This is a genomic window from Streptococcus mitis (genome assembly GCF_946188695.1).
Lineage (GTDB): Bacteria > Bacillota > Bacilli > Lactobacillales > Streptococcaceae > Streptococcus > Streptococcus mitis_DF.
Window position 1 is genome coordinate 1 of sequence record NZ_CAMHWI010000016.1, and the last position, 57,309, is coordinate 57,309.

Annotated in this window: 61 protein-coding genes, 1 pseudogene and 2 other annotated features (1 of these 64 only partly in view); of the genes and pseudogenes, 60 read left to right on the forward strand and 2 right to left on the reverse strand. The window is 41.0% G+C overall.

Translation table 11 applies throughout. The features are described 5' to 3' along the window. Positions 1-113: 113 nt before the first annotated feature. Positions 114-190: pseudogene (locus N8L33_RS10210) on the reverse strand (AraC family transcriptional regulator); the annotation flags it as partial. Here N8L33_RS10210 and N8L33_RS07290 point away from each other — a divergent pair. From N8L33_RS07290 to N8L33_RS07435, 30 genes are all read left to right on the forward strand, one after another. Further along, on the forward strand, positions 183-1,091 hold the full coding sequence (locus tag N8L33_RS07290; protein ID WP_001025694.1) for a LysR family transcriptional regulator: 909 nt from the start codon (positions 183-185) through the stop codon (positions 1,089-1,091). The pseudogene N8L33_RS10210 and the gene N8L33_RS07290 overlap by 8 nt on opposite strands. Then, complete coding sequence (lspA, locus tag N8L33_RS07295) at positions 1,088-1,549, forward strand: signal peptidase II (protein ID WP_033688702.1); 462 nt, start codon at positions 1,088-1,090, stop codon at positions 1,547-1,549. The genes N8L33_RS07290 and lspA overlap by 4 nt, the downstream gene beginning before the upstream one ends. Continuing rightward, a complete protein-coding gene (locus N8L33_RS07300; RefSeq protein WP_224218179.1) occupies positions 1,539-2,426 on the forward strand; it encodes an RluA family pseudouridine synthase in 888 nt (295 codons plus the stop codon). The genes lspA and N8L33_RS07300 overlap by 11 nt, the downstream gene beginning before the upstream one ends. 2 nt (positions 2,427-2,428) lie before the next feature. After that, complete coding sequence (gene cbpE, locus N8L33_RS07305) at positions 2,429-4,312, forward strand: phosphorylcholine esterase CbpE (RefSeq protein ID WP_261059449.1); 1,884 nt, start codon at positions 2,429-2,431, stop codon at positions 4,310-4,312. Positions 4,313-4,412: 100 nt separating this feature from the next. Further along, the gene (proB, locus tag N8L33_RS07310; RefSeq protein WP_221761766.1) at positions 4,413-5,522 is read left to right on the forward strand and encodes a glutamate 5-kinase; all 1,110 of its coding nucleotides are present in this window, start codon (positions 4,413-4,415) and stop codon (positions 5,520-5,522) included. A 9-nt stretch (positions 5,523-5,531) separates the two neighbouring features. Next, a complete protein-coding gene (locus N8L33_RS07315; protein WP_261059450.1) occupies positions 5,532-6,794 on the forward strand; it encodes a glutamate-5-semialdehyde dehydrogenase in 1,263 nt (420 codons plus the stop codon). A gap of 3 nt (positions 6,795-6,797) precedes the next feature. Beyond that, the gene (proC, locus tag N8L33_RS07320; RefSeq protein ID WP_261059451.1) at positions 6,798-7,595 is read left to right on the forward strand and encodes a pyrroline-5-carboxylate reductase; all 798 of its coding nucleotides are present in this window, start codon (positions 6,798-6,800) and stop codon (positions 7,593-7,595) included. 228 nt (positions 7,596-7,823) lie between these two features. Further along, positions 7,824-8,462: a dTMP kinase gene (gene tmk / locus N8L33_RS07325; protein ID WP_261059452.1), complete on the forward strand. Its 639-nt coding sequence runs from the start codon at positions 7,824-7,826 to the stop codon at positions 8,460-8,462. Further along, complete coding sequence (locus tag N8L33_RS07330; protein ID WP_261059453.1) at positions 8,459-9,349, forward strand: DNA polymerase III subunit delta'; 891 nt, start codon at positions 8,459-8,461, stop codon at positions 9,347-9,349. The genes tmk and N8L33_RS07330 overlap by 4 nt, the downstream gene beginning before the upstream one ends. Positions 9,350-9,388: 39 nt before the next feature. Continuing rightward, positions 9,389-9,706 (forward strand): DNA replication initiation control protein YabA, encoded by a 318-nt coding sequence (gene yabA, locus N8L33_RS07335; RefSeq protein WP_000358227.1) that lies wholly within the window; start codon positions 9,389-9,391, stop codon positions 9,704-9,706. Between the two features lie 2 nt (positions 9,707-9,708). Beyond that, the gene (rsmI, locus tag N8L33_RS07340; RefSeq protein WP_261059454.1) at positions 9,709-10,578 is read left to right on the forward strand and encodes a 16S rRNA (cytidine(1402)-2'-O)-methyltransferase; all 870 of its coding nucleotides are present in this window, start codon (positions 9,709-9,711) and stop codon (positions 10,576-10,578) included. A 134-nt stretch (positions 10,579-10,712) separates the two neighbouring features. Further along, positions 10,713-12,047, forward strand: coding sequence for a methylenetetrahydrofolate--tRNA-(uracil(54)-C(5))-methyltransferase (FADH(2)-oxidizing) TrmFO (gene trmFO / locus N8L33_RS07345; RefSeq protein ID WP_261059455.1), 1,335 nt, complete (start codon positions 10,713-10,715; stop codon positions 12,045-12,047). An 83-nt stretch (positions 12,048-12,130) separates the two neighbouring features. Beyond that, the gene (gene pyrH / locus N8L33_RS07350) at positions 12,131-12,868 is read left to right on the forward strand and encodes a UMP kinase (protein WP_000002996.1); all 738 of its coding nucleotides are present in this window, start codon (positions 12,131-12,133) and stop codon (positions 12,866-12,868) included. Between the two features lie 8 nt (positions 12,869-12,876). Further along, positions 12,877-13,434 (forward strand): ribosome recycling factor, encoded by a 558-nt coding sequence (gene frr, locus N8L33_RS07355; protein ID WP_001262225.1) that lies wholly within the window; start codon positions 12,877-12,879, stop codon positions 13,432-13,434. 59 nt (positions 13,435-13,493) lie between these two features. Continuing rightward, on the forward strand, positions 13,494-14,348 hold the full coding sequence (cvfB, locus tag N8L33_RS07360; RefSeq protein WP_261059456.1) for an RNA-binding virulence regulatory protein CvfB: 855 nt from the start codon (positions 13,494-13,496) through the stop codon (positions 14,346-14,348). A gap of 11 nt (positions 14,349-14,359) precedes the next feature. Continuing rightward, entirely contained in the window at positions 14,360-14,917 is a 558-nt protein-coding gene (locus N8L33_RS07365) for a GrpB family protein (RefSeq protein ID WP_060805337.1), read from the forward strand. Between the two features lie 45 nt (positions 14,918-14,962). Beyond that, positions 14,963-15,178, forward strand: coding sequence for a YozE family protein (locus N8L33_RS07370; RefSeq protein WP_001232084.1), 216 nt, complete (start codon positions 14,963-14,965; stop codon positions 15,176-15,178). An 84-nt stretch (positions 15,179-15,262) separates the two neighbouring features. Further along, complete coding sequence (locus tag N8L33_RS07375) at positions 15,263-16,267, forward strand: PhoH family protein (protein ID WP_261059457.1); 1,005 nt, start codon at positions 15,263-15,265, stop codon at positions 16,265-16,267. 106 nt (positions 16,268-16,373) lie between these two features. Further along, positions 16,374-16,943 carry a GNAT family N-acetyltransferase gene (locus N8L33_RS07380; RefSeq protein ID WP_261059458.1) on the forward strand — a complete coding sequence of 190 codons (570 nt, stop codon included), beginning with the start codon at positions 16,374-16,376 and terminating at the stop codon, positions 16,941-16,943. A 65-nt stretch (positions 16,944-17,008) separates the two neighbouring features. Continuing rightward, positions 17,009-17,647 carry a helix-hairpin-helix domain-containing protein gene (locus tag N8L33_RS07385; RefSeq protein WP_261059459.1) on the forward strand — a complete coding sequence of 213 codons (639 nt, stop codon included), beginning with the start codon at positions 17,009-17,011 and terminating at the stop codon, positions 17,645-17,647. Continuing rightward, positions 17,631-19,871 (forward strand): DNA internalization-related competence protein ComEC/Rec2, encoded by a 2,241-nt coding sequence (locus tag N8L33_RS07390; RefSeq protein ID WP_261059460.1) that lies wholly within the window; start codon positions 17,631-17,633, stop codon positions 19,869-19,871. Before N8L33_RS07385 ends, N8L33_RS07390 begins: the two co-directional genes overlap by 17 nt. Before the next feature lie 348 nt (positions 19,872-20,219). After that, positions 20,220-20,807, forward strand: a complete 588-nt coding sequence (locus N8L33_RS07395) for an ABC transporter ATP-binding protein (protein WP_261059461.1) — start codon at positions 20,220-20,222, stop codon at positions 20,805-20,807. Positions 20,808-20,810: 3 nt separating this feature from the next. Further along, complete coding sequence (locus N8L33_RS07400) at positions 20,811-21,995, forward strand: hypothetical protein (protein WP_261059462.1); 1,185 nt, start codon at positions 20,811-20,813, stop codon at positions 21,993-21,995. Between the two features lie 160 nt (positions 21,996-22,155). Continuing rightward, positions 22,156-22,287 (forward strand) — a sequence feature (ribosomal protein L20 leader region). Positions 22,288-22,302: 15 nt separating this feature from the next. Beyond that, positions 22,303-22,833, forward strand: a complete 531-nt coding sequence (gene infC / locus N8L33_RS07405; protein ID WP_000848180.1) for a translation initiation factor IF-3 — start codon at positions 22,303-22,305, stop codon at positions 22,831-22,833. Between the two features lie 32 nt (positions 22,834-22,865). Beyond that, a complete protein-coding gene (gene rpmI / locus N8L33_RS07410; RefSeq protein WP_001125943.1) occupies positions 22,866-23,066 on the forward strand; it encodes a 50S ribosomal protein L35 in 201 nt (66 codons plus the stop codon). A gap of 51 nt (positions 23,067-23,117) precedes the next feature. Then, complete coding sequence (gene rplT, locus N8L33_RS07415; RefSeq protein WP_000124834.1) at positions 23,118-23,477, forward strand: 50S ribosomal protein L20; 360 nt, start codon at positions 23,118-23,120, stop codon at positions 23,475-23,477. A 56-nt stretch (positions 23,478-23,533) separates the two neighbouring features. Next, entirely contained in the window at positions 23,534-23,914 is a 381-nt protein-coding gene (gloA, locus tag N8L33_RS07420) for a lactoylglutathione lyase (protein ID WP_000157153.1), read from the forward strand. 248 nt (positions 23,915-24,162) lie between these two features. Next, positions 24,163-24,963, forward strand: a complete 801-nt coding sequence (locus N8L33_RS07425; protein ID WP_001070084.1) for a dihydroorotate dehydrogenase electron transfer subunit — start codon at positions 24,163-24,165, stop codon at positions 24,961-24,963. Beyond that, positions 24,926-25,912: a dihydroorotate dehydrogenase gene (locus N8L33_RS07430; protein WP_261059463.1), complete on the forward strand. Its 987-nt coding sequence runs from the start codon at positions 24,926-24,928 to the stop codon at positions 25,910-25,912. The genes N8L33_RS07425 and N8L33_RS07430 overlap by 38 nt, the downstream gene beginning before the upstream one ends. Positions 25,913-26,010: 98 nt before the next feature. Next, positions 26,011-27,723 (forward strand): glucosaminidase domain-containing protein, encoded by a 1,713-nt coding sequence (locus tag N8L33_RS07435; protein ID WP_314725987.1) that lies wholly within the window; start codon positions 26,011-26,013, stop codon positions 27,721-27,723. Positions 27,724-27,934: 211 nt separating this feature from the next. On the opposite strand, the gene pavA is transcribed toward N8L33_RS07435, so the two are convergent. Further along, positions 27,935-29,590, reverse strand: coding sequence for an Rqc2 family fibronectin-binding protein PavA (pavA, locus tag N8L33_RS07440; RefSeq protein ID WP_261059465.1), 1,656 nt, complete (start codon positions 29,588-29,590; stop codon positions 27,935-27,937). A gap of 104 nt (positions 29,591-29,694) precedes the next feature. Between pavA and ybeY the strand changes: the two genes are divergently transcribed. The 30 genes from ybeY to obgE all read left to right on the forward strand — a co-directional run. After that, positions 29,695-30,192, forward strand: a complete 498-nt coding sequence (gene ybeY / locus N8L33_RS07445) for an rRNA maturation RNase YbeY (protein ID WP_101785183.1) — start codon at positions 29,695-29,697, stop codon at positions 30,190-30,192. Continuing rightward, positions 30,173-30,568: a diacylglycerol kinase family protein gene (locus N8L33_RS07450; protein ID WP_000378165.1), complete on the forward strand. Its 396-nt coding sequence runs from the start codon at positions 30,173-30,175 to the stop codon at positions 30,566-30,568. Before ybeY ends, N8L33_RS07450 begins: the two co-directional genes overlap by 20 nt. Before the next feature lie 16 nt (positions 30,569-30,584). Beyond that, positions 30,585-31,484, forward strand: a complete 900-nt coding sequence (gene era / locus N8L33_RS07455; RefSeq protein ID WP_000143264.1) for a GTPase Era — start codon at positions 30,585-30,587, stop codon at positions 31,482-31,484. A gap of 48 nt (positions 31,485-31,532) precedes the next feature. Then, a complete protein-coding gene (mutM, locus tag N8L33_RS07460) occupies positions 31,533-32,357 on the forward strand; it encodes a DNA-formamidopyrimidine glycosylase (protein WP_261059466.1) in 825 nt (274 codons plus the stop codon). Beyond that, positions 32,357-32,962, forward strand: a complete 606-nt coding sequence (gene coaE / locus N8L33_RS07465) for a dephospho-CoA kinase (protein ID WP_261041359.1) — start codon at positions 32,357-32,359, stop codon at positions 32,960-32,962. Before mutM ends, coaE begins: the two co-directional genes overlap by 1 nt. Beyond that, on the forward strand, positions 32,949-34,148 hold the full coding sequence (locus tag N8L33_RS07470) for a multidrug efflux MFS transporter PmrA (protein ID WP_261059467.1): 1,200 nt from the start codon (positions 32,949-32,951) through the stop codon (positions 34,146-34,148). The genes coaE and N8L33_RS07470 overlap by 14 nt, the downstream gene beginning before the upstream one ends. Next, the gene (gene rpmG / locus N8L33_RS07475) at positions 34,148-34,297 is read left to right on the forward strand and encodes a 50S ribosomal protein L33 (RefSeq protein WP_001809104.1); all 150 of its coding nucleotides are present in this window, start codon (positions 34,148-34,150) and stop codon (positions 34,295-34,297) included. The genes N8L33_RS07470 and rpmG overlap by 1 nt, the downstream gene beginning before the upstream one ends. A 39-nt stretch (positions 34,298-34,336) precedes the next feature. Then, complete coding sequence (gene secG / locus N8L33_RS07480; RefSeq protein ID WP_000282517.1) at positions 34,337-34,570, forward strand: preprotein translocase subunit SecG; 234 nt, start codon at positions 34,337-34,339, stop codon at positions 34,568-34,570. 101 nt (positions 34,571-34,671) lie between these two features. Beyond that, positions 34,672-37,026, forward strand: a complete 2,355-nt coding sequence (rnr, locus tag N8L33_RS07485) for a ribonuclease R (RefSeq protein ID WP_261059468.1) — start codon at positions 34,672-34,674, stop codon at positions 37,024-37,026. After that, complete coding sequence (gene smpB, locus N8L33_RS07490; protein WP_261059469.1) at positions 36,989-37,456, forward strand: SsrA-binding protein SmpB; 468 nt, start codon at positions 36,989-36,991, stop codon at positions 37,454-37,456. Before rnr ends, smpB begins: the two co-directional genes overlap by 38 nt. A gap of 14 nt (positions 37,457-37,470) precedes the next feature. Continuing rightward, entirely contained in the window at positions 37,471-38,331 is an 861-nt protein-coding gene (gene tehB, locus N8L33_RS07495; RefSeq protein WP_261059470.1) for an SAM-dependent methyltransferase TehB, read from the forward strand. A 117-nt stretch (positions 38,332-38,448) separates the two neighbouring features. Next, positions 38,449-38,637 carry a type II toxin-antitoxin system HicA family toxin gene (locus tag N8L33_RS07500; RefSeq protein ID WP_101782206.1) on the forward strand — a complete coding sequence of 63 codons (189 nt, stop codon included), beginning with the start codon at positions 38,449-38,451 and terminating at the stop codon, positions 38,635-38,637. Positions 38,638-38,664: 27 nt separating this feature from the next. Then, positions 38,665-39,042 (forward strand): type II toxin-antitoxin system HicB family antitoxin, encoded by a 378-nt coding sequence (locus tag N8L33_RS07505; protein ID WP_033688727.1) that lies wholly within the window; start codon positions 38,665-38,667, stop codon positions 39,040-39,042. Between the two features lie 78 nt (positions 39,043-39,120). Further along, positions 39,121-40,074, forward strand: coding sequence for a competence protein CoiA (locus N8L33_RS07510; RefSeq protein ID WP_261059471.1), 954 nt, complete (start codon positions 39,121-39,123; stop codon positions 40,072-40,074). An 18-nt stretch (positions 40,075-40,092) separates the two neighbouring features. Next, positions 40,093-41,895, forward strand: a complete 1,803-nt coding sequence (gene pepF / locus N8L33_RS07515) for an oligoendopeptidase F (RefSeq protein WP_261059472.1) — start codon at positions 40,093-40,095, stop codon at positions 41,893-41,895. Position 41,896: 1 nt separating this feature from the next. Then, positions 41,897-42,610: an O-methyltransferase gene (locus N8L33_RS07520; protein WP_261059473.1), complete on the forward strand. Its 714-nt coding sequence runs from the start codon at positions 41,897-41,899 to the stop codon at positions 42,608-42,610. Positions 42,611-42,676: 66 nt separating this feature from the next. Then, the gene (gene prsA / locus N8L33_RS07525) at positions 42,677-43,615 is read left to right on the forward strand and encodes a peptidylprolyl isomerase PrsA (protein ID WP_101782210.1); all 939 of its coding nucleotides are present in this window, start codon (positions 42,677-42,679) and stop codon (positions 43,613-43,615) included. Positions 43,616-43,776: 161 nt separating this feature from the next. Further along, a complete protein-coding gene (gene ftsW, locus N8L33_RS07530) occupies positions 43,777-45,000 on the forward strand; it encodes a cell division peptidoglycan polymerase FtsW (protein ID WP_261059474.1) in 1,224 nt (407 codons plus the stop codon). A 24-nt stretch (positions 45,001-45,024) separates the two neighbouring features. Then, the gene (gene ppc / locus N8L33_RS07535) at positions 45,025-47,721 is read left to right on the forward strand and encodes a phosphoenolpyruvate carboxylase (protein ID WP_261059475.1); all 2,697 of its coding nucleotides are present in this window, start codon (positions 45,025-45,027) and stop codon (positions 47,719-47,721) included. A gap of 96 nt (positions 47,722-47,817) precedes the next feature. Further along, positions 47,818-48,035 (forward strand) — a binding site (T-box leader). Positions 48,036-48,147: 112 nt separating this feature from the next. Beyond that, the gene (trpX, locus tag N8L33_RS07540; RefSeq protein WP_004259575.1) at positions 48,148-49,143 is read left to right on the forward strand and encodes a tryptophan ABC transporter substrate-binding protein; all 996 of its coding nucleotides are present in this window, start codon (positions 48,148-48,150) and stop codon (positions 49,141-49,143) included. Between the two features lie 75 nt (positions 49,144-49,218). After that, entirely contained in the window at positions 49,219-50,085 is an 867-nt protein-coding gene (locus tag N8L33_RS07545) for an ABC transporter permease (RefSeq protein ID WP_004234420.1), read from the forward strand. Next, positions 50,082-50,840 carry an ABC transporter ATP-binding protein gene (locus N8L33_RS07550; protein WP_153193302.1) on the forward strand — a complete coding sequence of 253 codons (759 nt, stop codon included), beginning with the start codon at positions 50,082-50,084 and terminating at the stop codon, positions 50,838-50,840. Before N8L33_RS07545 ends, N8L33_RS07550 begins: the two co-directional genes overlap by 4 nt. An 89-nt stretch (positions 50,841-50,929) precedes the next feature. Then, entirely contained in the window at positions 50,930-52,690 is a 1,761-nt protein-coding gene (gene dnaG, locus N8L33_RS07555; protein ID WP_261059476.1) for a DNA primase, read from the forward strand. 2 nt (positions 52,691-52,692) lie between these two features. Then, positions 52,693-53,802 (forward strand): RNA polymerase sigma factor RpoD, encoded by a 1,110-nt coding sequence (gene rpoD, locus N8L33_RS07560; RefSeq protein WP_000201905.1) that lies wholly within the window; start codon positions 52,693-52,695, stop codon positions 53,800-53,802. 14 nt (positions 53,803-53,816) lie between these two features. Beyond that, complete coding sequence (locus N8L33_RS07565) at positions 53,817-54,146, forward strand: metal-sulfur cluster assembly factor (protein WP_000331925.1); 330 nt, start codon at positions 53,817-53,819, stop codon at positions 54,144-54,146. A gap of 33 nt (positions 54,147-54,179) precedes the next feature. After that, on the forward strand, positions 54,180-55,304 hold the full coding sequence (cpoA, locus tag N8L33_RS07570) for an alpha-galactosylglucosyldiacylglycerol synthase (RefSeq protein WP_261059477.1): 1,125 nt from the start codon (positions 54,180-54,182) through the stop codon (positions 55,302-55,304). Positions 55,305-55,319: 15 nt separating this feature from the next. Then, positions 55,320-56,645 (forward strand): glycosyltransferase family 4 protein, encoded by a 1,326-nt coding sequence (locus N8L33_RS07575; protein WP_261037637.1) that lies wholly within the window; start codon positions 55,320-55,322, stop codon positions 56,643-56,645. 28 nt (positions 56,646-56,673) lie between these two features. Then, the gene (locus tag N8L33_RS07580) at positions 56,674-56,850 is read left to right on the forward strand and encodes a PspC domain-containing protein (protein ID WP_261059478.1); all 177 of its coding nucleotides are present in this window, start codon (positions 56,674-56,676) and stop codon (positions 56,848-56,850) included. A gap of 58 nt (positions 56,851-56,908) precedes the next feature. Beyond that, positions 56,909-57,043 carry a DUF4044 domain-containing protein gene (locus N8L33_RS07585; protein WP_000863859.1) on the forward strand — a complete coding sequence of 45 codons (135 nt, stop codon included), beginning with the start codon at positions 56,909-56,911 and terminating at the stop codon, positions 57,041-57,043. Positions 57,044-57,106: 63 nt separating this feature from the next. Further along, a protein-coding gene (gene obgE, locus N8L33_RS07590; protein WP_138701453.1) for a GTPase ObgE crosses the window boundary here: on the forward strand, positions 57,107-57,309 show its 5' end (the start). It continues 1,108 nt past the right edge of the window; the window shows 203 of its 1,311 coding nt (coding positions 1-203); its start codon is at positions 57,107-57,109; the stop codon falls past the right edge of the window.

Below are 57,309 nucleotides of genomic sequence, written 5' to 3' on the forward strand. Positions count from 1 at the left end.
TAATTCTAGCATAATTCGTCGTCTGAGACTAACTTCCAGTTTTGGGAGAGAGATGGAAGTTACTTTGAGAAGTTACGGTTAGCATATTCGTTTAGGTTTGAAAGTTTACTGACTTTTTTCCTTTTTGGAAAACTTCTAAAATATGGTATAATGAAAAGATAAAGAAGTTGGGGGGGTAGAAGATGAACATTCAACAATTACGCTATGTTGTTGCCATTGCCAATAGTGGTACTTTCCGTGAAGCTGCTGAAAAGATGTATGTTAGTCAGCCGAGTCTGTCTATTTCTGTTCGTGATTTGGAAAAAGAGTTGGGCTTTAAGATTTTCCGTCGGACCAGCTCAGGGACTTTCTTGACTCGTCGTGGTATGGAATTCTATGAAAAAGCGCAAGAATTGGTCAAGGGATTTGATATTTTTCAAAATCAGTATGCCAATCCTGAGGAAGAAAAAGATGAATTTTCCATTGCTAGCCAGCACTATGACTTCTTGCCACCAACCATTACGGCTTTCTCAGAGCGCTATCCTGATTATAAGAACTTTCGTATTTTTGAATCAACTACTGTTCAAATCTTAGACGAAGTGGCTCAAGGGCATAGTGAGATTGGGATTATCTACCTTAACAATCAAAATAAAAAGGGGATTATGCAACGGGTTGAAAAGCTAGGCCTGGAGGTCATTGAATTGATTCCCTTCCATACCCACATTTATCTCCGCGAGGGGCATCCTTTAGCTCAGAAAGAGGAATTGGTCATGGAGGATTTAGCAGATCTACCAACGGTTCGTTTCACTCAAGAGAAAGACGAGTACCTTTATTATTCAGAGAATTTTGTCGATACCAGCGCTAGCTCACAGATGTTTAATGTGACAGACCGTGCTACCTTGAATGGTATTTTGGAGCGGACAGATGCTTATGCAACAGGTTCTGGATTTTTAGATAGTGATAGTGTCAATGGCATTACAGTTATTCGCCTCAAGGATAACCTAGATAATCGCATGGTCTATGTTAAACGTGAAGAAGTGGAGCTCAGTCAAGCTGGGACTCTCTTTGTAGAAGTCATGCAAGAATATTTTAATCAGAAGAGGAAATCATGAAAAAAAGAGGAATAGTGGCAGTTATTGTATTGCTTTTGATTGCGCTGGATCAGTTAGTTAAATCCTATATCGTCCAGCAGATTCCACTGGGTGAAGTACGCTCTTGGATTCCTAATTTCGTTAGCTTGACCTATCTGCAAAATAGAGGGGCAGCCTTTTCTATCTTACAAGATCAGCAGTTGTTATTCGCTGTCATTACTCTGGTTGTCGTGGTAGGTGCCATTTGGTATTTACATAAACACATGGAGGACTCACTCTGGATGGTTTTGGGTTTGACCTTGATTATCGCAGGTGGACTTGGAAACTTTATTGACAGGATCAGTCAGGGCTTTGTTGTGGATATGTTTCACCTTGACTTTATCAATTTTGCAATTTTCAATGTGGCAGATAGCTATCTGACGGTTGGAGTGATTATTTTATTGATTGCAATGTTAAAAGAGGAAATAAATGGAAATTAAAATTGAAACTGGTGGTCTGCGTTTGGATAAGGCTTTGTCGGATTTGACAGAATTATCACGCAGTCTCGCGAATGAACAAATCAAATCAGGCCAGGTCTTGGTCAATGGTCAAATCAAGAAAGCTAAATACACTGTCCAAGAGGGCGATGTTGTCACTTACCATGTACCAGAGCCAGAGGTCTTAGAGTATGTAGCTGAGAATCTTCCGTTAGAAATCATCTACCAAGATGAGGATGTGGCTGTCATCAACAAGCCTCAGGGGATGGTGGTGCATCCGAGTGCTGGTCATACTAGTGGGACCCTAGTAAATGCCCTTATGTACCATATTAAGGACTTGTCTGGTATCAATGGGGTTCTACGCCCAGGAATTGTTCATCGTATTGATAAGGATACGTCAGGTCTTCTTATGATTGCTAAAAACGATGAGGCGCATCTAGCGCTTGCTCAAGAACTCAAGGATAAAAAGTCTCTCCGCAAATATTGGGCGATTGTTCATGGAAATCTGCCTAATGATCGTGGTGTGATTGAAGCTCCGATTGGTCGTAGTGAAAAAGACCGTAAGAAACAGGCTGTGACTGCTAAAGGGAAGACTGCAGTGACTCGTTTCCACGTCTTGGAACGCTTTGGCGATTATAGCTTAGTGGAGTTGCAGCTAGAGACAGGTCGCACTCATCAAATCCGTGTTCACATGGCTTATATTGGCCATCCAGTCGCTGGTGATGAAGTCTATGGTCCTCGTAAGACACTTAAGGGGCATGGACAATTTCTTCATGCCAAGACTTTAGGTTTTACTCATCCGAGAACAGGTGAGACCTTAGAATTTACAGCAGATATCCCAGAGATTTTTAAGGAAACTTTGGAGAAATTAAGGAAGTAAGAATGAAAAAGAAATTGATTAGTTTAGCACTTGCAGGCGCTTTTTTAGGTTTGTCATTGCATGGGAATGTTCAAGCTCAAGAAAGTTCAGGAAATAAAATCCACTTTATAAATGTTCAAGAAGGTGGCAGTGATGCGATTATTCTTGAAAGCAATGGACATTTTGCCATGATTGATACAGGAGAAGATTATGATTTCCCAGATGGAAGTGATTCACGTTATCCATGGAGAGAAGGAATTGAAACGTCTTATAAGCATGTTCTAACAGACCGTGTCTTTCGTCGTTTGAAGGAATTGGGTGTTCAAAAACTTGATTTTATTTTGGTAACCCATACTCACAGTGATCATATTGGAAATGTTGATGAATTACTGTCTACCTATCCAGTTGACCGAGTCTATCTTAAAAAATATAGTGATAATCGTATTACTAATTCTGAACGTTTATGGGATAATCTGTACGGTTATGATAAGGTTTTACAGACTGCTGCAGAAAAAGGTGTTTCAGTTATTCAAACTATCACACAAGGGGATGCTCATTTTCAGTTTGGGGACATGGATATTCAACTCTATAACTATGAAAATGAAACTGATTCCTCAGGTGAATTAAAGAAAATTTGGGATGATAATTCTAATTCCTTGATTAGCGTGGTAAAAGTCAATGGTAAGAAAATTTACCTTGGGGGCGACTTAGATAATGTTCATGGAGCAGAAGACAAGTATGGTCCTCTCATTGGAAAAGTTGATTTGATGAAGTTTAATCATCACTATGATACTAATAAATCAAACACCAAGGATTTCATTAAAAATTTGAGTCCGAGTTTGATTGTTCAAACTTCAGATAGTCTACCTTGGAAAAATGGTGTCGATAGTGAGTATGTCAATTGGCTTAAAGAACGAGGAATTGAGAGAATTAACGCAGCCAGCAAAGACTATGATGCGACAGTTTTTGATATTCGACAAGACGGTTTAGTAAACATTTCAACTTCCTACAAGCCGATTCCAAGTTTTCAAGCTGGTTGGCATAAGAGTGCATATGGGAATTGGTGGTATCAAGCACCTGATTCTACAGGAGAGTATGCTGTCGGTTGGAATGAAATCGAAGGTGAATGGTACTATTTTAATCAAAGGGGAATCCTGTTATATAATCAATGGAAAAAATGGAACAATCGTTGGTTCTATTTGACAGACTCTGGTGTTGCTGCTAAAAATTGGAAGAAAATCGCTGGAATCTGGTATTATTTTAACAAAGAAAACCAGATGGAAATTGGTTGGATTCAAGATAAAGAACAGTGGTATTATTTGGATTATGATGGCTCTATGAAGACAGGTTGGCTTCAATATAAGGGTCAATGGTATTACTTTGCTCAATCAGGGGAAATGAAAACGGGCTGGGTAAAAGATAAAGAAACCTGGTATTATATGGATTCTACTGGTATCATGAAGACAGGTGAGATAGAAGTTGCTGGTCATCATTACTATCTAGAAGGTTCAGGAGCTATGAAGCAAGGTTGGCTTAAAAAGGCAAATGATTGGTATTTCTACAAGACAGACGGTTCACGAGCTGTGGGTTGGATTAAAGACAAGGATAAATGGTACTTCTTGAAAGAAAATGGTCAATTACTTGTGAATGGTAAGACACCAGAAGGCTATACTGTTGATTCAAGTGGAGCCTGGTTAGTGGATATTCCGGTCGAGAAATCTTCTACAACTAGAACTACAAGTCATTCAGAAATAAAAGAATCCAAAGAAGTAGTTAAAAAAGAACTAGAAAATAAAGAAACGAGTCAACACGAAAGTATTACAAGTTCTTCAACTAGTCAAGATTTGACTTCTTCAACTTCACAAATCTCTGAAACGAGTGCAAACAAATCGGAATCAGGACAATAGTAAAAAAGAAGGTTTTAGGGCCTTCTTTTTCCTATCAACTCTTTTCTATTTTCTGTCATTCATGTTATAATGGATAAATATGAAGAATCGGAGTGAGACTATGAAATACAAACGTATTGTCTTTAAGGTGGGGACTTCTTCTCTGACGAATGAGGATGGAAGTTTATCACGTAGTAAGGTAAAAGCTATTACCCAGCAGTTGGCTATGTTGCACGAGGCTGGTCATGAATTGATTTTGGTGTCGTCAGGTGCCATTGCTGCAGGTTTTGGGGCCTTAGGATTTAAAAAGCGTCCTACTAAGATTGCTGATAAACAGGCTTCAGCAGCAGTAGGGCAAGGGCTTTTGTTGGAAGAATACACGACCAATCTTCTCTTGCGCCAAATCGTTTCTGCACAAATTTTGCTGACCCAGGATGACTTTGTGGATAAGCGCCGTTATAAAAATGCCCATCAGGCTTTGTCAGTCCTACTTAGCCGTGGGGCGATTCCTATCATCAACGAGAATGATAGTGTCGTCATTGATGAGCTCAAGGTGGGTGACAATGACACTTTAAGTGCCCAGGTAGCGGCCATGGTCCAAGCAGATCTTTTGGTTCTCTTGACAGATGTGGACGGTCTCTATACTGGAAATCCTAATTCAGATCCAAAAGCCAAACGATTGGAGAAAATTGAGACCATCAATCGTGAGATCATCGACATGGCTGGTGGAGCTGGCTCGTCAAATGGAACTGGAGGCATGCTAACAAAAATTAAGGCTGCAACTATTGCGACGGAATCAGGAGTTCCTGTTTATATCTGTTCATCATTGAAGGCAGATGCCATGATTGAGGCGGCTGAAGAGACCAAGGATGGTTCTTACTTTGTTGCGCAAGAGAAGGGACTTCGTACCCAGAAACAATGGCTGGCTTTCTATGCTCAGAGTCAGGGTTCTATTTGGGTTGATAAAGGGGCTGCAGAAGCTCTCTCTCAACATGGAAAGAGTCTTCTCTTATCTGGTATTGTTGAAGCAGAAGGTGCCTTTTCTTACGGTGATATCGTGACAGTATTTGACAAGGAAAGTGGAAAATCACTTGGAAAAGGACGTGTGCAATTTGGTGCATCTGCTTTGGAGGATATGTTGCGTTCTCAAAAAGCCAAGGGTGTCTTGATTCACCGTGACGATTGGATTTCCATTACTCCTGAAATCCAACTACTCTTTACAGAATTTTAGAGGTAAACTATGGTAAGTACACAAGAACAATTTGAACAGGTACAGGCTGTTAAAAAATCAATCAATACAGCTAGTGAAGATGTGAAAAACCAAGCCCTGCTCGCCATGGCTGATCACTTAATAGCAGCTACTGAGGAAATTTTAGCGGCTAATGCCCTCGATATGGAAGCAGCCAAGGGCAAAATTTCAGATGTTATGTTGGATCGTCTTTATTTGGATGCAGGACGCATAGAAGCAATGGCAACTGGGATTCGTGAAGTGGTTGCCTTACCAAATCCCATCGGTGAAGTTTTAGAAACCAATCATCTTGAAAATGGTTTGGTTATCACAAAGAAACGTGTGGCTATGGGTGTTATTGGTATTATCTATGAAAGTCGTCCAAATGTGACTTCTGATGCGGCTGCTTTGGCTCTCAAGAGTGGGAATGCGGTTGTTCTTCGTAGTGGGAAGGATGCCTATCAAACTGCCCATGCTATTGTTAAAGCCTTAAAAAAAGGCTTGGAGACAACGACCATTCACCCAGATGTGATTCAACTGGTGGAAGATACTAGCCGTGAAAGTAGCTATGCTATGATGAAGGCCAAGGGCTATTTAGATCTTCTCATTCCTCGTGGAGGGGCTGGTTTGATCAATGCCGTGGTTGAAAATGCTATCGTACCTGTTATTGAGACAGGGACTGGGATTGTCCATGTCTATGTGGACAAGGATGCAGATGAGGACAAGGCTCTGTCTATCATCAATAATGCTAAAACAAGTCGTCCTTCTGTTTGTAATGCCATGGAGGTTCTACTTGTTCATGAAGCCAAGGCAGCAACCTTCCTTCCTCGCTTGGAGCAAGTGCTGGTTGTAGATCGTAAGGAAGCTGGGTTGGAACCAATTCAATTCCGACTTGATAGCAAAGCAAGTCAGTTTGTTTCAGGCCAAGCAGCTGAAGCACAAGACTTTGATACCGAGTTTTTAGACTATGTCCTAGCTGTTAAAGTTGTGAGCAGTTTAGAAGAAGCGGTTGCCCATATTGAAGCCCACAGTACCCATCATTCAGATGCCATTGTGACGGAAAATGCTGAGGCTGCAGCTTACTTTACAGATCAAGTGGACTCTGCAGCAGTCTATGTCAATGCCTCAACGCGTTTCACCGATGGTGGCCAATTTGGTCTTGGGTGTGAAATGGGGATTTCTACTCAGAAACTCCATGCACGTGGACCAATGGGCTTAAAAGAATTAACCAGTTACAAGTATGTAGTTGCTGGTGATGGACAGATAAGGGAGTAAGAGATGAAGATTGGATTTATCGGTTTGGGGAATATGGGTGCTAGTCTGGCTAAGGCTGTTTTGCAGGCCAAGACGGGCGATGACCTTCTCCTTGCCAATCGTAGTCAAGCAAAAGTAGATGCTTTCATTGCCAACTTTGGTGGTCAGGCTTCCAGCAATGACGAAATCTTCGAAGAAGCAGATGTGATTTTTCTAGGTGTTAAGCCTGCTCAGTTCTCGGACTTGCTTTCTCAATACCAGACCATCCTTGAAAAACGAGAGAGTCTTCTTTTGATTTCCATGGCAGCTGGATTGACTTTAGAAAAACTAGCAAGTCTTATCCCGAGTCAACACCGAATTATTCGTATGATGCCAAATACCCCTGCTTCTATCGGCCAAGGAGTGATTAGTTATGCCTTGTCTCCTAATTGCAGGGCTGAGGACAGTGAGCTCTTTTGTCAGCTATTAGCCAAGGCAGGTCTCTTGGTTGAACTAGGAGAAGGCTTAATTGACGCAGCGACAGGTCTTGCAGGTTGTGGACCAGCCTTTGTCTATCTTTTTATCGAGGCCTTGGCAGATGCAGGTGTTCAGACTGGATTGCCAAGAGAAACGGCATTGAAAATGGCGGCTCAAACTGTGGTAGGAGCTGGACAATTGGTCCTAGAAAGCCAAGAGCATCCTGGGGTCTTGAAAGACCAAGTTTGTAGCCCAGGCGGTTCGACTATTGCTGGTGTAGCGAGCTTAGAAGCGCATGCTTTTAGAGGAACAGTCATGGAGGCAGTTGGTCAAGCCTATAAACGAACACAAGAACTAGGTAAATAAGAGGTGGATGTGTCTGCCTCTTTTATGGTGGTTGATACTCTTCGAAAATCTCTTCAAACTGCGTCAGCTTCCATCTGCAACCTCAAAACAGTGTTTTGAGCAACCTGCGACTAGTTTCCTAGTTTGCTCTTTGATTTTCATTGAGTATGAAATGAGAAGACAAAAAGATTGTCACAAACCCCTATTTTTTTGATAGAATAGAAGTAGTAAAAAAGAAATGAGTTAGACATGTCAAAAGGATTTTTAGTCTCTCTTGAGGGACCAGAGGGAGCAGGCAAGACCAGTGTTTTAGAGGTTCTACTACCAATTTTAGAGGAAAAAGGAGTAGAGGTGCTGACGACCCGTGAGCCAGGCGGAGTCTTGATTGGGGAGAAGATTCGGGAAGTGATTTTGGACCCAAGTCATACTCAGATGGATGCTAAGACAGAACTCCTTCTCTATATTGCTAGTCGCAGACAGCACTTGGTGGAAAAAGTTCTTCCAGCCCTTGACGCTGGTAAGTTGGTCATTATGGACCGCTTCATCGATAGCTCTGTTGCTTATCAGGGATTTGGCCGTGGCTTGGACATTGAAGCCATTGACTGGCTCAATCATTTTGCGACAGATGGCCTCAAACCCGATTTGACCCTCTATTTTGACATTGAGGTGGAAGAAGGACTGGCTCGCATTGCTGCTAATAGTGACCGTGAGGTCAATCGTTTGGACTTGGAAGGTTTGGACTTGCATAAAAAAGTTCGTCAAGGCTACCTTTCTCTTCTGGACAAAGAAGGAAATCGCATTGTCAAGATTGATGCCAGTCTCCCTTTGGAACAAGTTGTGGAAACTACCAAGGATATCTTGTTTGATAGAATGGGCTTGGCTAAATGAAACAAGAAGAATTAAAGGCTTGGCAACCAGACCAGTTTGACCGCTTTGTCCGTATCCTAGAACAAGATCAGCTCAATCATGCCTATCTCTTTTCAGGTTTCTTTGGGAGCTTGGAAATGGCGCAGTTTTTAGCTAAGAGCCTCTTTTGTACAGATAAAGTAGGTGTTTTACCATGTGATAAATGCCGAAATTGTAAGCTGATTGAACAGGAAGAGTTTCCAGATGTTACCTTGATTAAGCCAGTCAATCAGGTCATCAAGACAGAACGTATTCGTGAATTGGTGGGTCAGTTTTCGCAAGCAGGGATTGAAAGCCAACAACAGGTCTTTATTATCGAGCAAGCGGATAAAATGCATCCCAACGCAGCTAACTCTCTGCTTAAGGTCATCGAAGAACCCCAGAGTGAGGTTTATATTTTCTTCTTGACCAGCGATGAGGAAAAGATGTTGCCGACCATCCGTAGTCGAACCCAGATTTTCCATTTTAAAAAGCAAGAAGAAAAACTCATCTTACTCTTAGAACAAATGGGGCTTGTTAAGAAAAAAGCGACTCTTTTAGCCCAGTTTTGTCAATCAAGTGCTGAAGCAGAAAAACTGGCAAATCAGGCAAGTTTTTGGACCTTGGTCGATGAAAGTGAACGCCTGCTGACCTGGTTATTAGCTAAGAAAAAAGAAAGTTATTTGCAGGTTGCTAAATTAGCCAACTTAGCAGATGACAAGGAAAAACAAGATCAGGTTTTACGGATTCTTGAAGTCCTCTGTGGGCAGGATCTCTTGCAATCAAGAATTCGGGTGATTCTACAAGATTTGTTAGAAGCTAGAAAAATGTGGCAAGCTAATGTCAGCTTTCAAAATGCCATGGAATATCTGGTCTTGAAAGAAATATAAACTCAAAAATGAAGGATAAAGAAAGGAAAGGGCTGTTTTATGGACAAAAAAGAATTATTTGACGCGCTGGATGATTTTTCCCAACAGTTATTGGTAACCTTGGCCGATGTGGAAGCCATCAAGAAAAATCTCAAGAGCCTAGTAGAGGAAAATACAGCTCTTCGCTTGGAAAATTCTAAGTTGCGCGAACGCTTAGGTGAGGTGGAAGCAGATGCTCCCGTCAAGGCCAAGCATGTTCGTGAAAGTGTTCGTCGCATTTATAAAGACGGATTTCACGTATGTAATGATTTTTATGGGCAACGTCGAGAACAGGACGAGGAATGTATGTTCTGTGACGAGTTGTTATACAGGGAGTAAGCATGCAGATTCAAAAAAGTTTTAAGGGGCAGTCTCCCTATGGCAAGCTTTATCTAGTGGCAACGCCGATTGGCAATCTAGATGATATGACTTTTCGCGCCATCCAGACCTTGAAAGAAGTGGATTGGATTGCGGCTGAGGACACGCGCAATACAGGTCTTTTGCTCAAGCATTTTGACATTTCGACCAAGCAGATCAGTTTTCATGAGCACAATGCAAAGGAAAAAATTCCTGATTTGATTGGTTTCTTGAAAGCAGGACAAAGTATTGCTCAGGTATCCGATGCGGGTTTGCCTAGTATCTCAGACCCTGGTCATGATTTGGTCAAGGCAGCTATTGAGGAAGAAATTGCAGTTGTCACTGTTCCAGGTGCCTCTGCAGGGATTTCTGCCTTGATTGCCAGTGGTTTAGCACCACAGCCCCATATTTTTTACGGTTTTTTACCAAGAAAATCAGGCCAGCAAAAGCAATTTTTCGACTCGAAAAAAGACTATCCTGAAACACAAATTTTCTATGAATCTCCTCATCGTGTGGCAGATACATTAGAAAATATGCTAGAAGTCTACGGTGACCGCTCGGTCGTCTTGGTCAGGGAATTGACCAAAATTTATGAAGAATACCAGCGAGGTACCATTTCAGAGTTATTAGAAAGCATAGCTGAAACGCCACTCAAGGGCGAATGCCTTCTCATTGTTGAAGGTGCAAGCCAGGATGTGGAGGACAAGGACGAGGAGGACTTGTTTTCAGAAATCCAAGCCCGCATTCAGCAAGGTATGAAGAAAAACCAAGCTATCAAGGAAGTCGCTAAGATTTACCAGTGGAATAAAAGCCAGCTATACGCTGCCTACCACGACTGGGAAGAAAATGACTAAACAGGGAAGTTTGCCTTCTTCCCTTTTTTTGTTATACTAGTAGAAGAAAAAATTAGAAAGATTTGTGGGTGTTAAACAAGTTAGTGCCTTGTTTTGATATGAACTTAGGTTCCACCCAAAGAGGTATTAGTGTCGTGTCTCAATCTTATATCAATGTTATCGGTGCTGGTTTGGCAGGATCTGAAGCAGCCTACCAAATCGCAGAGCGTGGTATTCCAGTTAAACTCTATGAAATGCGTGGTGTCAAATCAACACCTCAACACAAAACAGACAATTTTGCTGAGTTAGTTTGTTCTAATTCCTTGCGTGGGGATGCTCTTACAAATGCTGTCGGGCTTCTCAAGGAAGAAATGCGTCGCTTGGGTTCTGTCATCTTGGAATCAGCAGAAGCTACACGTGTTCCTGCTGGTGGTGCCCTTGCGGTGGACCGTGATGGTTTCTCTCAAATGGTGACCGAAAAAGTGGCTAATCATCCCTTGATTGAGGTGGTTCGTGATGAAATTACAGAATTGCCAGCTGATGTTATTACAGTTGTCGCTACTGGTCCTTTGACTAGCGATGCTCTGGCTGAAAAGATTCATGCCCTTAATGACGGCGATGGTTTCTATTTCTACGACGCGGCAGCGCCTATTATCGATGTCAACACTATTGATATGAGCAAGGTCTATCTCAAGTCTCGTTATGACAAGGGAGAGGCGGCCTATCTCAATGCCCCTATGACTAAACAAGAGTTTATGGATTTTCATGAAGCCTTGGTCAATGCGGAAGAAGCACCGCTTAATTCTTTCGAAAAAGAAAAGTACTTTGAAGGTTGTATGCCTATCGAAGTCATGGCCAAACGTGGTATTAAAACCATGCTTTATGGACCTATGAAGCCAGTCGGGCTTGAGTATCCAGACGACTACACAGGACCTCGTGATGGAGAGTTCAAAACACCGTATGCAGTTGTTCAACTTCGTCAGGATAATGCAGCTGGTAGCCTATACAATATTGTTGGTTTCCAGACACACCTCAAATGGGGAGAACAAAAGCGTGTTTTCCAAATGATTCCAGGTCTTGAAAATGCGGAGTTTGTTCGTTATGGGGTCATGCACCGCAATTCTTACATGGATTCACCAAATCTTCTGGAGCAGACCTACCGTTCTAAGAAGCAACCTAATCTCTTCTTTGCTGGTCAGATGACGGGTGTGGAAGGCTATGTTGAATCAGCAGCATCAGGCTTGGTTGCGGGTATTAACGTGGCTCGTCTCTTCAAGGGTGAAAGTGAAGCAATCTTCCCAGAGACCACAGCGATTGGAAGTCTGGCTCATTACATCACCCATGCGGACAGCAAACATTTCCAACCAATGAATGTCAATTTTGGGATCATCAAGGAGCTGGAAGGCGAACGTATCCGTGATAAGAAGGCTCGTTATGAAAAAATTGCAGAGCGTGCACTTAGCGACTTAGAGGAATTTTTAACGGTCTAATTTTTTTGAAAGAATTGCTCATGATACTATAAAAATCTTAGAAATTGTGATAAAATAGGTAGGATAAAAAAAGGAGAGTGAAAATGGCGAATCCCAAGTATAAACGTATTTTAATCAAGTTATCAGGTGAAGCCCTTGCCGGTGAACGTGGCGTAGGGATTGATATCCAAACAGTTCAAACAATCGCAAAAGAGATTCAAGAAGTTCATAGCTTAGGTATCGAAATTGCCCTTGTTATTGGTGGAGGAAATCTCTGGCGTGGAGAACCTGCAGCAGAAGCAGGAATGGACCGCGTTCAGGCAGATTACACAGGAATGCTTGGGACTGTTATGAATGCTCTTGTGATGGCAGATTCATTGCAACAAGTTGGGGTTGATACACGTGTGCAAACAGCTATTGCTATGCAACAAGTAGCAGAGCCTTATGTCCGTGGACGTGCCCTTCGTCACCTTGAAAAAGGCCGTATCGTTATCTTTGGTGCTGGAATTGGTTCACCTTACTTCTCAACAGATACAACAGCGGCCCTTCGTGCGGCTGAAATTGAAGCGGATGCCATCCTTATGGCTAAAAATGGTGTCGACGGTGTTTACAATGCCGATCCTAAGAAGGACAAGACAGCCGTTAAGTTTGAAGAATTGACCCACCGTGATGTTATCAATAAAGGTCTTCGTATCATGGACTCAACAGCTTCAACCCTCTCAATGGACAACGACATTGACTTGGTTGTCTTCAATATGAACCAACCAGGCAACATCAAACGTGTCGTATTTGGTGAAAATATCGGAACAACAGTTTCAAATAATATCGAAGAAAAGGAATAAGAAAGATTATGGCTAACGCAATTATTGAAAAAGCTAAAGAGAGAATGACCCAGTCTCACCAATCACTTGCTCGTGAATTTGGTGGTATCCGTGCGGGTCGTGCCAATGCAAGCTTGCTTGACCGTGTACATGTAGAATACTATGGAGTAGAAACTCCCCTTAACCAAATCGCTTCAATTACCATTCCAGAAGCGCGTGTTTTGTTGGTAACACCATTTGATAAGTCTTCATTGAAAGACATCGAACGTGCCTTGAACGCTTCTGATCTTGGTATCACACCAGCTAACGACGGTTCTGTGATTCGCTTGGTTATTCCTGCTCTTACAGAAGAAACTCGTCGTGACCTTGCTAAAGAAGTGAAGAAGGTCGGCGAAAATGCTAAAGTGGCTGTCCGCAATATCCGTCGCGATGCTATGGACGAAGCTAAGAAACAAGAAAAAGCAAAAGAAATCACTGAAGACGAATTGAAGACTCTTGAAAAAGACATTCAAAAAGTAACAGACGATGCTGTTAAACACATCGACGACATGACTGCCAACAAAGAAAAAGAACTTTTGGAAGTCTAAAAATAAACAGAAAAACTCAGTTGGCATTGCTGGCTGAGTTTTATTCGAAAGAAGGAAATATGAATACAAATCTTGCAAGTTTTATCGTTGGACTCATCATCGATGAGAATGACCGCTTTTACTTTGTGCAAAAGGATGGCCAAACCTATGCGCTTGCCAAGGAAGAAGGTCAGCATACGGTAGGTGATACGGTTAAAGGTTTCGCCTATACAGATATGAAGCAAAAGCTCCGCTTGACAACTCTAGAAGTCACTGCTACGCAGGAACAATTTGGTTGGGGAACCGTAACAGAAGTTCGTAAAGACTTGGGTGTCTTTGTGGATACAGGTCTACCTGATAAAGAAATCGTTGTGTCACTCGATATTCTCCCTGAGCTCAAGGAACTCTGGCCTAAGAAGGGGGATCAACTCTACATCCGTCTTGAAGTGGACAAGAAAGACCGTATCTGGGGACTTTTGGCCTATCAAGAAGACTTCCAACGTCTGGCTCGTCCTGCCTACAACAATATGCAGAACCAAAACTGGCCAGCCATTGTATACCGCCTCAAGTTGTCAGGAACTTTTGTTTACCTACCAGAAAATAATATGCTTGGTTTTATCCATCCTAGCGAACGTTACGCAGAGCCACGATTGGGGCAAGTGTTGGATGCGCGCGTTATTGGGTTCCGTGAAGTGGACCGTACCTTGAACCTTTCCCTTAAACCACGTTCTTTTGAGATGTTGGAAAATGATGCTCAGATGATTTTGACTTATTTGGAAAGTAATGGCGGTTTCATGACCTTGAATGACAAGTCATCTCCAGACGACATCAAGGCAACCTTTGGCATTTCTAAAGGTCAGTTTAAAAAAGCTCTAGGTGGTCTTATGAAGGCTGGTAAAATCAAGCAAGACCAGTTTGGGACAGAGTTGATTTAGGTCTTATAGACATGATAAAGAAATTTGAAGAAATGAGTTTAGAGGAACTCTGGCAACTTTTTCCTATTTTTCTAGTAGAGCACAAGTCAGAGTGGAAAGACTGGTATGAATTGGAGAAAACAAGTCTGAAAAAAATATTGGGTGCAAATGTTATTAAAAGAATAGAACATATCGGTAGCACTGCTATCCCTAATATTTGGGCCAAAAATATCGTTGATATTCTGTTAGAAGTAGGTAGAATAGAGGATTTAGCAAGAGTTAGGGATTTATTGGTGAAGAATGGGTGGCTAGTGATGTCGGAGAGTCCTAACAGGATTTCGCTAAATAAAGGATATACAGAGCAGGGATTTGCTGAGAAAGTTTTTCATTTACATTTGCGAATGACGGGAGATCATAACGAGATTTATTTTAGAGATTATCTCTGCCAGCATCCAGATATCGCCCAAGCGTATCAGGAATTAAAACTCAGTTTGTGGAAACAATTTGAACACAATCGAGACGCCTATACAGATGCGAAAACGGATTTTATAAACCACTATGTGTCAGAGGCTAAGTCCAGTAATTTTTAAAAATCAGAAAAGTTTCATCAAAAAAAGTCTTGATAGGAGAAAGAATTGAGAAAATCATTTTACACTTGGCTCATGACCGAGCGCAATCCTAAAAGTAACAGTCCCAAGGCTATATTGGCAGACCTAGCTTTTGAGGAGTCAGCCTTCCCAAAACACACAGATGATTTTGATGAGGTGAGTCGCTTTTTAGAGGAACATGCCAGTTTCTCTTTTAACCTAGGAGACTTTGACGCTATCTGGCAAGAATACTTAGAACACTAGCATGATTCACTGGGGTTGGGCTAGTAATTTCTCCACCCCTTTGCTATAATAAAAAGAAATAAAAGAATTAGAGAGGTTCTTTATTTGAAGGAACATTCAATAGACATTCAACTGAGTCATCCAGATGACCTGTTTCATCTTTTTGGTTCCAATGAACGCCATCTTCGTTTGATGGAAGAAGAGCTTGATGTGGTGATTCATGCTCGTACGGAGATTGTCCAGGTTTTGGGAGAAGAGTCTGCTTGCGAGGAAGCTCGTCAGGTTATCCAAGCTCTCATGGTCTTGGTGAACCGTGGGATGACCGTTGGTACGCCAGATGTGGTGACTGCAATTAGCATGGTCAAAAACGATGAAATAGACAAGTTTGTCGCCCTTTACGAAGAAGAAATCATCAAAGACAATACTGGGAAACCTATCCGTGTCAAAACACTGGGTCAAAAACTTTATGTGGACAGTGTTAAACAGCATGATGTGACCTTTGGAATTGGGCCTGCAGGGACAGGGAAGACCTTCCTTGCAGTGACCTTGGCAGTGACTGCCCTTAAACGTGGGCAGGTCAAGCGAATTATCCTAACTCGTCCAGCAGTGGAAGCAGGAGAGAGTCTAGGTTTTCTTCCGGGTGATCTTAAGGAGAAGGTAGATCCTTACCTTAGACCGGTTTATGATGCCTTGTATCAGATTCTTGGCAAAGACCAGACGACTCGTCTCATGGAGCGTGAAATTATCGAGATTGCGCCCCTTGCCTATATGCGTGGCCGGACCTTGGATGATGCCTTTGTCATTCTCGATGAGGCGCAAAACACGACCATCATGCAGATGAAGATGTTCTTGACTCGTTTAGGCTTTAATTCTAAGATGATTGTCAATGGAGATATCAGTCAGATTGATCTTCCGCGTAACGTCAAGTCTGGTCTGATTGATGCTCAAGAAAAACTCAAGAACATCCATCAGATTGACTTTGTTCATTTTTCAGCCAAGGATGTGGTTCGCCATCCTGTTGTCGCTCAGATTATCCGAGCTTATGAACCAGCACCAGTTAAAAAAGAAGAGAGCGAAGAATTAGATCCTCAACCTCTATCTGAAGGATAGTTCTTTTGTACTTAAAGTTATCTCAATACCAAGTATAAATTTGCTTTTTAAATATTTCATTCAATATCCTTATCTTAGTTAGAAACTTTTCAAGTGGTGGAATCCTATGGAATCAATCTTTTTAAAACTAGCTCAGTATCCAATAGTAGATACAGAGCGTTTATTGCTTCGACCTGTAACCTTGGATGATGCGGAAGCAATGTTTGCCTATGCCTCGGATAAGGATAATACACGTTACACTTTTCTAACCAATCAAAATGTAGAAGAAACTAAAAATAATATTGCTCAGTTTTATCTTGCCAGTCCATTAGGGCGTTGGGGAATAGAACTGAAATGCAATGGCAAATTTATTGGAACCATTGACTTGCACAAGATTGATTCTGTTCTTAAGAAGGCAGCTATTGGTTATATTATCAATAAAAAGTATTGGAATCAAGGATTAACGACAGAAGCCAATCGTGCCGTGATTGAGCTAGCTTTTGAGAAAATCGGAATGAACAAGTTAGTTGCTTTACACGATAAGGCTAATCCCGCGTCAGGAAAGGTCATGGAGAAATCAGGAATGCGTTTTTCCCACGAAGAAGCTTATGCTTGTATGGACCAGCATGAAGAAGACCGAATCGTTACAAGAGTTCATTATGTCTTGACCAAGGAAGACCATTTTGCAAATAAATAAGCAGTTGAGAAGAAATTTTCAACTGTTTTTCTTCCTCTTACGAATAATCTAAGAGAGGAGAAAATATGGAAGCAATTATCGAAAAAATCAAAGAGTATAAAATCATTGTCATCTGTACTGGTCTGGGCTTGCTTGTAGGAGGATTTTTCCTGCTAAAGCCAGATTCACAAACACCTGTCAAGGAAACGAATTTGCAGGCAGAAGTTGCAGCTGTTTCCAAGGATTCATCGACCGAAAAGGAAGAGAAGGACGAATCGGTTGAACAAGATCTAATTACAGTAGATGTGAAAGGTGCTGTAAAATCACCAGGGATTTATGATTTGCCTGTAGGTAGTCGAGTCAATGACGCTGTTCAGAAGGCTGGTGGCTTGACAGAACAAGCAGATAGCAAGTCGCTCAATCTAGCTCAGAAAGTTAGTGACGAGGCTCTGGTTTACGTTCCCACTAAGGGAGAAGAGGCAGCTAGTCAACAGACTGGTTCTGGAGTGGCTTCTTCAACAAGCAAGGAAAAGAAGGTCAATCTCAACAAGGCCAATCTGGAAGAGCTTAAACAGGTCAAAGGATTAGGTGGCAAACGAGCTCAGGACATTATCGATCATCGTGAGACGAATGGCAAATTCAAGTCGGTTGATGAACTTAAGAAGGTCTCTGGCATTGGTGCTAAAACGATAGAAAAGCTAAAAGACTATGTTACAGTGGATTAAGAACCTCCCTATTCCCCTAATTTACCTGAGTTTTCTATTGCTTTGGCTTTACTACGCTATTTTCTCAGCATCCTATCTTGCTTTGTTGGGTTTCGTTTTTCTGCTAATCTGTCTTTTTTTCCAATTTGCTTGGAAATCTGCTAGTAAAGTTCTAATAATTTGCGGAATCTTTGGCTTCTGGTTTCTGTTTCAAAATTGGCAACAGAGTCAAGCTAGTCAAAACCTAGCGGATTCTGTTGAAAGGGTACGGATTTTGCCCGACACTATTAAGGTCAATGGTGACAGTCTATCCTTTCGTGGCAAGTCTGATGGACGCATTTTTCAAGTCTATTATAAACTCCAGTCCGAGGAGGAGAAAGAAGCCTTTCAAGCTTTAACAGATCTTCATGACTTGGAATTAGAAGGAAAGCTTTCGGAGCCAGAAGGGCAGAGAAATTTTGGTGGCTTTGACTACCAAGCCTATCTGAAGACTCAGGGAATTTACCAGACTCTCAATATCAAAAAAATCCAGTCACTTCAAAAGGTTAGCAGTTGGGATATAGGTGAAAACCTGTCCAGCTTACGTCGAAAGGCTGTGGTTTGGATTAAGACACATTTCCCAGACCCTATGCGCAATTACATGACAGGGCTTTTGCTAGGGCATCTGGACACTGACTTTGAGGAGATGAATGAACTCTATTCTAGTCTAGGAATTATCCACCTCTTTGCCTTGTCGGGCATGCAGGTAGGTTTTTTCATGGATGGATTTAAGAAACTATTCTTGCGATCAGGCTTGACCCAAGAAAAGTTGAAATGGCTGACCTATCCCTTTTCCCTTCTCTATGCTGGTATGACAGGATTTTCAGCTTCGGTCATTCGCAGTCTCTTGCAAAAATTACTGGCTCAACATGGTGTTAAGGGCTTGGATAATTTTGCCTTGACGGTTCTTGTCCTCTTTATTATCATGCCCAACTTTTTCCTGACGGCGGGAGGTGTTTTGTCTTGTGCTTACGCTTTTATCTTGACCATGACCAGCAAAGAAGGGGAGGGGCTCAAGGCTATTGCCAGAGAAAGTCTGGTTATTTCTTTGGGAATATTACCCATTCTATCCTTCTATTTTGCGGAATTTCAACCTTGGTCCATCCTTTTAACCTTTGCCTTTTCCTTTCTTTTTGACTTGGTCTTCTTACCGCTCTTGTCTGTCTTATTTGCCCTTTCCTTTCTCTATCCAGTCATTCAGCTGAACTTTATCTTTGAATGGTTGGAGGGAATGATTCGCTTGGTATCACAGGTGGCAAGTAGACCTCTGGTCTTTGGCCAACCCAATGCATGGCTTTTAATCTTATTGTTAATTTCCTTGGCTTTGATCTATGATTTGAGGAAAAATATCAAAAGAGTAGCTGGCTTTAGCTTACTTATTGTGGGTCTCTTTTTCTTGACCAAGCATCCACTGGAAAATGAAATTACCATGATGGATGTTGGGCAAGGGGAAAGTATTTTCCTACGGGATGTAACTGGGAAAACCATTCTCATAGATGTAGGTGGCAAGGCAGAATCTGATAAGAAAATTGAAAAATGGCAAGAAAAGGCGACGACCAGCAATGCCCAGCGAAGCTTGATACCCTATCTCAAAAGTCGTGGAGTAGCCAAGATTGACCAGCTGATTTTGACCAACACGGACAAGGAACATGTTGGAGATTTGTTGGAGGTGACCAAGGCTTTCCATGTAGGCGAAATTTTAGTATCAAAAGGCAGTCTGAAGCAGAAGCAATTTGTGGCAGAACTACAGGCGACTCAAACCAAGGTTCGTAGTATGTCAGTGGGAGAGAACTTGCCAATTTTTGGAAGTCAGTTAGAAGTCCTATCTCCAAGGAAAATTGGAGACGGAGGTCATGAAGATTCCTTGGTTTTGTATGGAAAACTCTTGGATAAGCACTTTCTCTTCACTGGAAATTTGGAGGAGAAAGGAGAGAAGGACTTGCTGAAGCACTATCCTGACCTAGAGGTGGATGTTTTGAAAGCTAGCCAACATGGCTCTAAAAAATCATCAAGTTCAGCCTTTCTAGAAAAACTCAAACCAGAGATGACTCTCATCTCAGTTGGAAAGAACAATCGAACGAAATTACCCCATCAGGAAACTTTGACACGACTAGAAACTATCAATAGCAAAGTTTACCGAACTGACCAGCAAGGAGCTATACGCTTTAAAGGATGGAATAGTTGGAAAATCGAAAGTGTTCGATAGGAAGGACAAATATTATATATTAGTAAAACAAACTAAAAATATGTTGCATAATAATGATAAAAACGATATAATGAAAGCGTCTTCAATATTAATGATATAAAATCATTAAAAATTAGCAAAAACCGTTTAATTAGTTAGTTTATGATCTATTGGTCTTTTTTAGTCCAGTGTATCTGCTGTGAGCGTCCTTAAAACTTATCGGTATGATTGGAAAGTATAGTACGAACTATCACAGTCTCGTTATGATAGCTATTCTGAGTATAAAGTTGGTTCTGGCTGGAATTACGATCGTTATGAGGTACTAAACTACTACAGCGGAGGCTATTAATCCAAAAAGGAGGACTGGATATGTTGCAGCTTACTCATGTGACCTTAAAAACGCGACAAGTCATCTTACAAGATGTTGATTTTACATTTGAAAAGGGTAGGATTTATGGTATTCTTGCTATAAATGGCTCTGGAAAGACGACACTGTTCCGTGCCATTAGCAATTTAATTCCTATAAGTAGTGGAAATATTGCAGCCCCTCCTTCTTTATTTTATTATGAGAGTATTGAATGGCTGGATGGAAACTTAAGTGGGATGGACTACCTTCGTCTTATCAAAAACATCTGGAAGTCAGGTCTGAACTTGATGGATGAAATTACCTATTGGGAAATGTCTGACTATATCAGCCTTCCCATTCGCAAGTATTCCTTAGGCATGAAGCAACGCTTGGTGATTGCCATGTATTTCCTCAGTCAGGCGAAATGCTGGCTCATGGATGAGATTACAAATGGCTTAGATGAGTATTATCGACAGAAGTTTTTTGATAGGCTGGCACAAATCGATAGACAAGAACAGCTGGTTCTTTTAAGTTCCCACTATAAGGAAGAGTTGCTTGATGTCTGCGATAGAGTAGTAACCATTCATCAGGGGCAAATAGAAGAGGTTTAGTTTATGAAAGATGTTAGTTTATTTTTATTAAAAAAAGTTTTCAAAAGTCGCTTAAACTGGATTATCTTAGCTTTATTTGTATCTGGACTCGGTGTTACCTTTTATTTTAATAGTCAGACTGCAAACTCCGTCAGCTTGGAGAGCGAGTTGGAAACCAGTCTTGTAAAAAATGAGAGAATCATCAATGAATATGAAGAGAAACTCTCCCAAATATCTGATACCAACTCGGAGGAATACCAGATTGCTAAAAATAATTTAGACGGGCAAAAAAATCTTTCGACTCAAAAGACAGAAATTCTGACTTTATTAAAAGAAGGGCGATGGAAAGAAGCCTACTATTTGCAGTGGCAAGATGAAGAGAAGGAATATGAATTGATATCAAATAACCCGACTATTAGCTCTGACTTTAAAATGGCGGTTGACCGCCAACGAAAGATTTACCAAGCCCTGTATCCCTTGAACATAAAAGCACATACTTTGGAGTTTCCGACCCACGGGATTGATCAGATTATCTGGATTTTAGAGGCTATCATCCCAAGTTTGTTTGTGATTGCTATTATTTTTATGCTAACGCAACTATTTGCAGAAAGATATCAAAATCATCTGGACACAGCTCACTTATATCCTTTTTCAAAAGTGGCATTTGCCATGTCCTCCCTTGGAGTTGGAGTGGGCTATGTAACTGTGCTGTTTATCGGAATCAGCGGATTTTCTTTTCTAGTGGGAAGTCTGATAAGTGGTTTTGGACAGTTAGATTATCCCTACCCGATTTATAGCTTAGTGAATCAAGAGGTAACTATTGGAAAAATACAAGATGTGTTATTTCCTAGCTTGTTACTAGCTTTCTTAGCTTTTATCATCATTGTGGAAGTAGTGTACTTGATTGCTTACTTTTTCAAGCAAAAAATGCCTGTCCTCTTTCTTTCACTCATTGGGATTGTTGGCTTATTGTTTGGCATCCAAACAATCCAGCCTCTTCAAAGGATTGCACATCTGATTCCCTTTACTTACTTGCGTTCAGTGGAGATTTTGTCTGGAAGATTACCTAAGCAAATTGATAATGTCAATCTAAATTGGAGTATGGGGATGTTCTTACTTCCTTGCCTGATTATCCTTTTGTTAGTGGGGATTCTATTTATCGAAAGATGGGGAAGTTCACGGAAAAAGGAAGTTTTTAATAGATTCTAGCTTTCCTATACAGAAAATAAGAAAAAACTAACATAGAGAGGGAATCACCTTGGTTCTCTCTTTTTGATGCGGAAACCAAGACAAAATACAAACAGAAACTTTTCAAAAAAATAACTTTTTATCTTGACAAGGGCTAGAAAACTTGGTATCATATAAAAGTTGAGAAAAGCAGAAGTGAGAGCTTCTCGCCTTGTGACATTAAGTTGCCTGGCCCTACGGATGAAAAGTTTCTAAGAAACGCTATCATAACGTGCGGGCTTGTATATTTACGAGTCCGCTATTGTTTTTCTCTAATAAAACAAAAGAGGTGAAAACCATAGCAAAGCAAGACTTATTCATCAATGATGAGATTCGTGTACGTGAAGTTCGCTTGATTGGTCTTGAAGGAGAACAGCTAGGCATCAAGCCACTCAGTGAAGCGCAAGCTTTGGCTGATAACGCTAATGTTGACCTAGTATTGATTCAACCCCAAGCTAAACCGCCTGTTGCAAAAATTATGGACTACGGTAAGTTCAAATTTGAGTACCAGAAGAAGCAAAAAGAACAACGTAAAAAACAAAGTGTTGTTACTGTGAAAGAAGTTCGTCTAAGTCCAACTATTGACAAGGGTGACTTTGATACAAAACTTCGCAATGCACGCAAATTCCTTGAAAAAGGAAATAAAGTTAAGGTATCTATTCGCTTTAAGGGTCGTATGATTACCCATAAAGAGATTGGTGCAAAAGTTTTAGCCGAGTTTGCTGAAGCAACTCAAGATATTGCCATCATCGAACAACGTGCTAAAATGGATGGACGTCAAATGTTCATGCAATTGGCGCCAGCGACTGACAAAAAATAATTGTCAGAAAGTTAAATAAAGGAGAAAAAATCATGCCAAAACAAAAAACACACCGCGCATCAGCTAAACGTTTCAAACGTACAGGTTCTGGTGGACTTAAACGTTTCCGTGCTTACACTTCTCACCGTTTCCACGGAAAAACTAAGAAACAACGTCGTCATCTTCGTAAAGCATCTATGGTGCATTCAGGAGACTACAAACGTATCAAAGCAATGCTTACTCGCTTGAAATAATAGTTTGACTGTAAGTAAACAATTCTAGGAAATATTTGGAGGAAATAAAACATGGCACGTGTTAAAGGTGGCGTTGTATCACGCAAACGTCGTAAACGTATTCTTAAATTAGCAAAAGGTTACTATGGAGCTAAACACATCTTGTTCCGTACTGCAAAAGAACAAGTAATGAACTCTTACTACTATGCATACCGTGACCGTCGTCAGAAAAAACGTGACTTCCGCAAATTGTGGATCACTCGTATCAACGCGGCAGCTCGTATGAACGGACTTTCATACTCACAATTGATGCATGGTTTGAAATTGGCTGAGATCGAAGTTAACCGTAAAATGCTTGCTGACTTGGCTGTTAACGATGCAGCAGCTTTCACAGCTCTTGCAGATGCAGCTAAAGCAAAACTTGGTAAATAATAACTGATGAGACTGGAACAGGATTGTCCAGTCTTTTTAAAAATAAAGGAGAAAATATGGCTTCAAAAATGTTACACACTTGCTTGCGAGTAGAAAATCTTGAAAAATCAATCGCATTTTATCAAGATGCATTTGGTTTTAAAGAATTGCGTCGCAGAGATTTTCCAGACCATGCCTTCACAATTGTCTATCTAGGACTTGAGGGTGACGACTATGAGTTGGAGTTGACTTATAACTACGATCATGGTCCTTATGTGGTGGGAGATGGATTTGCCCATATCGCTCTCAGTACACCTGATCTTGAGGCGCTTCATCAAGAGCACAGTGCCAAAGGCTATGAAGTTACTGAGCCAAATGGCCTACCAGGAACTGCACCTAACTATTACTTTGTCAAAGACCCTGATGGCTACAAGGTTGAAGTCATTCGTGAAAAATAATCTCGTGAGGTCAAGTAGAATGTTCGTTTTCTACTTGACTTTTTTTAGCTGAAAGAGTATACTAGTAAAAATTTAACCTTTAAGGGGAGTCCAGAGAGACTCACAAGGTGTCAGATAAAAGAATAGTGCAATTTTCTAGAGGAGACTTTTTGAGTGTGCTCTCTTGTGTTGTACGATTTTAACTGAGGCCTTGCACTAGCAAGGTCTTTTCTTTGTCTGGTCCCCTTAAAATTTAAGGAGGAAAAGTCATGAATCCCACATGTAAGAAACGTTTGGGTGCAATTCGTTTAGAAACCATGAAGGTGGTAGCACAGGAGGAAATCGCACCAGCAATCTTTGAATTAGTCCTAGAAGGAGAAATGGTTGAAGCTATGCGAGCAGGCCAATTTTTACATCTGCGTGTGCCTGATGACGCCCATCTTTTGCGTCGCCCTATTTCAATTTCGTCTATCGATAAGGTTAAGAAGCAGTGTCATCTCATTTATCGGATTGAGGGAGCTGGGACAGCTATTTTCTCAACCTTAAGTCAGGGAGATACTCTTGATGTGATGGGCCCTCAGGGGAATGGTTTTGACTTGTCTGACCTTGATGAGCAGAGCCAGGTACTCCTTGTTGGTGGTGGGATTGGTGTTCCGCCCTTGCTTGAGGTGGCCAAGGAATTGCATGAGCGTGGTGTGAAAGTAGTAACAGTTCTTGGTTTTGCCACTAAGGATGTTGTTATTCTCGAAAAGGAATTGGCTCAATATGGTCAGGTCTTTGTAACGACAGATGATGGTTCTTATGGCATCAAGGGAAATGTTTCCGTTGTCATCAATGACTTAGATAGTCAGTTTGATGCTGTTTACTCATGTGGGGCGCCTGGAATGATGAAGTATATCAATCAAACCTTTTATGACCACCCTAGAGCCTATCTATCTCTGGAATCTCGTATGGCTTGTGGGATGGGGGCTTGCTATGCCTGCGTCCTAAAAGTACCAGAAAGCGAGACAGTCAGCCAACGCGTCTGTGAAGATGGGCCTGTTTTCCGCACAGGAACAGTTGTACTATAAGGAGAAAATCATGACTTCAAATCGTTTACAAGTTTCTCTACCTGGTTTGGATTTGAAAAATCCGATTATTCCAGCATCAGGCTGTTTTGGTTTTGGTCAAGAGTATGCCAAGTACTATGATTTAGACCTTTTAGGTTCTATTATGATCAAGGCGACAACACTTGAACCACGTTTTGGGAATCCAACTCCTAGGGTGGCAGAAACACCTGCTGGCATGCTCAATGCAATTGGTTTGCAAAATCCTGGTTTGGAAGCTGTCTTAGCTGAAAAACTACCTTGGCTGGAAAGAGAATATCCAAATCTTCCTATTATTGCTAATGTGGCTGGTTTTTCAAAACAAGAGTATGCGGCCGTTTCTAGTGGTATTTCCAAGGTGGCTAATGTAAAGGCTATCGAGCTCAATATTTCTTGTCCCAATGTTGACCACTGTAATCACGGACTTTTGATTGGTCAAGATCCTGATCTGGCTTATGATGTGGTGAAAGCAGCTGTAGAAGCTTCTGATGTGCCAGTTTATGTCAAACTAACCCCTAGTGTGACCGATATCGTTACTGTCGCAAAGGCAGCAGAGGATGCAGGAGCAAGTGGATTAACCATGATCAATACTTTAGTTGGAATGCGTTTTGACCTCAAAACCAGAAAACCAATCTTGGCCAATGGAACAGGTGGAATGTCTGGTCCAGCAGTCTTTCCAGTAGCCCTCAAACTCATCCGCCAAGTAGCTCAAACAACAGATCTCCCTATCATTGGAATGGGGGGAGTGGATTCGGCTGAAGCTGCCCTAGAAATGTATCTGGCTGGAGCATCTGCTATTGGAGTTGGAACAGCCAACTTTACCAATCCTTATGCCTGCCCTGATATCATCGAAAATCTGCCAAAAGTCATGGACAAATACAGCATCAGCAGTCTAGAAAATCTACGCAAGGAGGTAAAAGAGTCTCTGAGGTAAACTGCAATCATTCTGTTCTTGATTTTTTATTAGTTTGTAATGTTGATTATAGAGAATTTTGATATAATGAAATGAGTAAGAACAGAGGAAGTAAATTAATGAAGAAGTTGAGATTTATTTTTTTAGCCCTACTATTTTTCTTAGTCAGACCAGAGAGTGCAATGGCTAGCGATGGTACTTGGCAAGGAAAACAATACCTGAAAGCAGACGGCAGTCAAGCAGCCAATGAGTGGGTTTTTGATGCTCATTATCAATCTTGGTTTTATATAAAAGAAGATGCTAACTATGCTGAAAATGAATGGCTGAAACAAGGTGACGACTATTTTTATCTCAAATCTGGTGGCTATATGGCCAAATCAGAATGGGTAGAAGACAAGGGAGCCTTCTATTATCTTGACCAAGAGGGAAAGATGAAAAGAAATACTTGGCTAGGAACTTCCTATGTTGGTGCAACAGGTGCCAAGGTAATAGAAGACTGGGTCTATGATTCTCAATACGACGCTTGGTTTTACATCAAAGCAGATGGACAACACGCAGAGAAAGAATGGCTCCAAATTAAAGGGAAGGACTATTATTTTAAATCTGGTGGTTATCTACTGACAAGTCAGTGGATTGAACAGACTTATGTGAGTGCTAGTGGTGCCAAAGTACAGCAAGGTTGGCTTTTTGACAAACAATACCAATCTTGGTTTTACATCAAAGAAAATGGAAAACATGCTGAGAAAGAATGGATTTTCGAGAATGGTCACTATTATTATCTAAAATCCGGTGGCTATATGGCAGCAAATGAATGGATTTGGGATAAAGAGTCATGGTTTTACCTCAAATCTGATGGTAAAATGGCTGAGAAAGAATGGCTATACGATGCTAAAAGTCAAGCCTGGTACTACTTCAAATCTGGTGGCTACATGGCGAAAAATGAGACTGTAGATGGTTATCAGCTTGGAAGCGACGGTAAATGGCTTGGAGAAAAAGCTACAAATGAAAATGCTGCTTATTATCAAGTAGTACCTGTCACAGCAAATGTCTATAATGCAGATGGTGAAAAGCTCTCCTATATATCGCAAGGTAGTGTCGTCTGGCTAGATAAGGATAGAAAAAGTGATGACAAGCGCCTGGCTATTACTATTTCTGGTTTGTCAGGCTATATGAAAACAGAAGATTTACAAGCACTAGATGCTAGTAAGGACTTTATCCCTTATTATGAGAGTGATGGCTACCATTTTTATCACTATGTGGCTCAGAATGCTAGTATTCCAGTAGCTTCTCATCTTTCTGATATGGAAGTAGGCAAGAAATATTATTCGGCAGATGGACTGCATTTTGATGGTTTTAACCTTGAAAATCCCTTCCTTTTCAAAGATTTGACAGAGGCTACAAACTACAGTGCTGAAGACTTGGATAAGGTATTTAGTTTGTTAAATATTAATAATAGCCTCTTAGAGAACAAGGGAGCTACCTTTAAGGAAGCCGAAGAACATTACCATATCAATGCCCTCTATCTCCTTGCCCATAGTGCCTTAGAAAGTGACTGGGGAAGAAGTAAGATTGCCAAAGATAAGAATAATTTCTTTGGAATTACAGCCTATGATACGACCCCTTACCTTTCTGCCAAGACATTTGATGATGTGGATAAGGGAATTTTAGGTGCAACCAAATGGATTAAGGAAAATTATATCGATAGGGGCAGAACTTTCCTTGGAAACAAGGCATCTGGTATGAATGTGGAATATGCTTCAGACCCTTATTGGGGCGAAAAAATTGCTAGTGTGATGATGAAAATCAATGAGAAACTAGGTGGCAAAGATTAGTCCTATTGTTGGATATGATTTGAGTGAGTAGTAATACTCTTCGAAAATCTCTTCAAACCACGTCAACGTCGCCTTGCCGTATAGATGTTACTGACTTCGTCAGTTCTATCTGCAACCTCAAAGCAGTGTTTTGAGCAACCTGCGGCTAGTTTCCCAGTTTGCTCTTTGATTTTCATTGAGTATAAGTTAAAAATCCTGATTTCAAGTAAAATCAGGATTTTTTCATGGATGTAATTTTTTCGGGGTCTGGTGTGACGCGGAGGGTCTTTTGTCCTGTGTAAGTGACAAAGCCGGGTTTTCCACCAGTTGGTTTATTGAGTTTTTTGACTTCAATCATATCTACCTGAACCAGATTTGACAGGCGACCTTGAGAGAAGTAGGCGGCTAGTTCTGCCGCGTCTGTCTTGACTTCATCAGATGGGTCAAGATTTCCTGAGATGACAACATGGCTTCCAGGAATGTCCTTGGCATGGAACCAAAGTTCCTCCTTGCGGGCCATTTTAAAGGTTAGCTCTTCATTTTGCAGGTTATTGCGGCCGACATAGATGATGGTTTTGCCATCGCTTGCTAGATATTGTTCTGGTTTTTTGCGTTTCTGGATTTTCTCCCGTTGTCTTCTGCGGATAAAACCTGTTTGAATCAATTCTTCACGGATTTCAGCGATTTCTTCCAGTCCAGCTTGGTTGAGAACGGTTTCTACACTTTCCAAATAGAGAATAGTTGCCTTGGTTTCTTCAATCAGATCAGTCAAGTATTTGACAGCTTCTTTGAGTTTCTGATACCGTTTAAAATAGCGTTGGGCATTCTGGTTGGGAGTCAGAGCCTTATCAAGCGCAATCGTGATAGGTTGGTTGGTGTAGTAGTTGTCTAGGATAACTTGGTCTTGATCGTTAGGCACTTGATGGAGGAAGGTTGTTAGCAATTCCCCTTTTTGGCGAAATTCTTCAGCATTGTCTGTCGCCAGTAACTCTTTTTCCTGTTTTTTGAGTTTGTGGCGGTTTTTCTGAAGTTCATTTTCAACACGACGAATGAGTTCACTGGCTTGCTGTTTGACACGGTCGCGCTCAGCCTTATCCTTATAGTAGGTGTCCAACAAATCAGAAAGATTGGCAAAAGGCTCTCCCACTTGATTTGCAAAAGGAACTGGACTGAAGGAAGTCTCAGTCAAGCATGGCTTGGTTTCTTGATTGAAAAAGTTTCGGAAAGCGGAAAGTTTTTCACTAACCAGTATCCTTTCCAATTCATTTGCCGTATCGCGTCCCAGACCTTGAAAGAGGCTTTGAAGATTTTTTGCTGTTAGTTCTTGGGTTTGCAGGATTTCAAAGAGCTTTTCATCCTTGATAGTAAAAGGATTGAGAGATACCGTACTTGGCGGAGCGATATAGGTCGATCCTGGAAGTAAGGTGCGGTAGCTATTTTGTGAAAAGCCGACGTGTTTGATAACTTCGAGGATTTTATGACTGCTTTTATCGACCAGTAGAATATTACTGTGTTTCCCCATAATTTCGATAATCAAGGTAGCCTGGATATGGTCTCCAATCTCGTTTTTATTGGAAACTGTAATTTCCACAATACGGTCATTTTCCACTTGCTCAATCGACTCAATCAGGGCCCCCTGCAAATACTTTCTCAAAACCATTATAAAGGTAGAAGGTTGGGCTGGATTTTCAAAAGTCGTTTGGGTCAGCTGAATGCGTCCAAAAACTGGATGGGCAGAAAGGAGCAGGCGATGGCTTTGGCGATTGCTGCGGATTTGCAAGACCAACTCTTGTTCAAAAGGCTGATTGATTTTCTGGATGCGACCATTCACTAATTCGCTTCGCAATTCCTCAACTATGTGGTGTAAAAAAAATCCGTCAAATGACATCGTTCTCTCCTTGTGATTGTATTCCATAGTATTATATCAAAAAGGTAGAATAAAATCATGGAAATGTGGTATAATAAAGCCAAGTAAAGAGAAACGAGAAGCACATGTATATTGAAATGGTAGATGAAACTGGTCAAGTTTCAAAAGAAATGTTGAAACAAACCCAAGAAATTTTGGAATTTGCAGCCCAAAAATTAGGAAAAGAAGACAAGGAGATGGCAGTCACTTTTGTGACCAATGAGCGTAGTCATGAACTCAATCTGGAGTACCGTGACACAGACCGTCCGACAGATGTTATCAGCCTTGAATACAAGCCAGAGTTGGAAATTGCCTTTGACGAGGAAGATTTGCTTGAAAATCCGGAATTGGCAGAGATGATGTCTGAGTTTGATGCCTATATTGGGGAACTGTTCATCTCTATCGATAAGGCTCATGAGCAGGCCGAGGAATACGGCCACAGCTTTGAGCGTGAGATGGGCTTCTTGGCAGTACACGGCTTTTTACATATCAACGGCTATGATCACTACACTCCAGAAGAAGAAGCGGAGATGTTCGGTTTACAAGAAGAAATTTTGACAGCCTATGGACTCACAAGACAATAAGCGAAAATGGAAAAATCGTGACCTGATATCCAGTTTAGAATTTGCTCTTACAGGAATTTTTACTGCTATCAAGGAAGAACGCAATATGCGAAAACATGCAGTGACGGCTCTAGTGGTCATCCTTGCAGGTTTTGTTTTTCAGGTGTCACGAATCGAATGGCTCTTTCTCCTATTGAGCATTTTCTTGGTAGTAGCCTTTGAAATTATCAACTCTGCTATTGAAAATGTGGTAGATTTGGCCAGTCACTATCACTTTTCTATGCTGGCTAAAAATGCCAAGGATATGGCGGCTGGCGCGGTATTAGTGGTCTCTCTTTTCGCAGCCTTAACAGGCGCATTGATTTTTCTCCCACGAATCTGGGATTTAATATTTTAAACAGTAAGAGGAAATTATGACTTTTAAATCAGGCTTTGTAGCCATTTTAGGACGTCCCAATGTTGGGAAGTCAACCTTTTTAAACCACGTCATGGGGCAAAAAATTGCCATCATGAGTGACAAGGCGCAGACAACGCGCAACAAAATCATGGGAATTTACACGACTGATAAGGAGCAGATTGTCTTTATCGATACCCCAGGGATTCACAAACCTAAAACAGCTCTCGGAGATTTCATGGTTGAGTCTGCCTACAGTACCCTTCGTGAAGTGGACACCGTTCTTTTCATGGTACCAGCTGATGAAGCGCGTGGTAAGGGAGACGATATGATTATCGAGCGTCTCAAGGCTGCCAAGGTTCCTGTGATTTTGGTGGTGAACAAGATTGATAAGGTTCATCCAGACCAGCTTTTGTCTCAGATTGATGATTTTCGTAATCAGATGGACTTTAAGGAAATTGTTCCAATCTCAGCCCTTCAAGGCAATAACGTGTCTCGTCTAGTGGATATTTTGAGTGAAAATCTGGACGAAGGATTCCAGTATTTCCCGTCTGATCAAATCACAGACCATCCAGAACGATTCTTGGTTTCAGAAATGGTTCGCGAGAAAGTTCTGCACCTAACTCGTGAAGAAATTCCGCATTCTGTTGCAGTAGTAGTGGATTCTATGAAACGAGATGAAGAGACAGACAAGGTTCACATCCGTGCAACCATCATGGTCGAGCGCGATAGCCAAAAAGGGATTATCATCGGTAAAGGTGGTGCTATGCTTAAGAAAATTGGTAGCATGGCTCGTCGTGATATTGAACTCATGCTAGGAGACAAGGTCTTCCTAGAAACATGGGTCAAGGTCAAGAAAAACTGGCGCGATAAAAAGCTAGATTTGGCTGACTTTGGCTATAATGAAAAAGAATACTAAGTAGAGGTGGGCACATGCCTGCTTCTTGTTTTTACAGAAGGAGGATTTATGCCTGAATTACCTGAGGTTGAAACCGTTCGTCGTGGCTTAGAAAAATTGATTTTGGGTAAGAAGATTTCGAGTATAGAAATTCGCTATCCCAAGATGATTAAGACAGATTTGGACGAGTTTCGAAAGGAAGTGCCTGGTCAAGTTGTTGAGTCAATGGGACGTCGTGGTAAATATTTACTTTTCTACCTGACAGACAAGGTCTTGATTTCCCATTTGCGCATGGAAGGCAAGTATTTTTATTATCCGTATCAGGTTCCTGAACGCAAGCATGCCCATGTTTTCTTTCAGTTTGCGGATGGTGGCACGCTTGTTTATGAGGATGTTCGCAAGTTTGGTACTATGGAACTCTTGGCTCCTGACCTTTTAGACGCCTACTTTATTTCTAAAAAATTAGGTCCTGAACCAAGCGAACAAGACTTTGATTTACAGGTCTTTCAAGTAGCTCTATCTAAGTCTAAAAAACCTATCAAATCACATCTCCTAGACCAGACTTTGGTAGCTGGACTTGGCAATATCTATGTGGATGAGGTTCTCTGGCGAGCTCAGGTTCATCCAGCTAGACCTTCCCAGACTTTGACAGTAGCAGAAGCGACTGCCATTCATGACCAAACCATTGCTGTTTTGGGACAGGCTGTTGAAAAAGGTGGTTCCACCATTCGGACCTATACCAACGCTTTTGGTGAAGATGGAACTATGCAGGATTTTCATCAGGTCTATGACAAGGCTGGCCAAGAATGTTCACGTTGTGGTACCATCATTGAGAAAATCCAACTAGGTGGACGTGGAACCCACTTTTGTCCAAACTGTCAAAGGAGGGACTGATGGGAAAAATCATTGGAATCACAGGAGGAATTGCCTCTGGTAAGTCAACCGTGACAAATTTTCTAAGAAAGCAAGGCTTTCAAGTGGTGGATGCCGACGCGGTTGTCCACCAACTACAGAGACCTGGTGGTCGTCTGTTTGAGGCTCTAGTCCAGCACTTTGGTCAAGAAATAATTCTAAAAAACGGAGAACTCAATCGCCCTCTCCTAGCTAGTCTTATCTTTTCAAATCCTGAGGAACGGGAATGGTCTAGGATAACTCAAGGAGAGATTATCCGTGAGGAACTAGCTACATTAAGAGACCAATTGGCTCAGACAGAAGAGATTTTCTTCATGGATATTCCCCTACTTTTTGAGCAGGACTACGTCTCTTGGTTTGATGAGACTTGGTTGGTCTATGTGGATCGAGATATCCAAGTAGAACGCTTAATGAAAAGGGATCAGTTGTCCAAAGATGAAGCTGAGTCTCGTCTGGCAGCCCAGTGGCCTTTAGAGAAAAAGAAAGATTTGGCCAGCCATGTTTTAAACAACAATGGGAATCAGGACCAGCTTCTTACTCAGGTGTTCTCCCTGCTTGAGGGAGGTAAGCAAGATGACAGAGATTAACTGGAAGGATAATCTGCGTATTGCCTGGTTTGGTAATTTTCTGACAGGAGCCAGTATTTCCTTAGTTGTGCCTTTTATGCCCATCTTTGTGGAAAATCTAGGTGTAGGGAGTGAGCAAGTCGCTTTTTATGCAGGTTTAGCTATTTCTGTCTCTGCCATTTCTGCAGCACTTTTCTCTCCTATCTGGGGTATCCTTGCTGATAAATACGGTCGAAAACCCATGATGATTCGTGCTGGTCTGGCCATGACTATCACTATGGGGGGATTGGCTTTTGTGCCAAATATTTATTGGCTAATCTTTCTTCGTTTACTGAATGGTGTATTTGCGGGTTTTGTTCCCAATTCAACGGCCTTGATAGCCAGTCAGGTTCCCAAGGAGAAATCAGGAACTGCCTTAGGTACTTTGTCTACTGGCGTAGTTGCAGGTACTCTAACTGGTCCCTTTATTGGTGGCTTTATCGCAGAATTATTTGGTATTCGTACTGTTTTCTTACTGGTTGGTAGTTTTCTGTTTTTAGCTGCTGTTTTGACTATTTGCTTTATCAAGGAAGATTTTCAACCAGTAGCCAAGGAAAAGGCCATCCCAACAAAGGAATTATTTACATCAGTTAAATATCCCTATCTCTTGGTCAACCTCTTTCTGACTAGTTTTGTCATCCAATTTTCAGCCCAATCAATCGGCCCTATCTTAGCTTTGTATGTGCGCGACTTAGGCCAGACAGAGAATCTTCTCTTTGTATCTGGTTTGATTGTGTCCAGTATGGGCTTTTCCAGCATGATGAGTGCAGGAGTCATGGGAAAGCTAGGTGACAAGGTGGGGAACCATCGTCTCTTGGTTGTAGCCCAGTTTTATTCAGTCATCATCTATCTTCTCTGTGCCAATGCTTCTAGCCCCTTTCAACTAGGCCTCTATCGTTTCCTCTTTGGATTGGGAACCGGTGCCTTGATTCCCGGAGTTAATGCCCTTCTCAGCAAGATGACGCCCAAAGCTGGTATTTCGAGGGTCTTTGCCTTTAATCAGGTATTCTTTTATCTGGGCGGTGTCGTTGGTCCCATGGCAGGTTCTGCAGTAGCAGGTCAATTTGGCTACCATGCTGTCTTTTATGCGACAAGCCTTTGTGTTGCCTTTAGTTGTCTCTTTAACCTGCTTCAATTTCGAACATTATTAAAAGTAAAGGAAATCTAGTGCGAGTAAAAATTAATCTCAAATGCTCCTCTTGTGGCAGTATCAATTACCTAACCAGTAAAAACTCCAAAACCCATCCAGACAAGATTGAGGTTTTAAAGTATTGTCCCAAGGAAAGAAAAGTAACCCTACATCTTGAATCTAAGTAGATTTTATGGTAAAATAATAGGGATTTTAAGGAGTTTGATATGTATAACCTATTATTAACCATTTTATTAGTATTATCTGTTGTGATTGTAATTGCGATTTTCATGCAACCAACCAAAAACCAATCCAGCAATGTATTTGATGCCAGCTCAGGTGATTTGTTTGAACGCAGTAAAGCACGCGGATTTGAAGCTGTAATGCAGCGTTTGACAGGGATTTTAGTCTTTTTCTGGCTAGCCATTGCCTTAGCATTGACGGTATTATCAAGTAGATAAGAAAATAATGGGCAGGACTAGGTCTTTGCCTCTTTTTATTTTTAAAGGATATTTGAGAAGGTTTTGCAGTAAAAGAAAATTAAAAAATCTAGAAAGAAAATATGAAAGATAGAATAAAAGAATATTTGCAAGATAAAGGAAAGGTGACTGTCAATGATTTGGCTCAGGCTTTGGGAAAAGACGAGTCCAAGGATTTTCGTGAGTTGATTAAAACCTTGTCCCTAATGGAAAGAAAGCACCAGATACGCTTTGAAGAAGATGGAAGTCTAACTTTGGAAGTCAAGAAAAAACATGAGATTACTCTCAAGGGGATTTTTCATGCCCATAAAAATGGCTTTGGTTTTGTTAGTCTGGAAGGCGAGGAGGACGACCTTTTTGTAGGGAAAAACGATGTCAACTATGCTATTGATGGTGATACCGTTGAGGTCGTTATCAAGAAAGTCGCTGACCGCAATAAGGGAACAGCAGCAGAAGCCAAAATTATTGATATCTTAGAACACAGCCTGACAACAGTTGTCGGCCAAATCGTTCTAGATCAGGAAAAACCTAAGTATGCGGGTTACATCCGTTCGAAAAATCAGAAAATCAGTCAACCCATCTATGTTAAGAAACCAGCCCTTAAACTCGAGGGAACCGAAGTTCTCAAGGTCTTTATCGATAAATACCCAAGCAAGAAACATGATTTCTTTGTCGCTAGTGTCCTCGATGTGGTGGGGCATTCAACGGATGTCGGAATTGATGTTCTTGAGGTCTTGGAATCAATGGACATTGTATCCGAGTTTCCAGAAGCTGTTATCAAGGAAGCAGAAAGTGTGCCTGATGCTCCGTCTCAAAAGGATATGGAAGGTCGTCTGGATCTAAGAGATGAGATTATCTTTACCATTGATGGTGCTGACGCCAAGGACTTGGACGATGCGGTGCATATTAAGGCTTTGAAAAATGGCAATCTGGAGCTTGGAGTTCACATAGCAGACGTTTCCTACTATGTGACCGAGGGTTCTGCCCTTGACAAGGAAGCCCTTAACCGTGCGACTTCTGTCTATGTGACAGACCGTGTGGTTCCAATGCTTCCAGAACGACTGTCTAATGGAATTTGCTCCCTCAATCCTCAAGTTGACCGCCTGACCCAGTCTGCCATTATGGAGATTGATAAACATGGTCGTGTGGTCAATTACACCATTACACAAACAGTTATCAAGACAAGCTTCCGTATGACCTATAGTGATGTCAATGATATCCTAGCTGGCGACGAGGAAAAGCGACAAGAATATCAGAAAATTGTTCCTAGTATCGAACTTATGGCCAAGCTTCATGAAACTCTAGAAAACATGCGTGTGAAACGTGGAGCCCTCAATTTCGATACCAATGAAGCCAAGATTTTAGTGGATAAACAAGGTAAGCCTGTTGATATCGTTCTTCGTCAGCGTGGTGTTGCCGAGCGCATGATCGAGTCCTTTATGCTGATGGCCAATGAAACAGTTGCTGAGCATTTTAGTAAGCTGGATCTACCTTTCATTTATCGTATCCATGAGGAGCCTAAGGCTGAAAAAGTTCAGAAGTTTATTGATTATGCTTCGAGTTTTGGCTTGCGCATTTATGGGACTGCCAGTGAGATTAGCCAGGAGGCACTTCAAGACATCATGCGTGCTGTTGAGGGAGAACCTTATGCAGATGTATTGTCCATGATGCTTCTTCGCTCTATGCAGCAGGCTCGCTATTCAGAGCACAATCACGGGCATTATGGTCTAGCGGCTGATTATTACACTCACTTTACCAGTCCGATTCGTCGTTATCCAGACCTTCTTGTTCACCGTATGATTCGGGATTACGGCCGTTCTAAGGAAATAGCAGAGCATTTTGAACAAGTAATTCCAGAGATCGCGACCCAGTCTTCCAACCGCGAGCGTCGTGCCATTGAGGCTGAGCGTGAAGTCGAAGCCATGAAAAAGGCTGAGTACATGGAAGAATACGTAGGCGAAGAGTACGATGCGGTTGTGTCCAGCATTGTCAAGTTTGGTCTCTTTGTCGAATTGCCGAACACAGTTGAAGGCTTGATTCACATCACCAATCTACCTGAATTTTATCATTTCAACGAACGTGATTTGACTCTTCGTGGGGAGAAATCAGGAACAACTTTCCGTGTCGGACAGCAGATTCGTATTCGGGTTGAAAGAGCGGATAAGATGACAGGTGAAATTGACTTCTCTTACATCCCAAGTGAGTTTGATGTGATTGAAAAAGGCTTGAAACAAGCTGGTCGCAAAGACAGAGGGCGTGGTTCAAATCGTCGTCCAGATAAGAAGGAAGATAAGAGAAAATCAGGACGCTCAAATGATAAGCGCAAGCATTCACAAAAAGACAAGAAGAAAAAAGGAAAGAAACCTTTTTACAAGGAAGTAGCTAAGAAAGGAGCCAAGAATGGCAAAGGGCGAGGGAAAGGTCGTCGCACAAAATAAAAAGGCGCGCCACGACTATACAATCGTAGATACGCTAGAAGCAGGAATGGTCCTGACTGGAACTGAAATCAAGAGTGTGCGAGCTGCTCGAATCAATCTCAAGGATGGCTTTGCCCAAGTGAAAAATGGGGAGGTCTGGTTGAGCAATGTTCATATCGCTCCTTACGAAGAGGGCAATATCTGGAACCAGGAACCAGAACGTCGTCGCAAACTCCTGCTCCATAAGAAACAAATCCAAAAATTAGAACAAGAGACTAAAGGGACAGGTATGACCCTGGTTCCCCTTAAGGTCTATATCAAAGATGGCTATGCCAAGCTCCTTTTAGGCCTAGCTAAAGGGAAGCATGACTATGATAAAAGGGAGTCTATCAAACGACGTGAGCAGAATCGCCATATTGCGCGCGTGATGAAAGCAGTCAACCAGCGATAAAAAGAGGAATGAAAATGGAAAAATTAGTTGCCTATAAACGTATGCCCTTGTGGAATAAAGAAACTATGCCTGAAGCGGTGCAGCAAAAGCACAATACCAAGGTCGGGACTTGGGGCAAGATCACAGTTGTAAAAGGAGCCCTCAAGTTTATTGAATTGACAGGAGATGGTGAGGTTTTAGCTGAGCACCTCTTTGAAGCAGGAGCCGACAATCCCATGGCACAACCTCAAGCTTGGCACCGAGTGGAGGCTGTAACAGACGATGTAGAATGGTACTTGGAATTTTATTGTAAACCTGAGGATTACTTCCCTAAGAAATACAATACCAATCCTGTTCATTCAGAGGTCCTAGAGGCAATGCAGACAGTAAAACCAGGGAAAGCCTTGGATTTGGGCTGTGGTCAGGGCCGTAACTCTCTCTTTCTTGCACAGAATGGTTTTGATGTGACAGCTGTAGATCAAAATGAATTATCTCTTGAAATCTTGCAAAGCATTGTTGAGCAGGAAGATCTGGATATGTCTGTTGGTCTTTACGATATCAATTCAGCTAGCATTGGGCAAGCTTATGATTTCATCGTATCGACAGTTGTTTTGATGTTTTTGCAAACAGGCCGCATTCCTGAAATTATCAAAAATATGCAGGAGAAAACCACTGTTGGTGGCTATAATCTTATCGTCTGTGCCATGGACACGGAGGATTATCCTTGCTCAGTGAACTTCCCATTCACATTTAAAGAGGGAGAATTGGCAGACTACTACAAGGATTGGGAGTTGGTCAAGTACAATGAAAATCCAGGTCATTTGCACCGTCGTGATGAGAATGGCAATCGTATTCAACTACGCTTTGCGACCATGCTAGCTAAGAAAATCAAATAAACATGAATGAAGATTAGGAATTTCCTGATCTTTTTTCTCTTTTACGAATAGATAAGATAGAAGAATTGACAAAAATACGCATTATAAGTATAATTTTAGCTAGAAAGGTGACCATAAATGCCAATAACAGGTAAGGAAATGGTAAAATTGGCTCTTGCAAATGGATGGATTGAAGTTCGTAAGAGAGGAAGTCATCATCATTTTAAGAAAGAAGGGGTCTCCTATCTTGTCACTATTCCAGTTCACGGTAATGAGGATTTAGGAAAAGGTCTAGAGAGAAAAATATTAAAAGATTTGGGATTATAGTTGATTTGGAAATTGTGGAGGTGTATTATGCTAAAATCTTATCCTGCTATTTTTCATAGAGAAGGCACTGGATACTGGGTTGAATTTCCTGAATTTGGAGGTGGGACAGAGGGAGCAACGATTGAACTTGCAATGAAAAATGCTCGGGAAATGCTTGAGAGTGTTTTAGCTTCTTATATTGATGAAGGACTGGCTTTGCCTACTCCTAGTGACATTGCTGAGTTGAAGGCTCCCGATGGATTTGTGACTTTGATTCAGGTCAATCCCTTGCCTTTCGTAAAGAATAATAAAGCGATTCGAAAAAATGTTACGGTTCCAGAGTGGCTAGTCAGACTTGCAGATCGTGAGAAAGTGAACTATTCTGAAGTGTTGACACAAGCTCTTGAAAGTCGCTTGCAACTCTAAAATTATAGAGTGATGAAGATTAGGAATTTTCCTGATCTTTTTTCTTTTTTACGAATAATATAGAAAAGGAGAGAAATCATGTTTGTTGCGAGAGATGCTAGGGGAGAATTGGTAAATGTGTTAGAGGATAAGCTTGAGAAGGAAGAATACACCTGCCCAGCTTGTGGAGGTCAGCTCCGTTTGCGGCAAGGAGCAAGTGTACGGACCCATTTTGCTCACAAAACCTTAAAAGACTGTGATTTTTCCTCTGAAAATGAAAGTCAAGAACACTTGGAAAATAAGGAAGTCCTTTATCACTGGTTGAAAAAAGAGGCAGAGGTGCAATTAGAATACCCTCTTCCAGAACTTAAACAGATTGCGGATGTATTTGTAAATGGCAATCTAGCTTTAGAGGTTCAGTGTAGCCCCTTACCACAAAAATTTCTTAAAGAGCGTAGTGAGGGTTATCGTAGTCAGGGTTACCAAGTACTGTGGTTATTGGGAGAAAAACTGTGGCTCAAGGAGCGGTTGACTCGTCTGCAAGAAGGTTTTCTCTATTTCAGTCAAAACATGGGATTTTATGTTTGGGAATTAGACAAGGAGAAACAGGTTTTAAGGCTTAAATATCTCATTCACCAAGATCTCCGAGGTAAACTCCATTATCAGATTAAGGAATTTCCCTATGGTCAAGCTAGTTTATTGGAAATATTACGGTGTCCCTACAAGAAACAAAAAATATCGCATTTTACAGTTTCTCAGGATAAGGACATCTGTCGTTATATCCGGCAACAACTCTATTATCAAAATCCTATTTGGATGAAAGAACAAGCAGAAGCCTATAAAAAGGGAGAAAACCTCCTAACTTATGGGCTAAAAGAATGGTATCCACAAATTCGACCACTAGTAGGTGAGTTTTGCCAAATTGAGAAAGATTTGATTCGCTATTATCAGTATTTTCAAACCTATTATCAACAAAATCCTCAAAATGATTGGCAAAAGCTCTATCCACCAGCCTTTTATCAGCAATATTTCTTAAAAAATATGGTAGAATAGAAAGGATGGAGGAATCTAATGGTATTACAAAGACATGAAATAAATGAAAAAGATACATGGGATCTATCAACGATCTACCCAACTGACCAGGCTTGGGAAGAAGCCTTAAAAGATTTAACAGAACAATTGGAGACAGTAGCCCAGTATGAAGGTCATCTCTTGGATAGTGCGGATAGCCTACTCGAAATTACTGAATTTTCTCTTGAAATGGAATGCCAGATGGAGAAGCTTTACGTCTATGCTCATATGAAGAATGACCAGGACACACGTGAATCCAAGTACCAAGAGTACTATGCCAAGGCCATGACTCTCTATAGCCAGCTAGACCAAGCCTTTTCATTCTATGAACCTGAATTTATGGAAATCAGTGAAAAGCAGTATGCTGACTTTTTAGAAGCTCAGCCAAAATTGCAGGTTTATCAACACTATTTTGATAAGCTTTTGCAAGGCAAGGATCACGTTCTTTCACAACGTGAAGAAGAATTATTAGCTGGAGCTGGTGAAATCTTTGGTTCGGCAAGTGAAACCTTCGCTATCTTGGACAATGCGGATATTGTGTTCCCTTGTGTTCTTGACGATGATGGTAAGGAAGTTCAGCTATCTCATGGGACTTACACACGTTTGATGGAGTCTAAAAATCGTGAGGTGCGTCGTGGTGCCTATCAAGCTCTTTATGCGACTTATGAACAATTCCAACATACCTATGCCAAAACCTTGCAAACCAATGTTAAGGTGCAAAACTACCGTGCCAAAGTTCGCAACTACAAGAGCGCTCGTCATGCAGCCCTAGCAGCTAATTTTGTTCCAGAGAGTGTTTATGACAATTTGGTAGCAGCAGTTCGCAAGCATTTGCCACTCTTGCATCGCTATCTTAACCTTCGTTCAAAAATCCTGGGAATTTCAGACCTCAAGATGTACGATGTCTACACACCACTTTCTTCTGTTGAATACAGTTTTACCTACCAAGAAGCCTTGAAAAAGGCAGAAGATGCTTTGTCAGTCTTGGGTGAGGATTACTTGAGCCGTGTTAAACGTGCCTTCAGTGAGCGTTGGATTGATGTTTACGAAAATCAAGGCAAGCGTTCAGGGGCCTACTCTGGTGGTTCTTACGATACAAATGCCTTTATGCTTCTCAACTGGCAGGACAATCTAGACAATCTCTTTACTCTTGTCCATGAGACTGGTCACAGTATGCATTCAAGCTATACTCGTGAAACTCAGCCTTATGTTTACGGAGATTACTCTATCTTCTTGGCTGAGATCGCTTCAACTACCAATGAAAATATCTTGACGGAGAAATTATTGGAAGAAGTGGAAGACGACGCAACGCGCTTTGCTATTCTCAATAACTTCCTAGACGGTTTCCGTGGAACAGTTTTCCGCCAAACTCAATTTGCTGAGTTTGAACACGCGATTCACCAAGCGGATCAAAATGGTGAAGTATTGACAAGCGATTTCTTAAATAAACTCTACGCAGATTTGAACCAAGAGTATTATGGTTTGAGTAAGGAAGACAATCCTGAAATCCAATTCGAGTGGGCACGCATTCCACACTTCTACTATAACTACTATGTATATCAATATTCAACTGGATTTGCAGCAGCCTCAGCCTTGGCTGAAAAGATTGTCCATGGTAGTCAAGAAGACCGTGACCGCTATATCGACTATCTCAAGGCAGGGAAGTCTGACTATCCACTTAATGTCATGAGAAAAGCTGGAGTTGATATGGAGAAGGAAGACTACCTCAACGATGCCTTTGCAGTCTTTGAACGCCGTTTAAATGAGTTTGAAGCCCTTGTTGAAAAATTGGGATTGGCATAAGATGGTTGAATCGTATAGTAAGAATGCCAACCATAACATGCGTCGTCCTGTCGTCAAAGAAGAAATTGTAGACTTGATGCGTCAGCGTCAAAAGCAAGTCACAGGTTCCTTGAAAGAATTGGAAGACTTTGCCCGCAAGGAAAATATTCCTATTATTCCCCATGAAACGGTAGCTTATTTCCGTTTTCTCATGGAAACCATACAACCTAAAAACATTCTGGAAATTGGGACGGCTATCGGTTTTTCAGCCCTTTTGATGGCTGAACATGCACCGAATGCAAAGATTACAACCATTGATCGCAATCCAGAAATGATTGGTTTTGCCAAGGAAAATTTCGCCCAGTTTGACAGTCGCAAGCAAATCACTCTCCTAGAGGGAGATGCGGTAGATGTCTTATCTACCCTGACAGAGTCCTATGATTTCGTCTTTATGGATTCAGCCAAGTCTAAATACATCGTCTTTCTGCCAGAAATCCTCAAACATTTGGACGTTGGAGGTGTGGTTGTCTTGGATGATATTTTCCAAGGTGGAGATGTTGCCAAGGACATTATGGAAGTCCGTCGAGGTCAGCGAACCATTTATCGAGGCCTTCAAAGACTATTTGATGCAACTTTAGACAATCCAGGACTCACCGCAACACTAGTACCTCTGGGAGACGGCATTCTCATGCTTCGTAAAAATCTAGCAGATGTTCAATTGCCTGACAGCGAATGATTTTCAGAAAAATTTAAGAAAATATAGTAAAATAGATAGAGTAACACTTATCTCAAAGGAGTAGACATGAAGAAAAAACTATTGGCAGGAGCCATTACACTATTATCAGTAGCAACTTTAGCAGCTTGTTCGAAAGGTTCAGAAGGGGCAGACCTTATCAGCATGAAAGGAGATGTTATCACAGAACATCAATTTTATGAGCAAGTGAAAAGCAATCCTTCAGCTCAACAAGTGTTGTTGAACTTGACCATCCAAAAAGTATTTGAGAAGCAATATGGCTCAGAAGTAGATGACAAAGAAGTCAACGATACTATTGCAGAAGAAGAAAAACAATATGGTGAGAACTACCAACGTGTCTTGTCACAAGCAGGAATGACTCTTGAAACACGTAAAGCTCAAATTCGTACAAGTAAATTAGTTGAGTTGGCAGTTAAAAAAGCAGCAGAAGCTGAATTGACAGATGATGCCTATAAGAAAGCATTTGACGAATACACTCCAGATGTAACGGCTCAAATCATCCGTTTGGACAATGAAGACAAGGCTAAAGAAATTCTTGAAAAAGCCAAAGCTAGTGATGCAGACTTTGCTCAATTAGCTAAAGATAACTCAACTGATGAGAAAACTAAAGCGAATGGTGGAGAAATCACCTTTGATTCTGCTTCAACAGAAGTACCAGAACAAGTTAAGAAAGCGGCATTTGCTCTAGATGTAAACGGTGTTTCTGATGTGATCACAGCCGCTGGCACACAAGCTTACAGTAGCCAATATTACATTGTAAAACTCATTAAGAAAACAGAAAAATCATCTAATATCGATGACTACAAAGAAAAATTAAAAACTGTTATCTTGACTCAAAAACAAAATGATTCAACATTTGTTCAAAGCATTATCGGAAAAGAATTACAAGCAGCTAATATCAAGGTTAAAGATCAAGCCTTCCAAAATATCTTTACCCAATATATCGGTGGTGGAGATTCAAGCTCAAGCAGTTCATCAAAAGAATAAAACAGAAAAGGGCCAAGTGCTCTTTTTCTTATGACAAAAATGGTCTATCTGATGGATAAGAGTTTTTTTCTTTCGGAAAAAATGGTATAATAGCAATCAAAACTAGAAAACAAACGGAATTTGGGAAGCAATTGTGTTGTTCTCATTAGATTGGTGATACTATGAAGATTAGTAAAAGGCACCTATTAAATTATTCTATTCTAGTTCCTTACTTACTTTTATCTATTTTGGGCTTGATTGTGGTTTATTCGACAACCAGTGCTATTTTAATTCAAGAAGGCCAAAGTGCACTGCAATTGGTCCGAAGTCAGGGACTGTTTTGGATATTTAGTTTGATACTGATTGCCTTGATATACAAATTGAAACTGAATTTTTTAAGAAACGAACGTCTTTTATTTATCGTTATGTTCGTTGAGCTGATTCTATTAGCTATGGCTCGGATAATTGGTACGCCAGTCAATGGAGCCTATGGTTGGATTTCAGTAGGACCTTTGACCATTCAGCCAGCTGAGTATTTGAAGATTATTATTGTCTGGTACCTGGCCCAACGCTTTTCAAAACAACAGGATGAAATTGCTGTTTATGATTTCCAAGTTTTAACTCACAATCAATGGATTCCTCGTGCTTTTAATGACTGGCGCTTTGTCCTACTAGTCATGATTGGAAGTTTGGCTATTTTCCCAGATCTGGGGAATGCTACTATTCTAGCTTTGGTTGCCTTGATTATGTATACAGTTAGTGGAATTGCTCATCGTTGGTTTATAGCCTTTATTGGTCTTTTATTTGGAGTTTCGGCCCTTTCCTTAACAGCTATTGATATGATAGGGGTTGATAAGTTTTCAAAAGTTCCAGTATTTGGTTACGTTGCCAAGCGTTTCAGTGCCTACTTTAATCCCTTTGCTGACTTGGCAGGAGCTGGCCACCAACTTGCAAATTCTTACTTTGCCATGGTAAATGGTGGATGGTTTGGACTAGGCTTAGGAAATTCGATCGAAAAACGAGGCTATTTACCAGAGGCCCATACAGACTTTGTATTTTCAATTGTCATTGAAGAGTTTGGATTTGTGGGAGCCAGCTTGATTTTAGCACTTGTCTTTTTCCTTATTTTGCGAATTATCCTAGTCGGTATTCGTGCTAAGAATCCCTTTAATTCCATGATGGCGATTGGAGTTGGGGGGATGATGTTGGTACAGGTCTTTGTTAATATCGGTGGAATTTCTGGTATTATTCCTTCAACAGGAGTTACCTTCCCCTTCTTATCGCAAGGAGGAAACAGTCTTTTGGTATTGTCTGTAGCCATCGCCTTTGTCTTAAATATTGATGCCAGTGAAAAACGTGCCCAATTGTATGAGGAGTTAGAAGCTCGCTCATCACACTATATGTAGCGCTGAGAGTAGAAAGGATTGCCTATGTCTCTTCAAAAATTAGAAAACTATAGTAATAAAGCTGTCGTGCAAGAAGAAGTATTGATTTTAACAGAATTGTTAGAAGATATCACTAAAAATATGCTTGCTCCAGAAACTTTTGAAAAAATCATGCAGTTGAAGGAATTATCAACTCAAGAAGATTATCAAGGCTTGAACAAATTGGTTACTAGCCTGACAAATGATGAAATGGCTTATATTTCACGCTATTTCTCTATCTTGCCTCTCTTGATTAATATTTCAGAAGACGTGGATTTGGCCTATGAAATCAACCACCAAAATAATATCGATCAAGATTATCTTGGTAAGTTATCAGCAACTATCAAAATGGTTGCAGAAAAAGAAAATGCGGTTGAAATTCTAGAACACTTGAATGTTGTCCCTGTTTTGACTGCCCATCCAACACAAGTGCAACGTAAGAGTATGCTAGATTTGACTAACCATATCCATACCCTCTTGCGTAAGTACCGTGATGTGAAATTAGGCTTGATTAATAAGGAAAAATGGCATAATGATCTCCGTCGTTACATTGAGATTATCATGCAGACAGATATGATTCGTGAAAAGAAATTGAAAGTTACCAATGAAATCACGAATGTTATGGAATACTACAATAGTTCATTCCTGAAAGCTGTTCCTCATTTGACTGCTGAGTACAAGCGCCTGGCAAAAAAACATGGCTTGGAGTTGAAACATCCTAAACCAATTACCATGGGAATGTGGATTGGTGGAGACCGCGATGGGAATCCTTTTGTTACAGCAGATACCTTGAAACAATCTGCCATGACCCAGTGTGAAGTTATCATGAACTACTATGATGAAAAGATTTACCAACTTTATCGTGAGTTCTCTCTTTCAACCAGTATTGTCAATGTCAGCAAGCAAGTTAGAGAAATGGCTCGTCAATCTAAGGATAACTCGATTTACCGTGAAAAAGAGCTGTATCGTCGTGCCTTGTTTGATATTCAATCAAAAATCCAAGCAACAAAAGCCTATCTGATTGAGGATAAGGAAGTTGGAGCTCGCTATGAAACAGCCAATGATTTTTACAAGGATTTAATTACCATCCGTGATTCCCTTTTGGAAAACAAGGGTGAAGCACTAATTTCTGGTGATTTTGTTGAATTGATTCAGGCAGTTGAAATTTTTGGTTTCTATTTGGCATCTATTGATATGCGTCAAGATTCAAGTGTTCATGAGGCCTGTGTAGCAGAACTTTTGAAATCAGCAGGAATTCATTCTCGTTATAGTGAACTCAGTGAAGAAGAAAAATGCCAGCTTCTCTTGAAAGAATTAGAAGAAGATCCACGCATTCTTTCTGCTACTCATGTTGAAAAATCAGAGTTACTTGAAAAAGAATTAGCAATCTTTAAGGCTGCTCGTAATTTGAAAGATAAGTTGGGTGATGATGTTATTCGTCAGACTATCATTTCACATGCAACCAGCGTATCAGACATGCTGGAATTGGCTATCTTGCTAAAAGAAGTAGGGCTAGTTGATAAAGAAAGAGCCCGTGTCCAAATCGTTCCTCTCTTTGAAACAATTGAGGACTTGGACCACTCAGAAGAAACTATGAGAGAATACCTTTCTCTTGCCCTTGCTAAGAAATGGATTGCTTCGCGCAATAACTACCAAGAAATCATGCTTGGCTACTCTGACAGTAATAAAGATGGTGGTTACCTTTCATCGTGTTGGACCCTCTACAAGGCTCAACAACAATTGACTGCTATTGGAGATGAATTTGGCGTTAAGGTTACCTTCTTCCATGGCCGTGGTGGTACTGTTGGTCGTGGTGGTGGACCAACTTATGAAGCTATCACATCTCAACCGCTTAAGTCTATCAAGGATCGTATCCGTTTGACGGAGCAGGGTGAAGTAATTGGCAATAAATACGGTAACAAAGATGCCGCCTACTATAACCTTGAAATGCTAGTATCTGCAGCTATTAACCGTATGATTACTCAGAAGAAGAGCGATACCAATACATCCAATCGTTATGAAGCGATTATGGATCAGGTAGTGGACCGTAGTTATGATATCTACCGTGATTTGGTCTTTGGTAATGACCATTTCTATGATTATTTCTTTGAGTCAAGTCCAATCAAGGCTATTTCAAGCTTTAATATTGGTTCTCGTCCAGCCGCTCGTAAGACGATTACTGAAATCGGTGGTTTGCGTGCTATCCCTTGGGTCTTCTCATGGTCACAAAGCCGTGTCATGTTCCCTGGCTGGTATGGTGTCGGATCAAGCTTCAAAGAATTTATTGATAAAAATCCAGAGAATATCGCTATTCTACGAGATATGTACCAAAATTGGCCTTTCTTCCAGTCACTTCTTTCAAATGTTGACATGGTCTTGTCAAAATCAAATATGAACATTGCTTTTGAGTATGCCAAACTGTGTGAAGATGATCAAGTAAAAGCAATCTATGAGACTATTCTAAATGAATGGCAAGTTACCAAGGAAGTTATCTTGGCTATCGAAGGTTATGATGAACTCTTGGCTGAAAATCCATATCTAAAAGCAAGTTTGGATTACCGTATGCCTTACTTTAATATCCTCAACTATATCCAGTTGGAGTTGATTAAACGTCAACGTCGTGGAGAATTATCAAGCGATCAAGAAAAATTAATCCATACAACCATCAACGGAATTGCAACAGGATTGCGTAATTCAGGCTGATACCCATCAAACTTCCTCTTTTCTATAGGGGAAGTTTTTGAATATTTCAAAAAAATTCTCAAAGAGTCTTGACAAGTAGTTGAAAAATGATATAATTTAACCATTCAGAAAAGTAATCATACAAACTTTTTAGAGAGTCTGTGGTAGCTGAAAACAGATAAGTGGTGATGATGAAAATTGGGCTGAATGTTATTTAGAATTTGAAATCATAAAAATTCGGTGAGCACACCTTACAGTGCATCTCGTTATTGCGAGACAGAGCGATAGGGAAATTCCCTATAATTGAGGTGGTACCGCGCATCGACGTCCTCACACAAGTTTTTTGTGTGAGGACTTTTTTGATGGAGGTTAGTATGGAAAGAAAACGATGGCGTCGCTTGTTTAGATAAGTGAAGTAGTTTAAAGGAATTAAAAAGGAGAAATAGAATGAAAAATAAACGTTTAATTGGAATTATTGCTGCATTAGCAGTCTTAGTAGCAGGAAGCTTGATTTACTCTTCAATGAATAAACCAGAAGCTAAGAATGAAAAGAAAGTTGCCAAAGTTGGTGTTCTTCAGTTTGTGAGCCATCCATCTCTTGACTTGATTTATAAAGGGATTCAAGATGGACTTGCAGAAGAAGGTTATAAAGATGATCAGTTGAAAATTGACTTTATGAACTCAGAAGGTGACCAAAGTAAGGTTGCGACAATGAGTAAACAGTTGGTTGCAAACGGTAATGACTTGGTTGTTGGTATCGCAACACCAGCTGCTCAAGGTTTGGCTAGTGCAACAAAAGATCTACCTGTTATCATGGCTGCTATTACAGACCCAATCGGTGCCAATTTGGTTAAAGATTTGAAAAAACCAGGTGGCAACATTACAGGGGTATCAGACCACAACCCAGCTCAACAACAAGTTGAACTCATCAAGGCCTTAACACCAAATGTGAAGACAATCGGAGCTCTTTACTCAAGCAGCGAAGACAATTCAAAAACACAGGTAGAAGAATTTAAGGCTTATGCTGAAAAAGCAGGTTTGACAGTAGAAACATTTGCAGTTCCTTCAACAAACGAAATTGCTTCAACAGTTAACGTTATGACTAGCAAGGTCGATGCTATCTGGGTTCCAATCGATAACACCATTGCTTCAGCCTTCTCAACTGTTGTATCAAGCAACCAATCAGCTAAAAAACCAATCTACCCAAGCGCAACTGCCATGGTAGAAGCAGGTGGTTTGGCATCCGTTGTAGTTGACCAACATGATCTTGGTGTGGCAACTGGTAAAATGATTGCTCAAGTTTTGAAAGGTGCAAAACCAGCTGATACACCAGTCAATGTCTTTTCAACAGGTAAATCAGTAATCAATAAAAAATTGGCACAAGAGCTAGGTATTACGATTCCTGAATCTGTTCTAAAAGAAGCAGGACAAGTGATTGAATAATCTGTAATGGAGGAGTTGGGGACATCTCCTCCAATTTTTTACAATAGAAATCATATAGAAAAGGTTAAGAAACAGATGATATTATCTATTATTTCTCAAGGATTTGTCTGGGCTATTCTAGGTCTGGGGATCTTTATGACATTTAGGATTTTAAACTTTCCAGATATGACGACAGAAGGTTCCTTCCCTCTTGGGGGAGCTGTTGCTGTCACTCTGATAACGAAAGGCGTGAATCCCTTTTTAGCGACACTTGTTGCTGTAGGAGCAGGGTGTTTGGCTGGAATGGCAGCAGGTCTTCTTTATACAAAAGGGAAGATTCCGACTTTACTTTCAGGGATTTTGGTGATGACTTCTTGTCACTCTATCATGCTCTTGATTATGGGGCGTGCAAATTTAGGCTTGCTTGGAACTAAGCAAATTCAGGATGTCTTGCCTTTTGATTCAGACTTGAACCAACTCTTGACAGGTCTTATTTTTGTCAGTCTTGTCATTGCTCTCATGCTCTTTTTCTTGGACACTAAACTTGGACAAGCCTATATTGCTACAGGTGACAATCCTGATATGGCTAGAAGTTTCGGAATTCATACTGGACGCATGGAGCTCATGGGCTTGGTCTTATCAAATGGGGTGATTGCCCTTGCAGGTGCCCTCATTGCCCAGCAAGAAGGCTATGCTGATGTTTCTCGAGGAATTGGTGTCATCGTTGTGGGGCTTGCAAGTTTGATTATTGGAGAAGTTATCTTCAAGAGTTTGAGCTTGGCAGAGCGTTTGGTTACCATCGTTGTAGGTTCTATTGCCTATCAATTCTTAGTATGGGCAGTTATCGCGCTTGGCTTTAACACAAGTTACCTTCGTCTATACAGTGCAGTGATTTTAGCAGTCTGCCTCATGATTCCAACATTTAAGCAAACCATCTTGAAAGGAGCCAAATTAAGCAAATGACAGCAATTGTAGAATTAAAAAATGCAACCAAAGTCGTTAAAAATGGCTTTGATGAAGAAAAGATTATTTTAAATGATGTTTCCTTAGAAATTTTTGAACAGGATTTTATCACGATTTTGGGTGGAAATGGCGCTGGTAAATCGACCCTCTTTAACACTATTGCAGGAACCTTGTCCTTAACCAGTGGAACCATCCGTATTTTGGGTGAAGATGTTACCAAGTTTTCACCCGAGAAGCGTGCCAAGTATCTGTCTCGTGTTTTCCAAGATCCAAAGATGGGGACAGCTCCTCGTATGACAGTGGCTGAAAATCTTTTGATTGCCAAGTTTCGTGGTGAAAAACGTGGACTGTTACCAAGACGTCTGGCTAGCTATAAGGATGAATTTCAGGCAACTATTGAAAAAGTAGGAAATGGTCTTGAGAAACACTTGAATACACCGATTGAGTTTTTATCAGGTGGACAAAGACAGGCCTTGAGCCTCTTGATGGCAACCTTGAAGCGTCCTGAATTACTCTTGTTGGACGAGCATACTGCGGCCCTTGATCCAAAGACCAGTGTGGCCTTGATGGAATTGACAGATGAATTTGTCAAGAATGATCAGTTGACAGCACTTATGATTACCCATCATATGGAAGATGCTCTCAAATATGGCAATCGCTTGATTGTCATGAAAGAAGGACGAATTATCCAAGATTTGAACCAAGAAGAAAAAGCAAAAATGAAAATCTCTGATTATTATCAACTCTTTGAATAAAGTAGGGAAAATGAGTGAAATGGTTTACTTTTTTTCTGAAATAAAGTATACTATATAAAGTAAACTATGATAACATGGAGGTATTGTGTATGGTTGACAAACAAGTCATTGAAGAAATCAAAAACAATGCCAACATTGTGGAAGTCATAGGAGATGTGATTTCTTTACAAAAGGCAGGACGGAACTATCTAGGGCTCTGTCCTTTTCATGGTGAAAAAACACCTTCTTTCAACGTTGTAGAGGATAAGCAGTTTTATCACTGTTTTGGTTGTGGTCGCTCGGGTGATGTCTTTAAGTTCATCGAGGAGTATCAAGGGGTTCCTTTTATGGAGGCTGTCCAAATCTTAGGTCAGCGTGTTGGGATAGAGGTGGAAAAACCGCTTTATAGTGAGCAGAAGCCAGCCTCCCCCCACCAATCTCTTTATGATATGCATGAAGATGCTGCCAAATTTTATCATGCTATTCTCATGACAACGACCATGGGGGAAGAGGCCAGAAACTACCTTTATCAGCGTGGTTTGACAGATGAAGTGCTTAAGCATTTTCGGATTGGTTTGGCACCTCCAGAACGAAACTATCTCTATCAACGTTTGACTGGTCAGTATCGTGATGAGGATTTCCTGGATTCAGGACTGTTTTATCTCTCGGATGCTAATCAATTTGTAGACACCTTTCACAATCGCATTATGTTTCCTCTGACAAATGATCAGGGAAAGGTCATTGCCTTCTCAGGTCGTATCTGGCAGAAAACGGATTCACAAACTTCTAAGTATAAAAATAGCCGATCGACTGCAATTTTTAACAAAAGTTACGAATTATATCATATGGATAGGGCAAAAAAATCTTCTGGTAAAACCAGTGAGATTTACCTGATGGAAGGGTTCATGGATGTCATTGCAGCCTATCGGGCTGGAATCGAAAACGCTGTCGCATCTATGGGAACGGCCTTGAGTCGTGAGCATGTTGAGCATCTGAAAAGGTTAACCAAGAAGTTGGTTCTGGTTTATGATGGCGATAAGGCTGGGCAAGCTGCGACATTGAAAGCCTTAGATGAAATTGGCGATATGCCTGTGCAGATCGTCAGCATGCCTGATAACTTGGATCCAGATGAGTATCTACAAAAAAATGGACCAGAAGACTTGGCCTATCTATTAACGAAAACTCGTATTAGTCCGATTGAGTTCTACATTAACCAGTACAAGCCTGAAAATAGTGAAAATCTGCAGGCTCAGATTGAGTTTATTGAAAAAATAGCTCCCTTGATTGTTCAAGAAAAGTCTATCACTGCTCAAAACAGCTATATTCATATTTTAGCTGACAGTCTGCCATCCTTTGATTATACTCAAATTGAGCAGATTGTTAATGAGAGTCGACAGGCACAAAGGCAGAATCGCATGGAAGGAATTTCCAGACCGACGCCAATCACCATGCCTGTTACCAAGCAGTTATCGGCTATTATGAGGGCAGAAGCCCATCTACTTTATCGAATGATGGAATCTCCCCTTATATTGAATGATTACCGTTTGCGAGAAGATTTTGCATTTGACACACCTGAATTTCAGGTTTTATATGACTTGCTTGGCCAGTATGGCAATCTTCCTCCAGAAGTTCTAGCAGAACAGACAGAGGAAGTTGAAAGAGCTTGGTACCAAGTCTTAGCTCAGGATTTACCTACTGAGATGTCACCGCAGGAACTTAGTGAAGTAGAGATGACTCGAAACAAGGCTCTCTTGAATCAGGACAATATGAGAATCAAAAAGAAGGTGCAGGAAGCTAGCCATGTAGGAGATACCGATACAGCCCTAGAAGAATTGGAACGTTTAATTTCCCAAAAGAGAAGAATGGAGTAATAATGGCAACAAAACAAAAAGAAGTAACAACATTTGACGTACAAGTAGCAGAATTTATCCGTAATCATAAACAAAAAGGGACAGCAACAGACGATGAAATCAATGCTAGTCTAGTTGTTCCTTTTACCTTGGATGCTGATGGGATTGAAGATCTCTTGCAACGAATTCAGGATGCAGGGATTTCAATCACAGATAACGAAGGAAATCCAAGTGCGCGTGTTCTTAGTGCAGAAGAAGAACCAGAACTCAGCGATGAGGATTTGATTGGTTCAACTTCTGCTAAGGTCAACGACCCTGTTCGTATGTACTTGAAAGAAATCGGGGTCGTACCTCTCTTGACCAATGAAGAGGAGAAAGAATTAGCACTAGCTGTTGAAGCTGGTGATATCGAAGCCAAACAACGTCTTGCGGAAGCCAACCTTCGTTTGGTTGTTTCTATTGCCAAACGCTATGTCGGACGCGGTATGCAGTTCCTTGACTTGATTCAAGAAGGGAACATGGGCTTGATGAAGGCGGTTGACAAGTTTGACTATTCTAAAGGATTTAAGTTTTCAACTTACGCAACTTGGTGGATTCGTCAGGCAATCACTCGTGCTATTGCGGATCAAGCTCGTACCATTCGTATCCCAGTTCACATGGTTGAAACCATCAATAAATTAGTTCGTGAACAGCGTAATCTCCTTCAAGAATTGGGACAAGATCCAACACCAGAACAAATCGCTGAACGTATGGATATGACCCCTGACAAGGTTCGTGAAATCTTGAAGATTGCCCAAGAACCAGTGTCTCTTGAAACTCCTATTGGTGAAGAGGATGATAGCCATCTTGGGGACTTTATCGAAGATGAAGTGATTGAAAATCCAGTGGACTATACAACTCGTATCGTCTTGCGTGAGCAGTTGGATGAGGTCTTGGATACTCTTACAGACCGTGAAGAAAACGTCTTGCGCTTACGCTTCGGACTAGATGATGGTAAAATGCGTACCCTTGAAGATGTGGGTAAAGTCTTTAACGTGACTCGCGAGCGTATCCGTCAGATTGAAGCTAAAGCTTTGAGAAAACTACGCCAACCAAGTCGCAGCAAACCGCTTCGTGATTTTATTGAAGACTAAGAGTGAGGATGAATATGGCTTATACAGAAGAGCAAATTGAAAACATCAAAACACGAATTTTATCAGCCTTGGAAGAAGTTATTGACCCTGAGTTGGGAATCGATATTGTCAATCTGGGTTTGATTTATGAGATTCGTTTTGATGGCGACACAGGGCAAACAGAGATTGATATGACTTTGACAACTATGGGATGTCCTCTAGCAGACCTTTTGACGGATCAGATTTATGATGCCATGACAGAGGTTCCAGAAGTAACGGATACTGAGGTTAAATTAGTCTGGTATCCGGCCTGGACAGTTGAAAAAATGAGTCGCTATGCACGCATTGCCCTAGGCATTAAGTAAACATATAAAAGCATGTGAGAGACCGTTGGAAAAGTGAGGAAATTTCCCTTCTTTTCCTTTAGTCTCTCCTTTCTTTTGCTGATTTTATTCAAAGAAAATGATATAATAGTAGCTATGGAAAAAAAGAAATTACGCATCAATATGTTGAGTTCAAGTGAGAAAGTAGCTGGGCAAGGAGTTTCAGGTGCCTACCGTGAATTAGTTCGTCTTCTTCACCGTGATGCCAAGGACCAACTGATTGTTACTGAAAATCTTCCAATCGAGGCAGATGTGACTCACTTTCATACGATTGATTTCCCCTATTATTTATCTACATTCCAAAAGAAACGCTCAGGGAGAAAAATTGGCTATGTGCATTTCTTGCCTGATACACTTGAGGGAAGTTTGAAAATTCCATTTTTCTTAAAGGGAATTGTAAATCGCTATGTATTTTCTTTTTACAACCGGATGGAGCACTTGGTGGTGGTCAATCCTATGTTTATTGAGGATTTGGTGGCAGCGGGTATTCCACGTGAAAAAGTGACCTATATTCCTAACTTTGTAAACAAGGAAAAGTGGCATCCCCTTCCACAAGCAGAGGTAGCTCGACTACGCGAAGAGCTAGGTCTTAGCGACAATCAGTTTATCGTAGTAGGTGCTGGGCAAGTTCAGAAACGTAAAGGGATTGATGACTTTATCCGTCTGGCTGAAGAATTACCCCACATTACCTTTATCTGGGCGGGTGGTTTCTCTTTTGGGGGCATAACAGATGGTTATGAACGCTACAAGAAAATTATGGATAACCCACCTGAAAATTTGATTTTTCCAGGTATCGTGTCGCCAGAGCGGATGCGCGAGTTGTATGCCCTAGCGGACCTTTTCTTGTTGCCTAGTTACAATGAGCTATTTCCTATGACTATTTTAGAGGCTGCTAGTTGTGAAGCTCCGATTATGTTGCGTGATTTGGATCTCTATAAGGTAATTTTGGAGGGAAATTATCGGGCGACAGCAGATAGAGAAGAGATGAAAGAAGCTATTTTGGAATATAAAGCCAATCCTACTGCCTTAAAAGATCTCAAAGAAAAAGCTAAGAATATTTCTAGAGAGTATTCAGAAGAGCATCTATTACAAATCTGGTTGGACTTTTATGAGAAACAAGCCGCTTTAGGGAGAAAGTAAAAAGTGAGGTAATCTATGCGAATTGGTTTATTTACAGATACCTATTTTCCTCAGGTTTCAGGTGTAGCGACCAGTATTCGAACCTTGAAAACAGAGCTTGAAAAGCAAGGGCACGCTGTTTTTATCTTTACGACGACAGATAAGGATGTCAATCGTTATGAAGATTGGCAAATTATCCGCATTCCAAGTGTTCCCTTCTTTGCTTTTAAAGACCGTCGCTTTGCCTACCGAGGTTTCAGCAAGGCACTTGAAATTGCCAAACAGTATCAGCTGGATATTATCCATACTCAGACTGAATTTTCTCTCGGCTTGTTGGGAATTTGGATTGCGCGTGAACTGAAAATTCCAGTCATCCATACTTATCACACCCAGTACGAAGACTATGTGCATTATATTGCTAAGGGGATGTTGATTCGTCCTAGTATGGTCAAGTACTTAGTCAGAGGTTTCCTGCATGATGTGGATGGGGTTATTTGTCCTAGTGAGATTGTCCATGATTTGCTATCTGACTATAAGGTCAAGGTTGAAAAACGGGTCATTCCAACTGGGATTGAATTAGCTAAGTTTGAGCGTCCGGAAATCAAGCAGGAAAATCTGAAAGAACTACGTAGTAAACTAGGGATTCAAGATGATGAAAAGATGTTGCTTAGTCTTTCCAGAATTTCCTATGAAAAAAATATTCAAGCAGTTTTAGCAGCCTTTGCAGAAGTTCTGAAAGAAGAAGACAAGGTTAAACTGGTGGTAGCTGGGGATGGTCCTTATCTGGATGACCTCAAAGAGCAAGCCCAGAAACTAGAGATTCAAGACTCTGTTGTCTTTACAGGGATGATTGCTCCTAGTGAGACAGCTCTTTACTATAAGGCGGCGGATTTCTTCATCTCGGCATCGACAAGTGAAACCCAAGGCTTGACCTACTTGGAAAGCTTAGCCAGTGGAACGCCTGTCATTGCTCATGGAAATCCTTATCTGGACAATCTGATCAGTGATAAAATGTTTGGAACCTTGTACTATGGAGAACATGATTTGGCTGGTGCTATTTTGGAAGCCCTGATTGCAACGCCAGATATGAATGAGCATACTTTATCAGAGAAGTTGTACGAGATTTCAGCTGAGAACTTTGGAAAACGGGTGCATGAGTTTTATCTGGATGCCATTATTTCAAATAACTTCCAGAAAGATTTAGCCAAAGATGATACGGTCAGTCAGCGTATCTTTAAGACAGTTTTGTATCTACCGCAACAGGTGGTTGCTGTACCCGTAAAAGGCTCTAGACGCATGCTGAAGGCTTCAAAAACACAGTTGATCAGCATAAGAGATTATTGGAAAGACCATGAAGAATAGAAAGAGGAACAGTATGAAAAAACAATTAATGAGAAGCGGTCGTGATAAAAAGATTGCGGGTGTTTGTGCCGGGGTAGCCCATTATTTTGATATGGATCCTACTATTGTTCGCGTAATATGGGGTGTTCTTGCTTTTGCTTATGGAGCAGGAGTTGTAGCTTATATCATTTTATGGATTATTGCGCCAGAAGCAAGTGACTATTGAAAACTAGCTAAATTCATGCTAAGATAATAGAAAATAGAATGTAACGAAGGAGATAAAAATGGCATTTGGAGATAATGGAAATCGTAAAAAAACTATGTTTGAGAAAATAACCTTATTTATCGTGATTATCATGCTAGTAGCAAGTTTATTGGGAATTTTTGCAACTGCAATTGGTGCCCTCAGTAATCTATAAAATAGATTCAAGAAAATTTAGTGACTGGGATTTCCCAGCCCTTTTTTAAAGTGAGAAGAAAAAATGAGTATGTTTTTAGATACAGCTAAGATCAAGGTCAAGGCTGGTAATGGTGGTGATGGCATGGTTGCCTTTCGCCGTGAAAAATATGTCCCTAATGGCGGTCCTTGGGGCGGTGATGGTGGTCGTGGAGGCAATGTCGTCTTCGTTGTAGATGAAGGTCTACGTACCCTCATGGATTTCCGCTATAATCGCCATTTCAAGGC

What these genes read in the sequence shown, in the direction of transcription:
- N8L33_RS07290 (WP_001025694.1), top strand. Translation starts at nt 183, where the DNA reads ATGAACATTCAACAATTACGCTATGTTGTTGCCATTGCCAATAGTGGT.
- lspA (WP_033688702.1), top strand. Translation starts at nt 1,088, where the DNA reads ATGAAAAAAAGAGGAATAGTGGCAGTTATTGTATTGCTTTTGATTGCG.
- N8L33_RS07300 (WP_224218179.1), top strand. Translation starts at nt 1,539, where the DNA reads ATGGAAATTAAAATTGAAACTGGTGGTCTGCGTTTGGATAAGGCTTTG.
- cbpE (WP_261059449.1), top strand. Translation starts at nt 2,429, where the DNA reads ATGAAAAAGAAATTGATTAGTTTAGCACTTGCAGGCGCTTTTTTAGGT.
- proB (WP_221761766.1), top strand. Translation starts at nt 4,413, where the DNA reads ATGAAATACAAACGTATTGTCTTTAAGGTGGGGACTTCTTCTCTGACG.
- N8L33_RS07315 (WP_261059450.1), top strand. Translation starts at nt 5,532, where the DNA reads ATGGTAAGTACACAAGAACAATTTGAACAGGTACAGGCTGTTAAAAAA.
- proC (WP_261059451.1), top strand. Translation starts at nt 6,798, where the DNA reads ATGAAGATTGGATTTATCGGTTTGGGGAATATGGGTGCTAGTCTGGCT.
- tmk (WP_261059452.1), top strand. Translation starts at nt 7,824, where the DNA reads ATGTCAAAAGGATTTTTAGTCTCTCTTGAGGGACCAGAGGGAGCAGGC.
- N8L33_RS07330 (WP_261059453.1), top strand. Translation starts at nt 8,459, where the DNA reads ATGAAACAAGAAGAATTAAAGGCTTGGCAACCAGACCAGTTTGACCGC.
- yabA (WP_000358227.1), top strand. Translation starts at nt 9,389, where the DNA reads ATGGACAAAAAAGAATTATTTGACGCGCTGGATGATTTTTCCCAACAG.
- rsmI (WP_261059454.1), top strand. Translation starts at nt 9,709, where the DNA reads ATGCAGATTCAAAAAAGTTTTAAGGGGCAGTCTCCCTATGGCAAGCTT.
- pyrH (WP_000002996.1), top strand. Translation starts at nt 12,131, where the DNA reads ATGGCGAATCCCAAGTATAAACGTATTTTAATCAAGTTATCAGGTGAA.
- frr (WP_001262225.1), top strand. Translation starts at nt 12,877, where the DNA reads ATGGCTAACGCAATTATTGAAAAAGCTAAAGAGAGAATGACCCAGTCT.
- cvfB (WP_261059456.1), top strand. Translation starts at nt 13,494, where the DNA reads ATGAATACAAATCTTGCAAGTTTTATCGTTGGACTCATCATCGATGAG.
- N8L33_RS07365 (WP_060805337.1), top strand. Translation starts at nt 14,360, where the DNA reads ATGATAAAGAAATTTGAAGAAATGAGTTTAGAGGAACTCTGGCAACTT.
- N8L33_RS07380 (WP_261059458.1), top strand. Translation starts at nt 16,374, where the DNA reads ATGGAATCAATCTTTTTAAAACTAGCTCAGTATCCAATAGTAGATACA.
- N8L33_RS07385 (WP_261059459.1), top strand. Translation starts at nt 17,009, where the DNA reads ATGGAAGCAATTATCGAAAAAATCAAAGAGTATAAAATCATTGTCATC.
- N8L33_RS07390 (WP_261059460.1), top strand. Translation starts at nt 17,631, where the DNA reads ATGTTACAGTGGATTAAGAACCTCCCTATTCCCCTAATTTACCTGAGT.
- N8L33_RS07395 (WP_261059461.1), top strand. Translation starts at nt 20,220, where the DNA reads ATGTTGCAGCTTACTCATGTGACCTTAAAAACGCGACAAGTCATCTTA.
- N8L33_RS07400 (WP_261059462.1), top strand. Translation starts at nt 20,811, where the DNA reads ATGAAAGATGTTAGTTTATTTTTATTAAAAAAAGTTTTCAAAAGTCGC.
- rpmI (WP_001125943.1), top strand. Translation starts at nt 22,866, where the DNA reads ATGCCAAAACAAAAAACACACCGCGCATCAGCTAAACGTTTCAAACGT.
- rplT (WP_000124834.1), top strand. Translation starts at nt 23,118, where the DNA reads ATGGCACGTGTTAAAGGTGGCGTTGTATCACGCAAACGTCGTAAACGT.
- gloA (WP_000157153.1), top strand. Translation starts at nt 23,534, where the DNA reads ATGGCTTCAAAAATGTTACACACTTGCTTGCGAGTAGAAAATCTTGAA.
- N8L33_RS07425 (WP_001070084.1), top strand. Translation starts at nt 24,163, where the DNA reads ATGAATCCCACATGTAAGAAACGTTTGGGTGCAATTCGTTTAGAAACC.
- N8L33_RS07430 (WP_261059463.1), top strand. Translation starts at nt 24,926, where the DNA reads ATGGGCCTGTTTTCCGCACAGGAACAGTTGTACTATAAGGAGAAAATC.
- N8L33_RS07435 (WP_314725987.1), top strand. Translation starts at nt 26,011, where the DNA reads ATGAAGAAGTTGAGATTTATTTTTTTAGCCCTACTATTTTTCTTAGTC.
- pavA (WP_261059465.1), bottom strand. Translation starts at nt 29,590, where the DNA reads ATGTCATTTGACGGATTTTTTTTACACCACATAGTTGAGGAATTGCGA.
- ybeY (WP_101785183.1), top strand. Translation starts at nt 29,695, where the DNA reads ATGTATATTGAAATGGTAGATGAAACTGGTCAAGTTTCAAAAGAAATG.
- N8L33_RS07450 (WP_000378165.1), top strand. Translation starts at nt 30,173, where the DNA reads ATGGACTCACAAGACAATAAGCGAAAATGGAAAAATCGTGACCTGATA.
- era (WP_000143264.1), top strand. Translation starts at nt 30,585, where the DNA reads ATGACTTTTAAATCAGGCTTTGTAGCCATTTTAGGACGTCCCAATGTT.
- mutM (WP_261059466.1), top strand. Translation starts at nt 31,533, where the DNA reads ATGCCTGAATTACCTGAGGTTGAAACCGTTCGTCGTGGCTTAGAAAAA.
- coaE (WP_261041359.1), top strand. Translation starts at nt 32,357, where the DNA reads ATGGGAAAAATCATTGGAATCACAGGAGGAATTGCCTCTGGTAAGTCA.
- N8L33_RS07470 (WP_261059467.1), top strand. Translation starts at nt 32,949, where the DNA reads ATGACAGAGATTAACTGGAAGGATAATCTGCGTATTGCCTGGTTTGGT.
- secG (WP_000282517.1), top strand. Translation starts at nt 34,337, where the DNA reads ATGTATAACCTATTATTAACCATTTTATTAGTATTATCTGTTGTGATT.
- rnr (WP_261059468.1), top strand. Translation starts at nt 34,672, where the DNA reads ATGAAAGATAGAATAAAAGAATATTTGCAAGATAAAGGAAAGGTGACT.
- smpB (WP_261059469.1), top strand. Translation starts at nt 36,989, where the DNA reads ATGGCAAAGGGCGAGGGAAAGGTCGTCGCACAAAATAAAAAGGCGCGC.
- tehB (WP_261059470.1), top strand. Translation starts at nt 37,471, where the DNA reads ATGGAAAAATTAGTTGCCTATAAACGTATGCCCTTGTGGAATAAAGAA.
- N8L33_RS07500 (WP_101782206.1), top strand. Translation starts at nt 38,449, where the DNA reads ATGCCAATAACAGGTAAGGAAATGGTAAAATTGGCTCTTGCAAATGGA.
- N8L33_RS07505 (WP_033688727.1), top strand. Translation starts at nt 38,665, where the DNA reads ATGCTAAAATCTTATCCTGCTATTTTTCATAGAGAAGGCACTGGATAC.
- N8L33_RS07510 (WP_261059471.1), top strand. Translation starts at nt 39,121, where the DNA reads ATGTTTGTTGCGAGAGATGCTAGGGGAGAATTGGTAAATGTGTTAGAG.
- pepF (WP_261059472.1), top strand. Translation starts at nt 40,093, where the DNA reads ATGGTATTACAAAGACATGAAATAAATGAAAAAGATACATGGGATCTA.
- N8L33_RS07520 (WP_261059473.1), top strand. Translation starts at nt 41,897, where the DNA reads ATGGTTGAATCGTATAGTAAGAATGCCAACCATAACATGCGTCGTCCT.
- prsA (WP_101782210.1), top strand. Translation starts at nt 42,677, where the DNA reads ATGAAGAAAAAACTATTGGCAGGAGCCATTACACTATTATCAGTAGCA.
- ftsW (WP_261059474.1), top strand. Translation starts at nt 43,777, where the DNA reads ATGAAGATTAGTAAAAGGCACCTATTAAATTATTCTATTCTAGTTCCT.
- ppc (WP_261059475.1), top strand. Translation starts at nt 45,025, where the DNA reads ATGTCTCTTCAAAAATTAGAAAACTATAGTAATAAAGCTGTCGTGCAA.
- trpX (WP_004259575.1), top strand. Translation starts at nt 48,148, where the DNA reads ATGAAAAATAAACGTTTAATTGGAATTATTGCTGCATTAGCAGTCTTA.
- N8L33_RS07545 (WP_004234420.1), top strand. Translation starts at nt 49,219, where the DNA reads ATGATATTATCTATTATTTCTCAAGGATTTGTCTGGGCTATTCTAGGT.
- N8L33_RS07550 (WP_153193302.1), top strand. Translation starts at nt 50,082, where the DNA reads ATGACAGCAATTGTAGAATTAAAAAATGCAACCAAAGTCGTTAAAAAT.
- dnaG (WP_261059476.1), top strand. Translation starts at nt 50,930, where the DNA reads ATGGTTGACAAACAAGTCATTGAAGAAATCAAAAACAATGCCAACATT.
- rpoD (WP_000201905.1), top strand. Translation starts at nt 52,693, where the DNA reads ATGGCAACAAAACAAAAAGAAGTAACAACATTTGACGTACAAGTAGCA.
- N8L33_RS07565 (WP_000331925.1), top strand. Translation starts at nt 53,817, where the DNA reads ATGGCTTATACAGAAGAGCAAATTGAAAACATCAAAACACGAATTTTA.
- N8L33_RS07575 (WP_261037637.1), top strand. Translation starts at nt 55,320, where the DNA reads ATGCGAATTGGTTTATTTACAGATACCTATTTTCCTCAGGTTTCAGGT.
- N8L33_RS07580 (WP_261059478.1), top strand. Translation starts at nt 56,674, where the DNA reads ATGAGAAGCGGTCGTGATAAAAAGATTGCGGGTGTTTGTGCCGGGGTA.
- N8L33_RS07585 (WP_000863859.1), top strand. Translation starts at nt 56,909, where the DNA reads ATGGCATTTGGAGATAATGGAAATCGTAAAAAAACTATGTTTGAGAAA.